General features: G+C 63.7%; 53 protein-coding genes and 1 tRNA gene (2 of these 54 cut by a window edge). 30 read left to right on the top strand and 24 right to left on the bottom strand.

Going from position 1 to position 56,534, the window contains the following annotated elements; genetic code table 11:
- From N5P29_RS15620 to N5P29_RS15610, 3 genes are all read left to right on the top strand, one after another.
- Positions 1–177 carry the end of an ABC transporter substrate-binding protein gene (locus tag N5P29_RS15620; protein WP_262275727.1) on the top strand. Its footprint begins 972 nt before the window's first position, so 177 of the gene's 1,149 nt are visible here — the last part of the coding sequence; its start codon lies off the left edge, out of view; its stop codon occupies positions 175–177.
- Positions 178–291: 114 nt separating this feature from the next.
- Positions 292–1,023 carry an ABC transporter ATP-binding protein gene (locus N5P29_RS15615; RefSeq protein ID WP_144659293.1) on the top strand — a complete coding sequence of 244 codons (732 nt, stop codon included), beginning with the start codon at positions 292–294 and terminating at the stop codon, positions 1,021–1,023.
- Positions 1,013–1,951 carry an ABC transporter permease gene (locus tag N5P29_RS15610; RefSeq protein WP_262275726.1) on the top strand — a complete coding sequence of 313 codons (939 nt, stop codon included), beginning with the start codon at positions 1,013–1,015 and terminating at the stop codon, positions 1,949–1,951. Before N5P29_RS15615 ends, N5P29_RS15610 begins: the two co-directional genes overlap by 11 nt.
- Before the next feature lie 63 nt (positions 1,952–2,014).
- On the opposite strand, the gene N5P29_RS15605 is transcribed toward N5P29_RS15610, so the two are convergent.
- Both N5P29_RS15605 and N5P29_RS15600 read right to left on the bottom strand, forming a co-directional pair.
- Positions 2,015–2,647, bottom strand: coding sequence for a DUF305 domain-containing protein (locus N5P29_RS15605; RefSeq protein WP_262275725.1), 633 nt, complete (start codon positions 2,645–2,647; stop codon positions 2,015–2,017).
- A gap of 121 nt (positions 2,648–2,768) precedes the next feature.
- Positions 2,769–3,188, bottom strand: a complete 420-nt coding sequence (locus tag N5P29_RS15600) for a DUF6153 family protein (protein ID WP_262275724.1) — start codon at positions 3,186–3,188, stop codon at positions 2,769–2,771.
- Between the two features lie 141 nt (positions 3,189–3,329).
- Between N5P29_RS15600 and N5P29_RS15595 the strand changes: the two genes are divergently transcribed.
- The 6 genes from N5P29_RS15595 (at position 3,330) to N5P29_RS15570 (ending at position 10,321) form a co-directional block, all read left to right on the top strand.
- Positions 3,330–3,887, top strand: a complete 558-nt coding sequence (locus N5P29_RS15595) for a dihydrofolate reductase family protein (RefSeq protein ID WP_262275723.1) — start codon at positions 3,330–3,332, stop codon at positions 3,885–3,887.
- A 35-nt stretch (positions 3,888–3,922) separates the two neighbouring features.
- Positions 3,923–4,966, top strand: coding sequence for an LLM class flavin-dependent oxidoreductase (locus N5P29_RS15590; RefSeq protein WP_262275722.1), 1,044 nt, complete (start codon positions 3,923–3,925; stop codon positions 4,964–4,966).
- Positions 4,967–5,101: 135 nt separating this feature from the next.
- Complete coding sequence (locus N5P29_RS15585; RefSeq protein ID WP_262275721.1) at positions 5,102–6,013, top strand: glutaminase; 912 nt, start codon at positions 5,102–5,104, stop codon at positions 6,011–6,013.
- A 103-nt stretch (positions 6,014–6,116) separates the two neighbouring features.
- The gene (cobA, locus tag N5P29_RS15580) at positions 6,117–7,388 is read left to right on the top strand and encodes a uroporphyrinogen-III C-methyltransferase (RefSeq protein WP_262275720.1); all 1,272 of its coding nucleotides are present in this window, start codon (positions 6,117–6,119) and stop codon (positions 7,386–7,388) included.
- Between the two features lie 20 nt (positions 7,389–7,408).
- Positions 7,409–8,875: an FAD-dependent oxidoreductase gene (locus tag N5P29_RS15575; protein ID WP_262275719.1), complete on the top strand. Its 1,467-nt coding sequence runs from the start codon at positions 7,409–7,411 to the stop codon at positions 8,873–8,875.
- An 81-nt stretch (positions 8,876–8,956) separates the two neighbouring features.
- Positions 8,957–10,321: an MBL fold metallo-hydrolase gene (locus tag N5P29_RS15570; protein ID WP_262275718.1), complete on the top strand. Its 1,365-nt coding sequence runs from the start codon at positions 8,957–8,959 to the stop codon at positions 10,319–10,321.
- A 64-nt stretch (positions 10,322–10,385) separates the two neighbouring features.
- Here the strand turns inward: N5P29_RS15570 and N5P29_RS15565 are convergent, their stop codons facing one another.
- The 3 genes from N5P29_RS15565 to N5P29_RS15555 all read right to left on the bottom strand — a co-directional run bounded on the left by N5P29_RS15565 (position 10,386) and on the right by N5P29_RS15555 (position 13,918).
- Positions 10,386–11,072, bottom strand: coding sequence for a FadR/GntR family transcriptional regulator (locus N5P29_RS15565; RefSeq protein ID WP_262275717.1), 687 nt, complete (start codon positions 11,070–11,072; stop codon positions 10,386–10,388).
- Positions 11,069–12,355: an MFS transporter gene (locus N5P29_RS15560; RefSeq protein ID WP_262275716.1), complete on the bottom strand. Its 1,287-nt coding sequence runs from the start codon at positions 12,353–12,355 to the stop codon at positions 11,069–11,071. The genes N5P29_RS15565 and N5P29_RS15560 overlap by 4 nt, the downstream gene beginning before the upstream one ends.
- A 120-nt stretch (positions 12,356–12,475) precedes the next feature.
- Positions 12,476–13,918 (bottom strand): PucR family transcriptional regulator, encoded by a 1,443-nt coding sequence (locus tag N5P29_RS15555; protein WP_262275715.1) that lies wholly within the window; start codon positions 13,916–13,918, stop codon positions 12,476–12,478.
- Positions 13,919–14,062: 144 nt separating this feature from the next.
- Here N5P29_RS15555 and N5P29_RS15550 point away from each other — a divergent pair, with 144 nt between their 5' ends.
- Positions 14,063–15,493: a gamma-aminobutyraldehyde dehydrogenase gene (locus N5P29_RS15550; RefSeq protein WP_262275714.1), complete on the top strand. Its 1,431-nt coding sequence runs from the start codon at positions 14,063–14,065 to the stop codon at positions 15,491–15,493.
- 47 nt (positions 15,494–15,540) lie between these two features.
- On the top strand, positions 15,541–16,896 hold the full coding sequence (gene gabT, locus N5P29_RS15545) for a 4-aminobutyrate--2-oxoglutarate transaminase (RefSeq protein ID WP_262275713.1): 1,356 nt from the start codon (positions 15,541–15,543) through the stop codon (positions 16,894–16,896).
- 203 nt (positions 16,897–17,099) lie between these two features.
- Here gabT and N5P29_RS15540 read toward each other — a convergent pair whose 3' ends face one another.
- From N5P29_RS15540 to rarD, 3 genes are all read right to left on the bottom strand, one after another.
- Positions 17,100–19,505: a polysaccharide lyase 8 family protein gene (locus N5P29_RS15540; protein ID WP_262275712.1), complete on the bottom strand. Its 2,406-nt coding sequence runs from the start codon at positions 19,503–19,505 to the stop codon at positions 17,100–17,102.
- A 126-nt stretch (positions 19,506–19,631) separates the two neighbouring features.
- Complete coding sequence (locus tag N5P29_RS15535) at positions 19,632–19,964, bottom strand: substrate-binding domain-containing protein (RefSeq protein ID WP_262275711.1); 333 nt, start codon at positions 19,962–19,964, stop codon at positions 19,632–19,634.
- Positions 19,965–20,125: 161 nt separating this feature from the next.
- Positions 20,126–21,196: an EamA family transporter RarD gene (rarD, locus tag N5P29_RS15530; RefSeq protein WP_262275710.1), complete on the bottom strand. Its 1,071-nt coding sequence runs from the start codon at positions 21,194–21,196 to the stop codon at positions 20,126–20,128.
- A 120-nt stretch (positions 21,197–21,316) separates the two neighbouring features.
- On the opposite strand from rarD, the gene N5P29_RS15525 reads away from it, so the two are divergent.
- From N5P29_RS15525 to N5P29_RS15500, 6 genes are all read left to right on the top strand, one after another.
- Positions 21,317–22,759, top strand: coding sequence for an FAD-dependent oxidoreductase (locus N5P29_RS15525; protein WP_262275709.1), 1,443 nt, complete (start codon positions 21,317–21,319; stop codon positions 22,757–22,759).
- A gap of 162 nt (positions 22,760–22,921) precedes the next feature.
- Entirely contained in the window at positions 22,922–24,265 is a 1,344-nt protein-coding gene (locus N5P29_RS15520) for a helix-turn-helix domain-containing protein (protein WP_262275708.1), read from the top strand.
- Positions 24,266–24,361: 96 nt separating this feature from the next.
- The gene (locus tag N5P29_RS15515; protein ID WP_262275707.1) at positions 24,362–25,885 is read left to right on the top strand and encodes an acetaldehyde dehydrogenase ExaC; all 1,524 of its coding nucleotides are present in this window, start codon (positions 24,362–24,364) and stop codon (positions 25,883–25,885) included.
- A gap of 95 nt (positions 25,886–25,980) precedes the next feature.
- The gene (adhP, locus tag N5P29_RS15510) at positions 25,981–27,003 is read left to right on the top strand and encodes an alcohol dehydrogenase AdhP (RefSeq protein WP_262275706.1); all 1,023 of its coding nucleotides are present in this window, start codon (positions 25,981–25,983) and stop codon (positions 27,001–27,003) included.
- Positions 27,003–27,419 (top strand): DUF779 domain-containing protein, encoded by a 417-nt coding sequence (locus tag N5P29_RS15505; RefSeq protein WP_262275705.1) that lies wholly within the window; start codon positions 27,003–27,005, stop codon positions 27,417–27,419. The genes adhP and N5P29_RS15505 overlap by 1 nt, the downstream gene beginning before the upstream one ends.
- A 164-nt stretch (positions 27,420–27,583) precedes the next feature.
- The gene (locus N5P29_RS15500) at positions 27,584–29,140 is read left to right on the top strand and encodes an APC family permease (protein ID WP_262275704.1); all 1,557 of its coding nucleotides are present in this window, start codon (positions 27,584–27,586) and stop codon (positions 29,138–29,140) included.
- A 124-nt stretch (positions 29,141–29,264) separates the two neighbouring features.
- On the opposite strand, the gene N5P29_RS15495 is transcribed toward N5P29_RS15500, so the two are convergent.
- The 4 genes from N5P29_RS15495 to N5P29_RS15480 all read right to left on the bottom strand — a co-directional run bounded on the left by N5P29_RS15495 (position 29,265) and on the right by N5P29_RS15480 (position 32,813).
- Positions 29,265–29,900, bottom strand: a complete 636-nt coding sequence (locus N5P29_RS15495; RefSeq protein WP_262275703.1) for a DUF2461 domain-containing protein — start codon at positions 29,898–29,900, stop codon at positions 29,265–29,267.
- A gap of 136 nt (positions 29,901–30,036) precedes the next feature.
- On the bottom strand, positions 30,037–31,521 hold the full coding sequence (locus tag N5P29_RS15490) for a catalase (RefSeq protein ID WP_262278603.1): 1,485 nt from the start codon (positions 31,519–31,521) through the stop codon (positions 30,037–30,039).
- A 14-nt stretch (positions 31,522–31,535) separates the two neighbouring features.
- Positions 31,536–32,015 carry a Fur family transcriptional regulator gene (locus tag N5P29_RS15485; protein ID WP_144659320.1) on the bottom strand — a complete coding sequence of 160 codons (480 nt, stop codon included), beginning with the start codon at positions 32,013–32,015 and terminating at the stop codon, positions 31,536–31,538.
- Between the two features lie 30 nt (positions 32,016–32,045).
- Positions 32,046–32,813 (bottom strand): hypothetical protein, encoded by a 768-nt coding sequence (locus N5P29_RS15480; protein ID WP_262275702.1) that lies wholly within the window; start codon positions 32,811–32,813, stop codon positions 32,046–32,048.
- Positions 32,814–32,870: 57 nt separating this feature from the next.
- On the opposite strand from N5P29_RS15480, the gene N5P29_RS15475 reads away from it, so the two are divergent.
- A complete protein-coding gene (locus N5P29_RS15475) occupies positions 32,871–34,142 on the top strand; it encodes an MFS transporter (protein WP_262275701.1) in 1,272 nt (423 codons plus the stop codon).
- A gap of 124 nt (positions 34,143–34,266) precedes the next feature.
- Positions 34,267–35,136 (top strand): zinc metalloprotease HtpX, encoded by an 870-nt coding sequence (gene htpX, locus N5P29_RS15470; protein ID WP_144659323.1) that lies wholly within the window; start codon positions 34,267–34,269, stop codon positions 35,134–35,136.
- An 87-nt stretch (positions 35,137–35,223) separates the two neighbouring features.
- On the opposite strand, the gene efeB is transcribed toward htpX, so the two are convergent.
- The 4 genes from efeB to N5P29_RS15450 all read right to left on the bottom strand — a co-directional run bounded on the left by efeB (position 35,224) and on the right by N5P29_RS15450 (position 39,453).
- Positions 35,224–36,630 carry an iron uptake transporter deferrochelatase/peroxidase subunit gene (gene efeB, locus N5P29_RS15465; RefSeq protein ID WP_262275700.1) on the bottom strand — a complete coding sequence of 469 codons (1,407 nt, stop codon included), beginning with the start codon at positions 36,628–36,630 and terminating at the stop codon, positions 35,224–35,226.
- On the bottom strand, positions 36,627–37,799 hold the full coding sequence (gene efeO, locus N5P29_RS15460) for an iron uptake system protein EfeO (RefSeq protein WP_262275699.1): 1,173 nt from the start codon (positions 37,797–37,799) through the stop codon (positions 36,627–36,629). The genes efeB and efeO overlap by 4 nt, the downstream gene beginning before the upstream one ends.
- A 63-nt stretch (positions 37,800–37,862) precedes the next feature.
- Positions 37,863–38,717, bottom strand: coding sequence for an iron uptake transporter permease EfeU (gene efeU, locus N5P29_RS15455; RefSeq protein WP_262275698.1), 855 nt, complete (start codon positions 38,715–38,717; stop codon positions 37,863–37,865).
- Positions 38,718–38,961: 244 nt separating this feature from the next.
- Complete coding sequence (locus N5P29_RS15450) at positions 38,962–39,453, bottom strand: YajQ family cyclic di-GMP-binding protein (protein WP_144659328.1); 492 nt, start codon at positions 39,451–39,453, stop codon at positions 38,962–38,964.
- 182 nt (positions 39,454–39,635) lie between these two features.
- Between N5P29_RS15450 and N5P29_RS15445 the strand changes: the two genes are divergently transcribed.
- Positions 39,636–39,902 carry a hypothetical protein gene (locus tag N5P29_RS15445; RefSeq protein WP_262275697.1) on the top strand — a complete coding sequence of 89 codons (267 nt, stop codon included), beginning with the start codon at positions 39,636–39,638 and terminating at the stop codon, positions 39,900–39,902.
- A gap of 128 nt (positions 39,903–40,030) precedes the next feature.
- Positions 40,031–40,112, top strand: a tRNA-Tyr gene (locus N5P29_RS15440).
- An 80-nt stretch (positions 40,113–40,192) separates the two neighbouring features.
- Here N5P29_RS15440 and N5P29_RS15435 read toward each other — a convergent pair.
- Together N5P29_RS15435 and N5P29_RS15430 are read right to left on the bottom strand one after the other, a co-directional pair.
- Entirely contained in the window at positions 40,193–40,951 is a 759-nt protein-coding gene (locus N5P29_RS15435) for a potassium channel family protein (protein ID WP_262275696.1), read from the bottom strand.
- Positions 40,952–40,991: 40 nt separating this feature from the next.
- Positions 40,992–41,210: a hypothetical protein gene (locus tag N5P29_RS15430; protein ID WP_144659331.1), complete on the bottom strand. Its 219-nt coding sequence runs from the start codon at positions 41,208–41,210 to the stop codon at positions 40,992–40,994.
- 207 nt (positions 41,211–41,417) lie between these two features.
- Here N5P29_RS15430 and N5P29_RS15425 point away from each other — a divergent pair, with 207 nt between their 5' ends.
- Positions 41,418–41,963 carry an acyl-CoA thioesterase gene (locus N5P29_RS15425; RefSeq protein ID WP_262275695.1) on the top strand — a complete coding sequence of 182 codons (546 nt, stop codon included), beginning with the start codon at positions 41,418–41,420 and terminating at the stop codon, positions 41,961–41,963.
- On the opposite strand, the gene N5P29_RS15420 is transcribed toward N5P29_RS15425, so the two are convergent.
- Genes N5P29_RS15420 through N5P29_RS15410 form a run of 3 tightly spaced genes read right to left on the bottom strand, consistent with a single transcriptional unit; the run spans position 41,960 to position 44,419 of the window.
- Complete coding sequence (locus tag N5P29_RS15420; protein ID WP_262275694.1) at positions 41,960–42,760, bottom strand: ABC transporter permease subunit; 801 nt, start codon at positions 42,758–42,760, stop codon at positions 41,960–41,962. The two genes, N5P29_RS15425 and N5P29_RS15420, sit on opposite strands and share 4 nt — an antisense overlap.
- The gene (locus tag N5P29_RS15415; RefSeq protein WP_262275693.1) at positions 42,753–43,748 is read right to left on the bottom strand and encodes an ABC transporter ATP-binding protein; all 996 of its coding nucleotides are present in this window, start codon (positions 43,746–43,748) and stop codon (positions 42,753–42,755) included. The genes N5P29_RS15420 and N5P29_RS15415 overlap by 8 nt, the downstream gene beginning before the upstream one ends.
- Positions 43,745–44,419 carry a TetR/AcrR family transcriptional regulator gene (locus N5P29_RS15410; protein ID WP_262275692.1) on the bottom strand — a complete coding sequence of 225 codons (675 nt, stop codon included), beginning with the start codon at positions 44,417–44,419 and terminating at the stop codon, positions 43,745–43,747. Before N5P29_RS15410 ends, N5P29_RS15415 begins: the two co-directional genes overlap by 4 nt.
- 140 nt (positions 44,420–44,559) lie before the next feature.
- On the opposite strand from N5P29_RS15410, the gene trxA reads away from it, so the two are divergent.
- Positions 44,560–44,937 (top strand): thioredoxin, encoded by a 378-nt coding sequence (gene trxA, locus N5P29_RS15405; RefSeq protein WP_144659336.1) that lies wholly within the window; start codon positions 44,560–44,562, stop codon positions 44,935–44,937.
- 85 nt (positions 44,938–45,022) lie between these two features.
- Here the strand turns inward: trxA and N5P29_RS15400 are convergent, their stop codons facing one another.
- Positions 45,023–45,301, bottom strand: a complete 279-nt coding sequence (locus N5P29_RS15400; protein WP_262275691.1) for a putative quinol monooxygenase — start codon at positions 45,299–45,301, stop codon at positions 45,023–45,025.
- Positions 45,302–45,384: 83 nt separating this feature from the next.
- On the opposite strand from N5P29_RS15400, the gene N5P29_RS15395 reads away from it, so the two are divergent.
- Positions 45,385–47,061: an AMP-binding protein gene (locus tag N5P29_RS15395; protein ID WP_262275690.1), complete on the top strand. Its 1,677-nt coding sequence runs from the start codon at positions 45,385–45,387 to the stop codon at positions 47,059–47,061.
- 15 nt (positions 47,062–47,076) lie between these two features.
- On the opposite strand, the gene N5P29_RS15390 is transcribed toward N5P29_RS15395, so the two are convergent.
- Entirely contained in the window at positions 47,077–48,048 is a 972-nt protein-coding gene (locus tag N5P29_RS15390) for a DNA-3-methyladenine glycosylase family protein (protein WP_262275689.1), read from the bottom strand.
- A gap of 155 nt (positions 48,049–48,203) precedes the next feature.
- Between N5P29_RS15390 and N5P29_RS15385 the strand changes: the two genes are divergently transcribed.
- From N5P29_RS15385 to N5P29_RS15370, 4 genes are read left to right on the top strand one after another with little or no spacing between them, the layout of a single operon-like run.
- Positions 48,204–48,596, top strand: a complete 393-nt coding sequence (locus tag N5P29_RS15385; protein WP_262275688.1) for a VOC family protein — start codon at positions 48,204–48,206, stop codon at positions 48,594–48,596.
- A 45-nt stretch (positions 48,597–48,641) separates the two neighbouring features.
- Positions 48,642–50,027, top strand: a complete 1,386-nt coding sequence (locus N5P29_RS15380; protein ID WP_262275687.1) for a cystathionine beta-synthase — start codon at positions 48,642–48,644, stop codon at positions 50,025–50,027.
- 41 nt (positions 50,028–50,068) lie between these two features.
- Positions 50,069–51,238 carry a cystathionine gamma-synthase gene (locus N5P29_RS15375; protein ID WP_262275686.1) on the top strand — a complete coding sequence of 390 codons (1,170 nt, stop codon included), beginning with the start codon at positions 50,069–50,071 and terminating at the stop codon, positions 51,236–51,238.
- Position 51,239: 1 nt separating this feature from the next.
- Positions 51,240–52,535 (top strand): glycosyltransferase 87 family protein, encoded by a 1,296-nt coding sequence (locus N5P29_RS15370; RefSeq protein WP_262275685.1) that lies wholly within the window; start codon positions 51,240–51,242, stop codon positions 52,533–52,535.
- Here the strand turns inward: N5P29_RS15370 and N5P29_RS15365 are convergent.
- Entirely contained in the window at positions 52,532–54,646 is a 2,115-nt protein-coding gene (locus N5P29_RS15365; RefSeq protein ID WP_262275684.1) for a phosphocholine-specific phospholipase C, read from the bottom strand. The two genes, N5P29_RS15370 and N5P29_RS15365, sit on opposite strands and share 4 nt — an antisense overlap.
- Positions 54,647–54,810: 164 nt before the next feature.
- Here N5P29_RS15365 and N5P29_RS15360 point away from each other — a divergent pair, with 164 nt between their 5' ends.
- Positions 54,811–55,371 carry a winged helix-turn-helix transcriptional regulator gene (locus N5P29_RS15360; protein ID WP_262275683.1) on the top strand — a complete coding sequence of 187 codons (561 nt, stop codon included), beginning with the start codon at positions 54,811–54,813 and terminating at the stop codon, positions 55,369–55,371.
- Positions 55,368–56,534 carry the 5' portion of an MFS transporter gene (locus N5P29_RS15355; protein ID WP_262275682.1) on the top strand. Its footprint extends 228 nt past the window's final position, so only the first 1,167 of its 1,395 coding nucleotides appear in the window; it begins with the start codon at positions 55,368–55,370; its stop codon lies off the right edge, out of view. The genes N5P29_RS15360 and N5P29_RS15355 overlap by 4 nt, the downstream gene beginning before the upstream one ends.

Below are 56,534 nucleotides of genomic sequence, written 5' to 3'. Positions count from 1 at the left end.
CTGCAGAACATCAAGTTCACCACCGACCCCCTGGCAGGAACGTACAAGAAGCTCCTCCAGGACGGCGTTGACGCAGGCACCACCAAGACCGCCGACATCAACGGCATCTTCGACCTCCGCGCCTTGAACGAGGTGGAGGGCAAGAAGACCTCCGCCGCCGGTCTCGGCCAGGACTAAGCAGTAACAGGCTGGTCCGCCCCGCACGGGGCGGGCCGGCCTTTGGCCGCATCCGGACCCCGGATACGGCTTAGGCAGTACCAGCTTGACGAACAACAAACGAAGGACGGGACCATGCCAGTTGTACTGGAGAACCTGGGCAAACGCTTCGGCGACGGGGCTCCCGTCCTGGACGACGTCAACGCCACGATCGGGCAGGGCGAGTTTGTCGCCCTCCTCGGTGCGTCCGGCTGCGGCAAGTCCACCCTGCTGAACATCATCGCCGGACTTGAGCAGCCGACGTCGGGCGCTCTGGAAGTCCCCAGCGATGGTGCGGCGTTCATGTTCCAGGACTCAGCCTTGTTCCCGTGGCTGACCGCACGAGGCAACATCGAACTGGCCCTTCAGCTGGCCGACAAGTCGAGCAGCAAGGCGAGCCGACGTGCGCGGGCAACCGAGCTGCTGGAGCTCGTCCACCTTGGAGGAGCCGGCGACAAGCGCCCACACGAGCTGTCCGGAGGCATGCGCCAGCGTGTGGCCCTTGCCCGTTCGCTGGCTCAGGACCGGCAGGTGCTCCTGATGGACGAGCCGTTTGCCGCGCTCGACGCCATCACCCGAGACCTTCTTCACGATGAGTTGGAGCGGATCTGGAAGGAAACCGGGCGAACCATCATCTTCGTCACCCACAACGTCCGCGAGGCCGTGCGCCTGGGCCAGCGGGTACTGCTGCTGTCCTCGCGCCCAGGCCGGGTCGTGGCCGAATGGGAAGTCACTGAGGAACACCGCACCGATGCCGGCCGCGCAGGGGAGCTGACCGGCGTCATTACCCGACGACTTCGCGAGGAGATCCGCCGCCATGCCAAGTAACCAGACCACCGAAGAGCGGACCCTCCCCGTGAGCGACCAGAACCACATCACCTCGCCGTCCATCAAAGGCAACCCCTCCGAACTTCGCGACCTTGAAGCGGGTCTGGATAACCTGCAGTCGGACGTTGGCCGTCAACGCGGCATCGAGTGGAAGCGCATCCTGCTGCCGATCGTGGCGCTCGTGGTCCTTGTTCTGGCCTGGCAGTTCTACGTGTCCTTAGGTCTCAAGCGCCGCGACCAGGTCCCGGGGCCGCTGGATGTACTGACCCAGTTGGGCGTCTTGTGGAGTGAAGGCAAGGTCCAGGAATCGGTCTGGACCTCCCTGCAACGCGGTCTGATCGGCTTCCTGATTTCCGTCGTGGTGGCAACGCCGATTGGCCTGTTGCTGGCACAGGTTGCACCTCTTCGGCGTGCTTTTGGGCCGCTCATCTCAGGTCTGCAGGTCCTGCCATCCGTGGCCTGGGTTCCTGCTGCCATCATCTGGTTCGGGTTGACGGACGCCACCGTGTACTTCGTGGTGCTCATGGGTGCCATCCCGTCCATCATCAACGGCCTCATCTCCGGCGTCGACCAAATCCCGCCGCAGTTCCGCAGCGTCGGCACGGTGCTCGGCGCGAACCGGCTGCAGATGGCCCTGCAGATCATCCTCCCGGCGGCCCTTCCCGGGTACATCGGTGGTTTGAAGCAGGGGTGGGCCTTCTCCTGGCGCTCCCTCATGGCCGCTGAAATCATCGCAGTGGGCGGCACCATCGGCTTTGGCCTCGGCTCCCTGCTGGATCAGGGCCGCGCGTTGTCAGACATGGCGATCGTCATGTCCGCAATCCTCCTGATCCTCTTCGTTGGCATTCTCATCGAACTGCTCGTGTTCGGCCCGATCGAGAAGCGCCTGCTCCAGCGCCGTGGCCTGCTGGCGGGCAGCAGCCGCTAACCCCCTTAACAAGCAACGCCCGACGGCGGCCTCCCGCCGTCGGGCGTTTACGGAACCGTAGCGTTAGAGGCCGGCGAGGAGGGCCTTCATGTCCTGGATCTCCTGCTCCTGCGCAGCCACGATGTCTTTGGCAAGCTGCACGGCCTCGGTGGATTTGCCCTGGCTGATCTCGGTTTTGGCCATGGTCACAGCACCTTCGTGATGCGCGATCATCTGGGAGAGATAGAGCCTGGCTGCTTCCGTGCCTTGGGCCTCTTTGAGTTTCTGCAGCTCAGCGTCGCCCACCATGCCGTCCATGCCGTGGCCTGCGTGCGCTGAGGACCCCATCGTGGGCTCACTCCAGCCCTCCAGCCAGGCCGTCATCTTCTGGATTTCGGGTGCCTGGGCCGCCTTGATCCGGACCGCCAAGGCGGTCACGGCGGACGGAACATCTTTCTTGGTCAGGATCACGTCCGACATCTCGACGGCCTGGGCGTGGTGCGGAATCATCATCCGGGCGAACATGACATCCGCTGCATTGTGGGCTGAATCAGAGCTGCCCGCGGTGCCGTGGCTTGGTAAAGAGCTGGCCGGAGGTCCCGACATCCCGTGATCCATGCCCGGCATCGAACCGGAGCCGGAATTCGGAGTGCAGCCGACCAAGGCGATCAGGGCCGCAAGAGCAGCCCAAGCGACAGTAAAGCGTGTTTTATTCATCAGTGAATGGTCCTTTGCCAATTCAGGCGGCTCATTGGTGCCGCCAAGGGTAAGCAGATGTGTTCCCCAGCCCATGGCCCGGGGGGTAGACGGGTAGCCGCACGGCGACCCATTCAGCTGCTTACGTCCTGCTGATGCTCAGTTGCCGGGGGGTGGGTGCGGCTGGTCGGTAGGACCAGGACGGACTGGGGTCCCGGGGAGCCGTGGCCGTGGCAGTGACCACAACGGCGTCACCTGGAGGCGGTGCGGCCAGGGAGCCTGTTTTGTGCGAAGGGGTGCAGTTGGCGTTGCCGGTTTGCGCGCAGGAGCAGCTGCCCGATGTGCACTGCTCGGCGTCGGCAGGCGAGGATGTCTGGAGGTGCTGAGCTGGGCCGTGCTCGTGATGGAACACAGCACCCGCCGTGCTGTTCGAATGCCTGGCGTGCGAGCCCGAAACCACATGCATTCCGAAGATGCCCGCGATGACGGCAGCCACCAACAACAGGAGCGGGACCCGGCGTCGGATGGTGGCGCCGGCATCCAGGAATGTCAGCCTGTTCACGGTTTCCCACCACCTCCCGCAGCTCTTCGGACAATAGCAGCATACCCCTGGAGGGTATCCATTGCATTGCAGCGTCTGTGTTTCGCCTCTGATGCAGGTTTATCCGCTGCGCATTCCCTTCTGAACGCCTAGAATCGCCAAATGGGCCTCCTAACGTTCAGCATCAACGTCACCCTGGATGGTTGCGTTGACCACCGGGAGGGCATCGCCGACGACGAGACGCATGCCCACTTCACCCGACTCCTGGAGGAGAGCGGCGCCATGCTCTGGGGCCGGACCACCTACGAAATGATGGAGGGCTACTGGCCGGCCGTCGCCAGCGGTGAAATTGATGCCCCGCAATCTCTTAAGGACTGGGCAGTGACGCTGGAGACAAAGCCCAAGTACGTCGTCTCAGCGTCGAGAAGCGACTTCCCGTGGACGGCCAGCCACCACCTGACCGGCGACCTCCGTGCGGCGGTGCAGGAACTCAAAGACAGCACTCCGGCTGGCGTGCTCGTAGGCAGCGGGAAACTTGCCACGGAGTTGGACCGGCTGGACCTCATTGATGAGTACAAGTTCCTGATCCATCCCATGATTACCGGTCACGGACCCACCCTGTACCAGGACGGACTGGGCAGCACCCGGCGCCTGAAGTTGCTTTCCGCCGAGCCATTGAGTAACGGCGCGGTCGCCATGCACTATCGACGGGCCGATTGAGGAATGCACCGGCACTCACCAGTGTTGTGACGGGCATGCACAACAAACGGATCGGCTTCCTGTCCTTCGGCCACTGGGCCCGCGTCCCAGGCTCCCTGGTTCCCACTGCCGGCGAGGCCCTGAAGCAGGGGATTGACCTCGCCGTTGCCGCGGAAGAACTGGGCATCGATGGAGCTTTCTTCCGTGTGCACCACTTCGCGCGCCAGCAGGCTTCGCCGTTCCCGCTCCTGAGTGCCATCGCCGCGCGGACAAGCCGTATTGAGATGGGTGCCGGCGTTATCGACATGCGCTACGAAAACCCCCTCTACATGGCCGAGGAAGCCGCAGCCACGGACCTCATCAGTGACGGCAGGCTGCAACTGGGCGTGAGCCGTGGTTCACCCGAGCCCGCACGGAACGGTGCCGCGAACTTCGGGTATGTCCCCGCCGATGGCGAGGACGGCGCAGACATGGCCCGCCGCCACACGGCTCTGTTCCGCAAAGCCATTGCAGGTCACGGCGTGGCGGAGGCGGATCCGCACTATTCCGGCGGCGCCACGGGTTTGCTCCCGATCCAGCCTCAATCGCCGGGCCTTCCGCAGCGCATCTGGTGGGGTGCGGGCACGCGCAAGACGGCGGTGTGGGCGGCAGAACAGGGGATGAACCTCATGAGCTCGACGCTTCTCACCGAAGATACGGGTGTGCCCTTTAACGAACTCCAGGCCGAGCAGATCCGGATGTTCCGCGAAGCTTGGGCAGCTGCCGGCCATGACTTCGAACCGAGGGTATCCGTCAGCCGCAGCGTGATCCCCATTGTGGACGACGTCGACAACCACTACTTCGGCCTCCGCGCCCAAGCGGACAGCCAGGACCAGGTCGGAATTCTCGACGGCGCGTTGTCCCGTTTCGGTAAGAGCTACATCGGGGAACCGGACCAGCTGGCGGAAGAGTTGGCGAAGGACTCCGCGGTCCAGTCTGCGGATACGGTGCTGCTCACCGTGCCCAACCAGCTCGGCGTCGATTACAACGCCAAGCTCCTGGGCAACGTGGCAAAGCACATCGCCCCGGCGTTCGGGTGGAGCGCCAGCCGCGCTGTGTAACCTGTCCGTCCGGCGTCCACGGAGGTCCTGAAACGCCGGTACTCTTATTGGCTGTGCCTCGCTGCGGGAACGCCGCGTTTGCACGTGAAAGCCCCTTCAATGAGGAGGGGGCTGACGAAGCCAGTAAAGGTATAGATGGACATTCAGAATCTCCTCGAAGACATCGTTGGAGCAGTCGAGCCGCACGTGGGTCAAGGCACTGTGGCCGACTACATTCCCCAGCTCGGGGCTGTGGATCCGAATCAGTTCGGGATATCCCTGGTGACCAAGGACGGGGAGGTGTTCTCGGCCGGAGACGCCCACGTCGAGTTCTCCGTCCAAAGCATCTCCAAAGTGTTCGCCCTCGCCTTGGTGCTGGCCTCCGACGGGGACCACATCTGGAAGCGTGTCTTCCGCGAGCCCTCAGGCAACCCCTTCAATTCACTGGTCCAGCTGGAGAGCGAGGACGGGATTCCCCGGAACCCCTTCATCAACGCCGGCGCGATCGTGGTGACGGACAGGCTCCTGAGCCTGACGGGCAACGCCGCGCACGCTGTGCGGGATCTGATGCGGCAGGAAAGCAGCAACACGAGCATCGATACAGACCACCGGGTGGCCTCATCGGAGTTGGACAACAGCCATCGCAATGCCTCCTTGGCGCATTTCCTGGCCAGCTGCGGCAACCTCGAAAACCGGGTTGAAGACGTCCTGGATTCTTACGCCAAGCAGTGCGCCCTGGCCATGACGTGCGAGGACTTGGCGCTCGCCACCCGGTTCCTGGCCTCCAACGGCCTGGGTGCCGACGGAAGCCTCTTGTTGTCACCGGCTCAAACGAAGAGGATCAACGCCGTCATGCTCACCTGCGGCACCTACGACGCTGCAGGGGAGTTCGCGTACCGGGTGGGCCTGCCGGGCAAGAGCGGCGTGGGCGGCGGGATCGTGGCCGTGGTCCCGAACAAGTGCGCCATCAGCGTGTGGAGCCCGGGGCTGGGACGATCCGGAAACTCGGTGGCCGGGGTGGCCGCATTGGACGAATTCACCACTCGCACGGGTTGGTCGGTCTTCTAATCGGCCGGAGGCTTTGAAACTTTTTGTGACGCCGGATTACCCAGCGTTACCGGTTGTGTCCGGGCCTTTGAAGCATATTACGGCGCCGCCCTACAGTTTTTTCATGGCAATACAGGACATTTACCCCACCGCGCTGAGGCTGCTCGGCCGCCCGGTGCTGGTTGTGGGCGGCGGATCCGTCGCGCAGCGTCGCGCCAAGGGACTGCTCGACGCCGGTGCAAAAGTCACCGTCGTCGCTCCCGTTGCCACCGAAATACTTCGCACGCAGGCGGCGTCGGGGCTCCTCACCTGGGAGGCCCGGGAGTACCGCACTGACGACCTCGACGGCGTCTGGTTCGTTCAGACGGCGACTGGCACTGCCGCTGTTGACACCCGGGTAGCGGCCGACGCCGAGGCGCAGCGCATCTGGTGCGTCAACGCTTCGGACCACGAGGCATCCGCTGCCTGGACACCGGCCGTGGCCGAAGTGGACGACGTCAAAATCGCCATCAATGCCGGGGGAGACCCGCGCCGCGCCATGGCCTTGCGGAACGCAGTTGCCACTGCCCTGGAATCCGGCGACCTGCCGCTGCGGCGGCACCGGAAAGCGGACAGCGCAGGTTCCATGGGGTCCGTCGCCTTGGTTGGCGGCGGTCCTGGCGACTCGGGACTCATCACCGTCCGTGGTCGGCGCTTGCTGGGCCAGGCCGACGTCGTGGTTGCAGACCGTCTTGGTCCGCGCGGGCTGCTCAAAGAGCTGGCTCCCGACGTCCGCGTGATCGAGGTCGGCAAGACCCCCGGCCACCACCCTGTACCGCAGCTTGAGATCAACCGCATCCTCGTGGAAGAGGCCCTCAAGGGCAACCGGGTGGTCCGCCTCAAGGGCGGCGACCCCTATGTCCTGGGCCGCGGTGGCGAGGAAGCAGAATTCTGCCGGCAGAACGGCGTCGAGGTTGAAGTGGTCTCCGGCGTGACGTCGGCGATCTCAGTTCCCGCTGCCGCGGGCATCCCGGTGACGCACCGTGGCTTGGCCAAGGGCTTCAGCGTGGTCACCGGCCATGAGGAGCTGTCAGAAGTCCCGGCACGACCCGATCACACTGTGGTGTTGCTCATGGGCGTGGCGCAATTGCGTGATTCCGCGGCTGCGCTGGCCAGCTCGGGTCTGCCTTTGGACACTCCAGTAGGTATCGTAGAAAACGGGTATCTGCCGGAACAGCGCGTCACCATCGGCACCCTGGGAAGCATTGCGGACCAGGCGGAAGCCGTGGGCGTGGCAAATCCGGCGGTGATTGTGATCGGCGATGTGGTCCGCGTCAGCCCCTTCGCCCCGGAGCACTTCAAGACCGCTGACTACAGCACCATTACCCCCAACCGTCCCCGCGTCCGCACCAACTGAAAACAAGAAGGAACACAGCCGTGTCAATTAGCACCCCCGTAGGTTCTGCGGACCGTCCGCTCCGCGTCGCCGTCATCGGCTCCGGCCCGGCCGGCGTGTACGCAGCTGACATCCTGACCAAGAGCGAAGCCGTCAAGAGCGGAGAACTCAGCGTCAGCATCGACCTCTTTGACCGCTACCCGGCACCGTACGGCTTGATCCGTTACGGCGTTGCGCCGGACCACCCCCGCATCAAGGGCATCGTCAACGCCCTTCACAAGGTGCTGGACCGCGGCGACATCCGCTTCTTCGGCAACGTGGACTACGGCACGGACATCTCCATCGAGGACCTCCGCAAGCACTATGACGCCGTGATCTTCGCTACCGGCGCCATCAAGGACGCAGACCTGAACATCCCGGGCATCGAGCTTGAGGGTTCCTTCGGCGGCGCGGACTTCGTCTCCTGGTTCGACGGACACCCGGATGTGCCCCGCGAATGGCCGCTGGATGCCAAGGAAATCGCGGTCCTCGGCAACGGCAACGTGGCGCTGGACGTAGCACGTATGCTGTCCAAGCACGCCGATGACCTGCTGGTCACCGAAATCCCGGACAACGTCTACGCCGGCCTGAAGAACTCCCCGGTGACTGACGTCCATGTGTTTGGCCGTCGTGGCCCGGCACAGGTCAAGTTCACCCCGCTGGAGCTCCGCGAACTCTCGCACTCCAAGGACGTCGACATCATCCTCTACGCCGAGGACTTCGAGTTCGACGAAGAGTCCGACCGCCAGGTTCAGAGCAACAACCAGACCAAGACCATGGTTGGCACGCTCACCAACTGGATCGCCGAGCAGCCCGAGGACCTCTCCGAGCTCACGGCTTCCCGCCGCCTGCACCTGCACTTCCTGCACAGCCCGGTGGAAATCGTGGACTCCGCCGAGACCCCCGGCAAGGTTGCCGGCATCAGGTTCGAGCGCACCGAGCTGGACGGCACGGGCAACGCCCGCGGCACCGGCGAGTTCATCGACTACCCGGTCCAGGCCGTGTACCGCGCCATCGGCTACTTCGGCTCTGCCCTGCCGGACGTCGAGTTTGACCACAAGAAGGGCGTCGTGAGCAACGACGGCGGCCGCGTCCTGGATGCCGACGGCCAGCACGTCCCGGGCCTCTACGCCACGGGCTGGATCAAGCGTGGTCCCGTCGGACTCATCGGCCACACCAAGGGCGATGCCCTCGAGACTGTCACGTACCTGCTGGAGGACCGCGAAAACCTGCCGGTCGCCGAGGTTCCTGCGGCAGACGCCGTCGTGGATCTGCTCGATGCCCGCGGCGTAAAGTTCACCAGCTGGGAAGGCTGGCTGGCGCTGGACGCCCACGAGCTCGCCCTCGGCGCAGCGGCCACCGAAGCCGGCGGTTCGCACGGCGTTGAGGTGACCCGTGAGCGCATCAAGGTTGTGCCGCGCGAGGACATGGTCAACATCTCCCGCGACGGTGTATCCGCCCAGGTCTAAAACCAACGCGGGGTCACTTATGGCCCATTCGGAGCTTCCGGATGGGCCCTAAGTGACCCCGCGTTGTTTTAAGGTGGGGGTATGGACGTCGTCGTGATCGAGACACCCCAGCTTGGGGATCGCAGCTACCTGGTCCACGACGGCTCCGTGGCGTTGGTGATCGACCCCCAGCGCGACATCGACCGGGTTGAGGCAGCCGCCACTGCTGCGGACGTGCGGATCACCCACGTGGCGGAGACCCACCTCCACAACGACTACGTCACCGGTGGCCTGGTCCTCGCGGAAAAGCACGGTGCTGTCTACGTGGTCAACGCTGCGGACCACGTCTCTTTTGCACGGACACCGGTGGCGGACGGGGATGTGTTTTCAGTGGGACGCCTGTCCGTGCGGGTGGTCGCAACTCCCGGACATACCCACACCCACCTGGCGTACGTGGTGCGTGACGCAGCGGACGACGGCGGCACGGAGGCCGTCTTTTCCGGCGGCAGCTTGCTGTACGGCTCGGTTGGACGGACGGACCTGGTGGCTCCTGGCGACACGGAGGCCTTGGCCCACGCGCAGTATTCTTCGGTTCGTCGACTGGCGGACTCGGCGCACCCGGAGGCCGCCCTCTATCCAACCCACGGCTTCGGATCGTTCTGTTCCATTGGGCCTGCGAGCCACCAGGATTCATCTACCTTGGCAGAGCAGTCAGCACACAACCACGCCCTGACCGACCCGAGTGAAGAGCACTTCGTAGCGGAGTTGCTGGCGAACATCACGGCCTACCCCGCGTACTACGCCCACATGAGCCCTTTGAATTCCGCTGGTCCTGCGCCCGTGAATCTGGATGTCCCGGAGTCGGTGGAGCCCGCTGAACTGGCCCGTCGGCTGCGCTCGGGCGAGTGGGTGGTGGACCTCCGGCACCGGATTGCTTTCGCGGAGGACCATCTGGAGGGCAGCGTGGCCTTTGAGTACGGCAATGGTTCCAACTTCACCAGCTATCTCGGCTGGGTGATCCCTTGGAATCAGCCACTCACGCTCCTCGGAACACACGATGACGTGGAAAAGGCGATCCGTGACCTGGCGAGGATCGGCATCGAAAGTCCGGATGCCGCCGTCGGGCCCTCACCCGAAAAGCTGGCGCCCGGGGCGTCGCGGTCCAGCTACCCGCACGGCGACTGGAGCCTCCTATTGAGGGAGCGCGCTCAGGATGACGTGGTGCTGGATGTCCGAAGGCCTGATGAGTTCGAGGCTTCACATGTGCAGGATGCCGTCAACGTGCCCGTCTACGAACTCCTTGGCCGGATGACCGAACTGCCCGAAAGCAGGACCTGGGTGCACTGCGCCACAGGCTACCGGGCCAGCCTTGCCGCGAGTTTGCTGGACCGCGCCGGGCGTGACGTGGTGCTCATCGATGCCCGGTTCAAGGATGCTGCCGGTGCCGGGATTGAGCTGGTTCCCTAGGACGTGGAAAGCCCGCTGTTCCGTTGTTGGACAACAACGGAACAGCGGGCCCGCAACGTGGTTCTTAGAACTGCAGGGGCCTCTTGTCGGCGCAGAAATCCAGGTTCCGGTAGACGCTGGAAACGGCGGCCTCCGGGTTGTGGGCTTCGACGGCATCCACCAGTTCGTCGTGGCCTTCGCGTGGGATGCCGTTGAAGCCGTCCTTGCGCTGCTGGCGGAGGAGATCGTTGTGGAACACGCCACCGAAGGAAACGTAGAGCTGGTGCAGCAGGGGATTGCCTGAGGCCAAGGCCACGCGTTCATGGAATTCCCAGTCGGCGGTGGCCCACGCGGGGTAGTCCTCGGCAAGCCAGGCATCGTGCCGGACTGCCAGGAGGCGGCGCATCTCCGCGATGTCGTCAGCCGTGGCATGCTTCGTTGCCAACCGGGCCGCCTGGGTGTCGAGCCCCAAACGAACCTCGACGATATGTTCCTGCGTGTGCTCCTTGTACATCCGCTGGGCGGCCCCGGAGATCTCGCTGTTGGCCCGGACGTACGTACCGTCGCCGCGCCGGACCTCCAGCATCCCGGAGTGCGCCAGGGCCTTGATGGCTTCGCGCAACGTTCCCCGCGAAACACCCAGGGTTGCCATGAGCTCAGGCTCGGCAGGGATACGTTCCTGCAGCGGCCATTCGCCCGTCTTGATCATGTCCCGCAGTTTGGCGGTGATCTCCTCGGCGAGGGCCGGGCGATGCGAAGGGGTCAGGGTCATGCCGTCCTCGGTTGGGTCTTCGATGCGGTGCGCTTGCTGGTGAGCAGGTGGCAGGTGACCATGAGCGCAACGGCCACGATGGACAGCAGACTCAACGGCAACACCCAGCCGCCGGTGGCGCTGTGGAGCAGCCCCATGCCAAATGGGCCGATGGCCGCAATCAAGTATCCCAGCGATTGGGCGATGGTGGAGAGCGCCGTGGTTTCCGCCGTCGAGCCTCCACTGCGGCTGATGATCACCAGGACCAGCGGGAAGATGCCCAGGCCGAAGCCGAACAGCACCGCCGGAATGACTGCGAGCGACGTCGGCAACCACAGCATGGTGCCGATCGCCACCAGGGTGGAGCTGCTGGCCAGGTACAAAGCGGGCCGCAGCATGCCGGGGCGGGAGCCGAGCGTCAACAGGATCATGCCTGCCGCCACCGAGACCAGCTGCATCACGCCGAACTGCAGGCCGCTTTCGGAAGCGCTGAGCCCCTGGGAGGTAAGGATGTAGGCGAACCAGCTCATCACTGCGTAGGCAAGGAAGGCCTGGAACGTGAAGATCGCAGTGATCAGGAGGCCCAAACGGGTCTTCAGCAGCGGCCACATGGAGACCCGGGGGCGGTCCGTCTTGGTCGAATTGCGGTGGCTGTGCAGGACGACCGGGAGGAATCCGAGCAGGGCAGCAACGCCGAGGAGGCCCCACGCGGCCAAGCCCATTGACGGGGAACCAAGCTGCTGGGCGAGAGGCACGCTGACGGCCGCGGCAAACGTGGCGCCGCCGGACATCGTGAAGGTGTAGACACCGGTCATCATGGAGGTGCGGTCCGAGTAGTGCTCGCGGATGAGCGAGGGCATGGCGACGTTGCACACCGCCAACCCGGACATGGCCAGGACGGTGCCGCCCAGGAGTGCGCCGGTCGCGGGAACTCCGCGGACCAAGAGCCCGGCTGCCAGGAGTGCCAGCGCGATGAAGATGGCCTTTTCAACGCCCACCCGGCGCGTCAGCCAGGAGGTCCCAAGACCGGCAACCGCGAAGCATAACAAGGGGATGGACGGCAGGATCGAGGCCACCAGGGCGCCATAACCGAGGAACTGTTGCAGTTCATGGAACAGGGCGGCTGCGCTGGTGATCCCGGCGCGCAGGTTCAGGCCAATGAGGACGACGGCGATGACGCCAACCACGACGACGACCCGGGACTTGGGTGCCTTGGCGCCGGTGTTCGCTGCGCTCGGGGCAGCACCGGCGGGGGAGATCGTAGGGATGTTTCCTGTCGTCGTGAGTGGAGTCGTCGTAGCCATATCTAAAGGTTAGACGTTTGACGTCTAATGTCTACACTTCTGTGGCGAATCTCTCCGGTCAGCCCATGATTCGACGCTTCCTTGCGGAGAGACGCCCAGCCGCGTGCCGCCGTCGTACTCTTACCGCGGGTTTCGGGAGCCCAGGCGCTGGACCGCCAAAGCCAGCCACAGCTGGACGCGGTCCTGGGTTTGGGAGGGGTCGTAGCCGGTGAGTTCGGTGATTTGGGCCAGCCGGTAGCGGACGGTGTTCCTGTGCAGGGTGAGAGCTTCGGCCACGGCAGCTACGGAGCCGTTGTGGTTCAGGTAGCTCTCCAACGTGGCCACCAGCTCGGCGCCATGGGCGGCATCGAACTTGCGCAGGGGAGTGAGCGACTCGCTGGCCATATCCGCCAAGGGCACATCCTCGCTGGCGAGCAGCAGGGAGGTCAGGCTGAGGCGCTCAGGCTCGTTGACCGGCAAGCCGTGCGCCACGGCGTCGCGCGCCTCGAAGTAGCTCCAGCGCAGGCCGTTCGGCTTGGTGTAGGCGCCGCCAATGCCGATCACCGCGTGGATGCCGGCCTCCTGCAGGTGGTCGCTGAGGCTCTTGGCGAGGGCAGTGGCCGAGCTGCCGTCGTCGTTGATGACGGTGACCAGGTCCTTCCCGACGACGGCGCTCACGCCACCTTCGAGCGCTTGGGGCAGCGAGATGCTGACCAGTTGCTTGTGGTGTGCCGTGGATTCGGCAACCAGCACCACGTTCTTCCGGGTGCTGTTGATGCCGACACCGGCCAAACGGCGGGCCGCCTCAATGGTCTCCAGCGTGCCGTGGATGACGTCGTCCAACACCTGGCCGGCCATGGCACGCTGGGCCTGCCGTTGCTTGACCATGTTGTTGAGTTCGACGCTGATGAGGTTTTGCGCGTAGCTGACGATCCCCGAGTCGATGAAGGGTTGGCGGAGCCAGAGCGTGCAGGCGTCCCTGCGGCCGGTGGGAATCGGATAGGAGGCCCAGCCGTCAGCATTTGGGGCCGGTTTCCCGGGAACGCTGTTGTAGAGCTGGGCACTGAACTGGGTGAGCACAACGTCCGTGCGGAGCATGCTGCCCAGTTGCTTGAGGAGTTCGTTCAGTCCGCCACCGGTGAGAAGCGATCGGGCGAGGATCTGGTGCCCGGCCAGGAGGCGCTCCAGGTTGGAGTAGTGGTCTGCGGAGTGGGACTCTGCAACGAGCTTTCCGATGGCAATGAACGGGATCTCGTAGGGCACCTCCACCAAGGGAAGTCCCCACCGGTTGGCCTCGGCGATCAGGGCCTCGGGAACGGATTCGTGCGTGAGGCCTATGCCAAACCCAATTCCCACGGCGCCTGCCCGCTGGACCTGGCGGACGAATCGCCGCTGGTCGGCCGCACTCTTGAGGCGCAAGCCCGTGGTCAGCACCAATTCACCGCCGCTGAGGAAGCGCTGCGGATCCTCCAGCTCGGTCACCGCCACCCAGCTGATGTCCTGGTTCCACGTGGTCTCGGCAAGGCCGGACTGGCGGAGTTTCAGGGACGGGACAGCGACGAGCGAAGCAAGGGACAGGGCCATGCTTTAAGCGTAACCCGGTGCTGGTCAAGCGCACTAAGCGCGGTGGCCTTGTGTGTGCAGCTGACTATTCCCCCTACCCCCTCCCTGGCATAGGCTCTGATCAGCTAAAACCCATGCCCAGACACCGAAAGAGGGTTGCACACCGTGGTTCAAACCTTGCAGAACTTCATCAATGGCGAATTCGTCACGCCGGCAGGTACGGGTCTGCTGGACATCGTGAACCCCGCCACCGGGGAAATCGTTGCCAAGTCTCCCATTTCGGTGCAGGCCGACGTGGACGCAGCCATGTCCGCAGCAAACGAGGCGTTCAAGTCCTGGAAGAAGGCCACCCCCGGCCAGCGCCAGCTCATGCTCCTCAAGCTCGCCGACGCCGTCGAGGCCCACAGCGACGAACTCGTTGAGGCGCAGCACCGCAACACCGGCCAGGTCCGTTCCCTCATCGCTTCCGAGGAAGTCGCTGCCGGTGCAGACCAGCTCCGCTTCTTCGCCGGCGCCGCGCGCCTCATGGAAGGCAAGTCCGCAGGCGAATACTTCGAGGGCCACACCTCCTACGTGCGCCGCGAACCCATCGGCGTCGTAGCCCAGGTTGCCCCGTGGAACTACCCGTTCCTCATGGCAATCTGGAAGATCGGTCCCGCCCTGGCCGCAGGCAACACCGTTGTCCTCAAGCCCTCGGACACCACCCCCGAATCCACGCTGGTCCTGGCCCGCCTGGCAGGCGAAATCTTCCCCGCCGGTGTGCTCAACGTTGTCCTGGGTACCGGCGAAACCGGCGCCATGATGGTTGACCACAAGGTCCCCGGACTGGTGTCCATCACTGGCTCCGTCCGTGCGGGCATCGCCGTTGCGAGCGGCGCAGCCAAGAGCCTCAAGCGTGCCCACCTGGAACTCGGTGGCAAGGCTCCCGCGATCGTGTTCAAGGACGCCGACATTAAGAAGAGCGCCGCGGCCATTGCCGAGTTCGCCTTCTTCAACGCCGGACAGGACTGCACCGCCATTACCCGCGTCCTCATCGAGGACTCGGTTCACGACGACGTCGTGGCAGCCATGGTGGAGCACACCAAGACCCTGCACACCGGTTCCCAGAACGACGAAGACAACTACTTCGGTCCGCTCAACAACGTGAACCACTTCAACGCAGTGACCTCCGTCGTGGAGAACCTGCCGGAGAACTGCAAGATCGTCACCGGCGGACACCGTGCGGGCGAGAAGGGCTTCTTCTTCGAGCCCACCATCATCACCGGTGCCAAGCAGAGCGATGACATCGTGCAGAAGGAAACCTTCGGCCCGGTCATCACGGTCCAGAAGTTCAGCACCGAAGAAGAAGCGCTCGCGCTGGCGAACGACGTCGAATACGCCCTGGCGTCCAGCGTCTGGACCACCGACCACGGCACGGCCATGCGCATGAGCCGCGACCTGGACTTCGGTGCGGTCTGGATCAACACCCACATCCTCCTCACGGCAGAGATGCCGCACGGCGGCTTCAAGCAGTCCGGCTACGGCAAGGACCTCTCCATGTACGGCGTCGAGGACTACACACGCATCAAGCACGTGATGAGTGCATTGGATGCATAGCTCAGTCGCGTAAGAATTTCCCCGTTTTTTAGAAAGGCAACCCCCTCATGACCACCACCGCGAACGAACTCTCGTACCGCATCGAGCAGAAGCGCAACATCAACGGCGCCTTCCCCGGCCCCAAGTCGCAGGCATTGGCTGAGCGCCGCTCCGCCGTCGTCGCTGCCGGTGTCGCCTCGGGCGTTCCCGTTTACGTTGAAGACGCCGACGGCGGCATCATCCGCGACGTCGACGGCAACTCCTTCATCGACCTCGGCTCCGGCATCGCCGTGACCAGCGTCGGCGCCTCCGACCCCGCCGTCGTCGCAGCTGTCCAGGAAGCTGCCGCGCACTTCACGCACACCTGCTTCATGGTGACCCCGTACGAGGGTTACGTAGCAGTTGCCGAGCAGCTCAACCGCCTCACCCCGGGCGATCACGCCAAGCGCACCGTGCTGTTCAACTCCGGCGCCGAAGCCGTGGAGAACGCCATCAAGGTTGCCCGCCTGGCCACCGGCCGCGACGCCGTCGTAGCTTTCGACCACGCCTACCACGGCCGCACCAACCTGACCATGGCGCTCACCGCCAAGGCCATGCCGTACAAGACCAACTTCGGCCCGTTCGCGCCCGAGGTCTACCGCATGCCCATGAGCTACCCGTTCCGTGAAGAGAACCCGGAGATCACAGGCGCCGAGGCAGCCAAGCGCGCCATCACCGCCATCGAGAAGCAGATCGGTGGCGACCAGGTTGCCGCGATCATCATCGAACCCATCCAGGGTGAAGGTGGCTTCATTGTTCCGGCCGAAGGCTTCCTCCCGGCACTGTCCGCCTGGGCAAAGGAAAAGGGCATCGTCTTCATCGCCGACGAGGTCCAGTCCGGCTTCTGCCGCACCGGTGAGTGGTTCGCCGTCGATCACGAAGGCGTTGTCCCGGACATCATCACCATGGCCAAGGGCATCGCCGGTGGCATGCCGCTGTCCGCTATTACCGGCCGCGCCGACCTGCTCGACGCCGTTCACCCGGGCGGCCTCGGCGGCACCTACGGTGGCAACCCGGTTGCCTGTGCAGCAGCACTGGCAGCGATCGACACCATGGAACAGCACGACCTCAACGGCCGCGCACGCCACATTGAAGAACTCGCCCTGGGCAAGCTCCGCGAACTGGCAGCTGAAGTTTCCGTTGTTGGCGACATCCGCGGCCGTGGGGCCATGCTGGCCATCGAACTGGTCCAGGCCGGTTCCAAGGAACCCAACGCCGAGCTCACCAAGGCCGTTGCTGCCGCTTGCCTCCAGGAAGGTGTCATCATCCTGACCTGTGGCACCTACGGCAACGTCATCCGCCTGCTCCCGCCGCTGGTCATCAGCGACGAACTGCTGATCGACGGCCTCGAGGTCCTGGCGAAGGCCATCAAGGCCAACGCGTAAGGTTCAGCGCTTCACGCAAAGAGGCGGGCCGGGGGTTCAATTCCCCCCGGCCCGCCTCTTTCTTTGCTTCTCCGCGATCTGGCGCGCCGGCGTCGAGTTCGCGGGAAAGCTGCGAATCCGCCGGAAAGTTCCGGGGGTTTTGGCAGCGTTCCCGCGATCTCGGGTCCCGGCGTCGGGAATCAAGGCTCGACGGCGGTGCCTGGCTAGGTGCCGAGCGTCAGGTTCTTCTGGTGACCGTGCCCGTCGAGCTGGACCTCCATGGTGTTGTTGCCAACCAGGATCGCACCCACGTCGGCACGGACGGCCTTGGTCCATGTGCCGGGAACCGTGATCCGGACGCTGCTTTGAGTGCGCGACGGATCGGCCACAGACACCGTGAGCTGCCCGTTGCTCTGGTGGGTGGCAAGGGTGCACGGACCGGAGACCGTGAAGCCCGCCGCGCTGCCCGCGCCAAAGAAGTTGCCCAACACCAGGCCGTCCTTGCCCGCGCTGATCAGTTGGACATCCGCAGAGTTGGCCAGCACTTTCACTGCAGGGTTGGCCGACTGCGAGAACGTGGCATCGTGCGTAGCCGCGGGCAACACCATGTACGCATAGCCCGAGCCGGCTGGATCCTTGCCGTGACGGTGGGTCACAGTGACAAAATCCCGGGTCACAGGATCGCTGCTCCCTCCGGTGTCCGCCCCGGAGTTGATGTCATACCAGTTGCCGGTGCGGCGGATGACGGCAACGTCGGGAATGCTCGAAACACCCGGCGCGTCCAGGAAGACGTAGCCACCGTGTCCCTCGAGGTGCAGGGAGCGCTTCAGCTGCACGGGAGCATCCCCTGGAGCCATGCTGCGGTTGCGGGAATCGGTCCGTACCGAAGGTATGGAACCCACCACGAAGGACCTGTTCTCGATGGTGGTCTGCACGGCGGCGCCGCCAGTGCCGGTGATGGCTGATCCAAGGCACACCACGGCGTCGTCAAGGAAGAACCAGGATTTCCGGCCGGACAAGGTCTTGTTGTGGTTGACGTGGTCCATGCCGACAACACCCCAGCGCCCGTCGACGGTCAGTCCACCGGCAAAGGCTTGGTAAGCGCGGGGGATGCCGGTGCCGGCTCCGCCCGCACCGCTGGCGCGGACCTCGTCATTGACGGTGGTTCCTGGAAGAGCGTACGGGTCCACTGTGGGCCAGAAGTCCGCGCTGAACTGTGATGGATCCTGTCTGGTGTACAGGAAGGTCATGCCATCACCTTGGTACCAGCCGAGGTTGTTTTCGCTGTTGCCCCACTCGTACCGGCCAATGCGTTTGGAGGAGAGGTTCACTGTACAGCCCCACTGTGGTCTGTGGTGCACCAGGCGGTCCTGGTCAGCGAACATTCGGCTATACACGGGGGCCGGAGCAGCTGTCACGGAGGCATTGGAGAGAACTGCCAAGGACAGCAGGGACTTGGCCAGGCTCTGGGTGGGGTGGCCCACGAGCTTCTGGTCGGCACAGCGTTCCAGCCAGCCCTTCGCCAACGCCAGGAAACGGGAGCGGTAGGGCTCCTCGCATCCGGGAGCCAACAGGAGCACAGCCGAGATCAAGCCGAAGCCGCTGACGTAGTCGGGTTCACGTTGCCGCGAGACAGCCCGCCCGCGAACCGTATCCATGATCCTGCCGTCCCAGACGAATGGAGCATAAGTGGACTCCACAGCGTCCAGGAGCACCGACTGATTGGGATCCTTGATGGCCCAGTCGCTACCGCCCAGCATGGCGATGATTTCGGCGATGCCCGCCAACGCCACCACACCATAAGTCCCGGCATAGGGCAGGTAGCTGTGCTGAACGAACGAGCCATCGGTGTAGAAGCCGTCGCCGCTGGTGACGTAGGTGAACACACTGTTGGTGCCGCCTCGGACGGTGTCGCTGAGGGCGTCCCGGCCAAGAGCGATCTCATCCGTGTTGTTGTCCAGGATTCCGCGCATGCAGCAGGCCAGTGATTTGTCCACGCGGTTGGCGCCGGTCTCCGCCAGGGATGTAGCACGACCACGCCAATTCGGGTTCGGCGCGAACCAGCGGACCGCCGCGAGCAGGGATGACCGGAGGGCTTCCGGAACCTCGGCGTGCAGCAGTGTCAGGATGTCCACTGTTTTGCGGGGTACGCCAATTTCCCAAAACCACCAGTTGCCCGCTGCGCGCATCCCGGGCTTGTAGGCAGTGTCGTTGAGGAGCTTCAGGCCAGCAACAATGTCGGCCGCCAGCTGGGGATTCCCGGCGTACGGGGTGCCGGCCACGGCGTAGCCCAATGCCATGTCATAGAGGCGGTTGAAATGCAGGCCCAGGTTGCTGGTCGCGGTGGCGGACTGTCCGATGCCAGCGAGGGGAAGGTCGCTCCAGAGGGACGTTCGCACTGGAGCTTTGTCCATGGATGACCACCACTTCTCCGTAGTAGCGCCCATGCCATCAAGTTGTCCCGCAAGTTCGGGGATGTCCGCAGCGCTTTGGCCGCCGGTGAGGACTTGCCGCCGTCGGGCTATGAGCTCCTGGAGGCCATCCGCTGCGAAAGACGGAGCCGCCTGCGAAAGGAGCGCCCCCGCGAGGGCTGCTGCTCCAGCTGTACGGAAGAGGGTCCTGCGGCTCATGGGTGATCCAATGACGTTCAAAACTGCTCCGTTCAAAACTGTTGTGGCGTGGGGATATGGCGGCGGAAGTTTCCCGCAACCCTATTTCCGGTTCCATGGCCCTTCAACGGAAATGAACAGAAGTGCTCAGAACTTGTTGAGAGGCGAAACCGAGTCCCGGATGACGATATGCGTACCAACGGTGAGGGTGTTGTCAGAGGAAGCGCCGGCGTCGTGCGGTGACTGGGCCAGAGCCAAACGGACGGCCTCGCGCCCCAGTTCTTCGAGCGGTACGCGAACTGTGGTGAGGCGCGGGCGCAGCTCGCTGGCGACGGGAACGTCGTCGTAGCCCACCACCGAAATGTCCCGGGGCACCTTGATCCCGCGTTCCTCAAGGGGTTCAAGGATGCCGGCCGCCACGAGGTCGTTGGCGCCGAAGACCGCGGTGAAGTCCAAATTCCGGTCCAGCAATTCCCGCATCCCGTGCCGTCGACCCCTCCGGCCGCGAAAAGGAACCAAACCCGGACGTGCTCGACTAGGGCCCGGCGTCGAAATCGTGGGAAAGCTGCGAATCCGCCGGAAAGGTCCGGGGGTTTTGGCAGCGTTCCCGCGACTTCGCGCGAGGGGACCAGGCGAGGGGTTCAGGCCTCGACGGCGGACAGCCGCGCCTGCTTCTTCAGCGCCGAGTTCTTCCTGGTGGTCCGCAGCATGTCGATCGTCAGCAGGACCAGGGCCAGCCAGACCACGCAGAAGCCGATCCAGCGGGCAGCGGTCATGGTTTCGTGGAACACAAGCAGTGCCACAACGAACTGGAGGATCGGGGCAAAGTACTGGAGCAGGCCGATGGTGGTCATTGGCAGGCGGCGTGCGGAAGCGCCGAAGAAGAGCAACGGAACAGCTGTGATGACCCCCGAGGCCACCAACAGCCAGAAGTGTCCGGCGCCCATGGTCGTGAGGGTTTCGGCCCCCGCAACACCCAGGACCACCATGGTGATCGCTGCGAAGGGAGCCAGCACCATGGTCTCGACACTGAGGCTGGTGAGGGCATCGACCTTGGGGCCCACCCGCTTCTTCACAAAGCCGTAAAGGCCAAAGCTGAAGGCCAGGATCAGGGCGATCCATGGGAGTTGCCCGTAGGAGAACGTCAGGACGCCGACCGCCACGAACCCGATGCCCACCGCTGTCCACTGCAGGGGGCGCAGCTTCTCCTTGAGGACAAAGACGCCCAAAAGGACCGAGACCAAGGGGTTGATGAAATATCCCAGCGAGGTTTCCACGGCGTGGCCGGTGGTGACGCCGAAGGTGTACGTGAGCCAGTTGATGGCGATGAGGACGGCAGCCAAGGCCAAGGGACCGAAGACGCTGCGGTCCTTCAGCGCGGCGCCGAAAATCCGCCAGGACCGGGTGATGGTGATCAGCAGTGCGCAGAAAATCAAGGACCAGACAACGCGGTTGGCCACGATTTCGATCGCACCCGCAGGCATCAGGATGAAGAAGTACAGGGGGAGTAGGCCCCACAGCCCGTAAGCGCCGATGCCGAACAGGATGCCCGCCGTCGATTCGCTCCGCACCGGCTTGCCGGCACCGCCGGTTCCGTCGCCTCCGCTCCCGGCTACCGCCGTCGTGGGCTGGTCTGAAGGGGAGCCTGAAATGATCTGATCCGGAGTCGACACATTCTGGCCAACACCGGCCTTCCCCGCAATATTCCGCAATCTTTGGGTATTTTTGTGACTCCTGCCATATAAGCGGCCCAGTGTGGGGCCGACACCTAGAATTGAAATCTGCGCGCGCCGCCAACAGCGGCGTGGCTCACTGCTTCGGAAGGGCTCACGGTGTCAGACTCAGCCGCAACCAATCGTCCGCTTCGCGTCGCCATTGTGGGCGCGGGTCCCGCCGGTGTCTATGCCGCGGACATCCTCACCAAGTCCAACGAAGTCAAAGACGGGCACGTGGAAGTGAGCATCGACCTCTTTGAGGCGTACCCCGCGCCCTACGGGTTGATTCGATACGGTGTAGCGCCGGACCATCCCCGCATCAAGGGCATCGTGAACGCCTTGCACAAGGTGCTGGATCGCGGGGACATACGCTTCCTGGGCAACGTGACCTACGGCAGGGACCTGAGCCTCCACGACTTCCGCGCCTTCTATGACGCCGTGATCTTCTCCACCGGAGCCATCAAGGACGCGGACCTGAACATTCCCGGCATTGGGCTGGAAGGCTCCTTTGGCGGCGCGGACTTTGTCTCCTGGTACGACGGACACCCGGACGTGCCGCGCGATTGGCCGCTGGACGCCAAGGAAATCGCGGTGATCGGCAATGGCAACGTCGCCTTGGACGTTGCGCGCATGCTGGTCAAGCACCCGGAGGAACTGCTTGTCACAGAGATTCCGGACAACGTGTACCAAGGGTTGAAGAGCTCGCCCGTGACCGACGTCCACGTTTTCGGCCGTCGCGGGCCTGCCCAGGTCAAGTTCACGCCCTTGGAACTGCGCGAACTCTCGCACTGCAAGGACGTGGACATCGTCCTGTACCCGGAGGATTTCGAATTCGACGAGGCCTCGGACGAGGCAATCCGGACCAACAACCAGATCAAGACCATGGTCAACACCATGACCAACTGGCTGGTGGAGGAGCATGCTGAAGCCGAGCAGCCCTCGTCCCGCCGCCTGCACCTGCACTTCCTGCACAGCCCGGTGGAAATCCTCGACTCACCCGAGACCCCGGGCAAGGTTGCGGCGATGAAGTTTGAGCGGATGGAACTGGACGGCACCGGCAACGTCAAGGGAACCGGGGAGTTCCTCGAATACCCGGTCCAGTCGGTCTACCGGGCCATCGGCTACCACGGCTCGCCGCTGGAGGAGCTGCCGTACGACGCCCGCCGCGGCGTCATTCCGAACGACGGCGGCCGCGTCCTGGGTGCCGATGGGGAACCAGTACCGGGAATCTACGCCACCGGCTGGATCAAGCGCGGACCTGTGGGGTTGATCGGGCACACCAAGGGCGATGCGCTGGAAACCATCGGCTGCCTCCTCGAGGACCGTTTGAACCTGCCGCCGGCCGAAAACCCGGACCCGCAGGCCATCATCGACCTCCTGGAAGAACGCGGCATCGAATACACCACGTGGGAAGGCTGGAACCGGCTGGACGCGCACGAAGCTGCCCTCGGTGCTGAGTGGTCCGCAGCCTCCGCCGCCTCCGAAGACGGGAACGGCGTGGTCCGCGAGCGCATCAAGGTTGTCCCGCGCGAGGAAATGATCCGCATCTCCCGCCCCTGACCTCCGGAGTTTTTGTACAGCTAATGCGCTTATTCGGGCGCTTTAGGGTCATTGGCTGTACAAAAACTCCATCCGGCGAACTAGACTCGTCGGTACTGTGCTGCCCACCACACGCGTTGCCCACCACGCGAGGCCATAACGCACAGCACCCAGGGGAGTTCGATGAGGAATCCAGTCCATCCGATCGCTCCAGGCATTGACGCCGCGGAGCTGCTGCAGAAGCGTGCCCTGGCCGGCCACGAACATTTGGAGGCCTGGCGCGCCGGAAGCGCCGATGAGATCGCCGGAATCAGGCGCCTCGTCCATGAATCGTGGCAACGTTCGGCCTACTTGAAGGCCAACCCCGACGTACCCGAAGCGCCCCTGGCCATGGACCGCGATGAGCTGGAGGAGTACAGGCGGCTGCACCCTTTGGCCACCATCATGCCCGTGATCAAGAAGCTGCTGGTCCAGCCGAGCCATGACAGCGGCCTGCTGGTGGCCGTAGGCGACGACGTCGGACGGCTTTTGTGGGTGGACGGCGACCCCGTCATGCAACGCCGCGCCGAAGGCATGATGTTCGTCGCCGGCGCCGACTGGTCCGAAGCCTCCGTGGGCACCAGCGCTCCGGGCACGGCGTTGGCCCTTGACCGCAGCATCCAGATCTCCGGGGCCGAGCATTTCAAGCGGTCCGTCCATCCCTGGAGCTGCACCGCGGTTCCCTTCCACGATCCCGACTCCGGAGCAGTATTGGGCGTCGTGGACATCACCGGGACCGAAACCGCCGTCGCACCGCACACGCTCTCGCTCGTGGAAGCAACGGTCGCTGCCGCCCAGGCACAGTTGCGCATCGAACGCTTACAGCTCGCCGCGGCAGTCCGCGACAAACCACGACGCCGGAGCGCAGCCGCCACGGGCGGCCAGGCTTTGTACCGCAACAGCCTCCAGCTTCTGGGGCGTGACCAGGCGCTGCTCAGCATCGATGGCCGGACCGTCTCCTTGTCAGCACGCCACAGCGAGATCCTGGCCATTCTCGGCAACCATCCGGATGGATTGAGCGCAGATGATCTGTGCGCCCAGCTTTACCCCGGCGAGGGATCGTCCGTGACTCTCCGCGCCGAGATGGTCCGCCTCCGCAAGGTGATCCAGGAACTCAGCCCTGACGCTGTGCCCGAGTCGCGGCCGTACAGGCTGCCCGTCGAGCTGCTTCCCGATTCCGGCCAGGTCCTGAGTTGCCTGCAGCGCGGCGCCCACCGCATAGCCCTGGAAATCTACAAAGGTGCGCTTTTGCCGCGGTCGGAGGCGCCCGGCGTCGTGCAGTTGCGCGAGCGGGTGTCGCTTCTGTTGCGGGAGGCGCTGCTCAGCGACGGCAGCGTCGATTCGCTGCTCAAGTACGCGGAGCTACCCGAGGCGAAGTACGACGTCGACCTCCGCCTTGCGGTCCTGAAGCTGCTGCCGCCCCGCTCACCCAAGCGCGCCGCAGTGGTTGCCGATCTGGAGCGCATCGAAAGGGAACTGCAGGAGTGAGCTGACTCACACTGTTGCAACGTAGCTGCAACCTCCCGGCTCCTAGGCTCGGATCAATGGCGAGAGCCACAGTGATTCGCAGCAAAGGAGCTAGCAATGACCGTTTACGCACAGCCGGGTGCCGAGGGTTCGAAGGTCACCTTCAAAGACCGTTACGAGAACTGGATCGGCGGCGAATGGGTTGCCCCGGTCAAGGGCGCCTACTTTGAGAACATCACCCCGGTGACGGGCAAGGCATTCTGCGAAGTTGCCCGGGGAACGGCCGAGGACATCGAGCTCGCACTGGACGCAGCCCACAAGGTGGCGCCGTCCTGGGGAAAGACCTCCGCGACCGAACGCGCCGCGATCCTGAACAAGATCGCAGACCGCATCGACGAGAACGTTGAACTCCTGGCCGTCGCCGAGACCTGGGACAACGGAAAGCCGGTCCGCGAGACCCTCAACGCCGACATCCCGCTGGCCGCAGACCACTTCCGCTACTTCGCCTCGGCCGTCCGTGCCCAGGAAGGTGGGCTCTCCCAACTGGACGAGGACACCACCGCATATCACTTCAAGGAGCCCCTGGGCGTTGTCGGCCAGATCATCCCGTGGAACTTCCCCATCCTCATGGCCGTCTGGAAGCTGGCACCGGCACTCGCGGCCGGAAACGCGGTTGTCCTCAAGCCTGCCGAGCAGACGCCCACGTCCATCCTGGTCCTCATGGAACTGATCAGTGATCTCCTGCCGGCCGGCGTGGTCAACGTGGTCAACGGATTCGGCGTCGAGGCCGGCAAGCCGCTGGCTTCCAGCCCGCGCATCCGCAAGATCGCCTTCACGGGCGAGACCACCACGGGACGGTTGATCAGCCAGTACGCCTCCAACAACCTCATCCCCGTCACCTTGGAGCTTGGCGGCAAGAGCCCGAACATCTTCTTCGATGACGTCGCCGCCCAGAACGACGCCTTCTACGACAAAGCACAGGAAGGCTTCACCCTCTTCGCGTTCAACCAGGGCGAAGTCTGCACCTGCCCGTCCCGTGCTCTGGTCCAGGAAGGCATCTACGACTCCTTCATGGCCGATGTCGTGGCCCGGACCAACAAGATCATCCAGGGCAACCCGCTGGATACGGAAACACAGATCGGTGCACAGGCCTCCAACGACCAACTGGAGAAAATCCTGTCCTACATCGACATCGGAAAGCAGGAGGGCGCCAAGGTCCTTACCGGTGGTGCCCGGGCCGAGCTCTCCGGTGACCTGGCTGGCGGCTACTACGTCCAGCCCACCATCTTCGAGGGACACAACAGGATGCGGATCTTCCAGGAGGAGATCTTTGGCCCGGTAGTGTCCGTCACCAAGTTCAGCGACTACAACGACGCCATCGGCATCGCGAACGACACCCTCTATGGACTGGGTGCCGGCGTCTGGTCGCGCAACGGAAATGTCGCCTACCGCGCAGGCCGGGAAATCCAGGCCGGCCGCGTGTGGGTCAACAACTACCACGCCTACCCGGCAGGTGCCGCCTTCGGTGGCTACAAGTCCTCAGGCATTGGCCGTGAAAACCACGCCATGATGCTGGACCACTACCAGCAGACCAAGAACCTCCTGGTCAGCTACAACGAGAACAAGCTCGGCTTCTTCTAGGAGTTTTTGTACAGCAAATGCCCTTATGGAGCCTTCTTAAGGGCATTAGCTGTACAAAAACTCCAATTATTCGCAGGGATCAAAGGAGATCGTTAATGTCGAACACGATGCAAGCAGCAGTAGTCACGGAGTTTGGAACCGACCTCACGGTCAAGGAGGTTGAACGCCCGACGCCGGGTCCCGGCCAAGCGCTGGTCCGCCTCCTGACGTCGGGGGTATGTCATACGGATTTGCACGCCGCCGAAGGCGACTGGCCGGTCAAACCCACGCCACCGTTCATTCCGGGGCATGAGGGAGTGGGCGAAGTGGTCGCTCTCGGTGAGGGCGTCACGGACGTTGCCGTGGGCGATCTGGTGGGAAACGCCTGGCTTTGGTCCGCCTGTGGAGACTGCCAGTACTGCCGGACCGGCTGGGAAACCCTGTGTGAGTCACAGCAGAACGGCGGCTACAGCGTCGATGGTTCGTTTGGTGAGTACATGCTGGTGGACACCCGATTCGCAGCCCGTATTCCGGAAGGCTCGGACCCCGTGGAGGTCGCTCCGGTCCTCTGTGCCGGCGTGACAGTATACAAGGGTCTCAAGATGACCGAGGCCAAACCGGGACAGTGGGTCACCATTTCCGGCATCGGCGGCCTGGGCCATATCGCGGTTCAGTACGCGGTGGCGATGGGCCTGCGTGTTGCCGCTGTCGACATCGCCGACGACAAGCTGGCGCTGGCAAAGGAACACGGTGCCGAGCTGACAGTCAACGCGTTGCATGAGGATCCCGCCGAGGTGATCCAAGGGGAAACCGGCGGCTGCCATGGGGTTCTGGTGACGGCCGTGCACCCCTCGGCCTTCGGTCAGGCCATCGGCATGGCCCGGCGAGGCGGAACGATCGTGTTCAATGGCCTTCCCCCAGGGGATTTTCCGGCGCCGATCTTCGAGATTGTCCTCAAGGGCCTCACGGTCCGGGGTTCGATTGTGGGCACCAGGCAGGACCTTGAAGAAGCACTGGAGTTCTACGCCCAGGGGAAGATCAAGCCAACGGTCTCAACCCGGGAGTTGTCCGAGGTCAACGCGGTGTTCGACGAAATGAAACACGCAAAGATCGACGGCCGAGTGGTTCTGAAATTCTGATGACCAGCTCTGCATTGGAAGCTGCGGTGACGCTGCCCGGAGAGGATTTCTCCCGGGTGGCGCTCACCGCGGCGTCCGTGGATCTTCTCCGCACGTTGTGGGCGCAGCACGGCCCGTTGATGTTCCATCAATCCGGTGGCTGCTGCGATGGCTCCGCACCCATGTGTTATCCGGCGGGGGAATTCCTGACAGGCGATTCGGATGTCCTTCTGGGCCGGTTCGAACTCGGCACTGCCTCGGAGCCACAGCCCTTGGAATTCTGGATGTCCCGGGAACAGTTCAACTACTGGTCCCACACCCATCTGACAGTGGATGTTGTTGCCGGGCGGGGGAGTGGGTTCTCAGTAGAGGCACCCGAGGGTAAGCGGTTCCTCATCCGGTCAACACTGATGGACTGGGATGTGCAGGGAATCTAGGTCACGGCTGGTGTGATGCGGGCAACGCGCCATCATCACACCAGCCACAGCTGTCACAGGAAGCACGGGCGCGTCTCACTATCTGGGATAAATATGGCCGTCCATTGGTCGGACACTATTCTTGATAGGTCCTATACCACCACCCTCCAGAATGTGGCATTTTTATGAACATTTTCAGGACCAAGTCGATTGAGCAGTCGATCGCCGATTCCGACGAACCCGGTCGCAAGCTCAAGCGCAGCCTGAGCACCTGGGACCTCATGATCATGGGCGTCGCCGTTGCTGTTGGCGCCGGTATCTTCTCGGTGGGCGCCAAGGCTGCCGCCAACTTTGCCGGCCCCGCCGTCACCATCTCCTTCGCCATCGCCGCTGTCACTTGCGCTCTGGCCATCATGTGCTACGCCGAGTTCGCCACCGCGATCCCCGTGGCCGGTTCCGCCTACGTCTTCACGTACGCCACCATGGGCGAGGTCCTGGCATGGATCATCGGCTGGAACCTCATCCTTGAACTCTTCACCGCCGCAGCCGTGATCGCGAAGTACTGGGGCATCTACCTCAGCACAGTGTTCGGCTTGATGGGAGTGGAGATGCCGCCCTCCGTCAGCGTGTTCGGCTTCGACCTCTACTGGGGCGCTTTCCTGATCGTCGCAATCTTTACGGTGCTGCTGGTGCTGGGGACAAAGCTGTCCGCCCGCGTGGGCAACGTCTTCACCATGATCAAGATCGCTGTCGTGCTGTTCGTGATCGTGGTGGGCTTCAGCTACGTGAAGTTCTCCAACTACACGCCGTTTGTCCCGGCCTCCGAGCCTACGGCCGGCAACGGTGCGGCCGACGTCATGAAGCAGTCGTTCTTCGGCTTCCTGACCGGTGCCGCTCCTGCGCAGTACGGAACCCTCGGAATCTTCGCCGGCGCTGCACTGGTGTTCTTCGCCTTCATCGGCTTTGACGTGGTGGCCACGTCCGCAGAAGAGGTCAAGAACCCGCAGAAGACGCTGCCCCGCGGCATCTTCGGCGGCCTGGCGCTGGTCACCCTGCTCTACATCCTGGTCTCCCTTGCGTTGACCGGCATGGTCTCCTACACCCAATTGGCTGAGGTCAAGAACCCGACGCTGACCACCGCATTCGAGGCCGTGGGCAACACCGACGCAGCCAAGGTCATCGCCTTCGGCTCCCTGGTGGGCCTGACGACCGTGATCATGGTGCTCCTCATGGGCCTGTCCCGCGTGGTTCTTGCCATGAGCCGCGACGGTCTGCTGCCCCGCTCCCTGTCCAAGACCAGTGATAAGCGGGCTACCCCGGCCCGCCTGCAGATCATCTGCGGCGCCGCTGTTGCAATTGTTGCCGGTGTGACCAAGGTGGATCTCCTTGAGGAAATGATCAACATCGGAACCCTTTCGGCCTTCGTGATGGTCAGCCTGGGCATCCTGGTACTCCGCAAGAAGCGTCCCGACCTCAAGCCTGCCTTCCGCGTGCCCTTCGGCAAGGTTCTTCCCTGGGTCTCGGCAGTGTTGTGCCTCTACCTCATGACCAACCTGGCCGTGGAAACCTGGATCTTCTTTGCGATCTGGCTGGTCATCGGCATGGCGATCTACTTCGCCTACGGCCAGCGGCACTCCAGGCTCAACGAGAAGTTCGCTTCCGCCAAGGCCTCCGTCGATGGCCGCACGGAAAGCCGACAGACCGACGGCGACGAGGACGAAGACAACCTCTCCAAGGTCTGATTGCGTCCGCCTGCACGTTGATGCGGGACGCAGCTTGTCAGACAGCTACCTGCTTTTCCATCACGGAGACGCCCGGGAACCATTGGTTTCCGGGCGTTTCTGCGTCCCGGGGCCGCCAACATCCTTACGGTGCCGCGTGCTCGCCAACCCATTCCACCAGGGGCCGAAGCACCTCCCAGCGGGCAGCGATTTCGTCCTTGGCCGCAGCAGTGGACAACCATTCCGGCTGCCCCACCTCCACCCCGGCCGACAGCGACTTGTGCTTGAGCAACTCCGCCCTCGGATGGTCCCTGTCGAAACCGCGGGGAATGGTCTTCAACTTCTCCCCTTCAATCGCGAACCCTGCTTCCGCTACGTCGTCGATGATCTTTTGCAGCTCCTGACCACTCTCAGGAGCATCCACTGCTGCCCGGAAGCGGGCAAGCTGCGCCGGCGTGTGGGAATGGTAACCGCCGCCAATGAGGAGCCCGTCTGCGCTGATCTGCACGTAGTAGCCAACGCCTTCCTTGGTGGCAGCAAAGGCGCCCTGCGCGGTCTTATACGGCGACTTGTCTTGGGAGAACCTGATGTCCCGGTTGGGGCGGAAGATCTTTGCCGGCCCGAACCTGGGCTCCAACTCCGCAAGGAGAGCTGTCAGCGGCTCCCTGACCTCGGCGTCGTACGTGCTTTTATGCTCCAGCCACCACTCACGGTTGTTGTTCTCTTCAAGGTCCTCGTAGAAGCGGAAAGCGGCTGTCTGAATGCCTGTGAATGTGTCCATGAAGGGATCCTATGAATCCCCAGGACTGATCAGCCATAGGTAGAGCCTGCTATGTGGAAAGAACCGGTTATGTGGAAAAGCAAAGAACACCCCGCCGCGGATGGATCCGCAGCGGGGTGTTCTGAAAGCCGGACGCTTAGAGCTTGTTGGCTGCTTCAGCGTCGGACGTGGTCTGGCCAGCGCCGAGGTTGGCGCGGAGCTTGGCGCCGAGTTCGGCGTCAACGTTGGTCCAGTACTGGATGGCGCGTTCCTTGATGTCGGCGTTCTTCACGCCACCAACGGCACCGGTGATGGTGTCGAGGAAGCGTGCCTTGGCGGCCTCGTCGTAGACCTCGCGGTACAGGGTACCGGCCTGGCCGAAGTCGTCATCCTCGGCGTGCAGGGTGTGCGCGGAGAGGGTGAGCTCGCCGTCGTTCTCCCAGCCACCGGCGGGGGATGCGGGCTCAACAGCAGCCGGGCCGCCGACGGAGTTCGGTGCGTAGACCGGAGTGGACGGGGCGTTGAACAGGTAACGGCCCTGGCCATCCTGGCTGTAGTTGTTGACCTGGTTCTTCGGCTGGTTCACCGGGATCTGGGCGTGGTTGGTGCCCACGCGGTAACGGTGTGCGTCGGCGTAGGAGAAGATGCGGGCCTGCAGCATCTTGTCCGGGGAGGCAGCGATGCCCGGCACGAAGTTCGACGGCGCGAAGGTGGCCTGCTCGATCTGCGCGAAGTAGTTCTCCGGGTTCTTGTTCAGCTCCATGGTGCCCACGTGGATCAGCGGGTAGTCGGAGTGCGGCCACACCTTGGTGAGGTCGAACGGGTTGAAGCGGTACGTCTTGGCGTCCTCGTAGGGCATGACCTGGACGTGCAGTTCCCACGACGGGAAGTTGCCGGCTTCGATGTTCTCGGAGAGGTCGCGGATGTAGAAGTCTGCATCCGAACCGGCCAGTGCTTCAGCCTGCTCACCGGTGATGGAGTTGACGCCCTGGTTGGACTTGAAGTGGTACTTGACCCAGAAACGCTCACCAGCAGCGTTGATCCACTGGTAGGTGTGCGAGCCGTAGCCCTGCATTTCACGCCAGGAAGCCGGCAGGCCGCGGTCGCCCATGAGCCAGGTGACCTGGTGTGCGGACTCGGGGGAGAGGGTCCAGAAGTCCCACTGCATGTCAGCGTCGCGCAGGTGGGTACCCGGGAGGCGCTTCTGGGAGTGGATGAAGTCCGGGAACTTGATTCCGTCGCGGATGAAGAACACCGGGGTGTTGTTGCCCACGAGGTCGTAGTTGCCCTCGGAGGTGTAGAACTTCACGGCGAAACCGCGGGGATCGCGCCACGTGTCGGGGGAACCGTTCTCGCCTGCAACGGAGGAGAAGCGAATCAGCATGTCCGTCTCGGCACCCGGCTGAAGGAAAGCTGCCTTGGTGTAGGCGGAAACGTCGGAAGTGGTCTTGAACGTACCGAAAGCGCCGCCACCCTTTGCGTGCACAACACGCTCCGGGACGCGCTCGCGGTTGAACTGTGCGAGCTTTTCCACCAGGTAGTGGTCGGTCAGGATGATGGCACCGTCAGCGCCGACGGACTTGGAGTGCGCGTCGGAAGTGACAGGGGCACCCGACTGTGTGGTCGAGATGTTCGCGGTCATCATTCTCCTTTTTCTTATTTCTGGGTTACGGAAGGTAGTACGGGCAGCTGTTGTTTGGCCTGGCAATCCTGGCAGATGCCCTGGTAGAGGACGTCTGCGATCTGGATGGTCATGGGCTTGGAATTTTCATTCCAGTGCGGAGTGAGGCACGGTGCGTGTCCCACTGCGCAGTCCACGTCCTCCACCTTGCCGCAGCTGATGCAGACGGCGTGGTGGTGGTTGTCGCCAACCCGGGTTTCATAGAGGGCCGGGGAGTGCGGGGGCTCGAAACGGCGCAGCATCTGCAGGTCCGTGAGATCGCTGAGAACCACATAAACCGACTGCGCCGTCAGTTCGGGAAGTTCTTCGCGGGCAGCGGCAAGGATGCCTTCTGCCGGGGAATGCGGGTGGTGCTGGACCGCGGCGAGCACTGCCAGCCGCTGCTTGGTCACACGCCGGCCATGGGCATGCAGGGCCGCCGCCCATGCTTGCTGCTCAGCAGTGTGATCCGTCATGCATCCATTCAAACACTTATTTTGATAAGTTCACAATAAGGTGAGGCTAACTTCCGGTGAACGCAATAATTCCAGGAGCGGATTCACGTCCTCAGCCGCGGATCTGCCCAGCGCATGGATCCGCAGCGGCATCTCCGGGATCCGTGATTCGAGCGCTACGCAACTGAAGCCGCTGACTCCAAGGGGCATTGGCAAGGCGCCCAGGGATGCGGCGATGGCAAGGAGGTCAGCCGGCCTGAGCTCCCGGATCGACGCCGCCCCTCCCGCGGGCTCGATCACCGTGTGGCGGCGTCCCGCAGTTACAGTCCGGGCCGGTTCGAGGACAGGTACGACGGCGGCCTCCGCCGCATGTTCGACGGCCCGGCCCGCTGCGGGCCACCCGCTGCGCAGCACCTCACGAAGTGCCTGGTCGGTTTCTTCCAGGCCGGACTCCGGCAATGCCACCCGACGGTGGGCCGGCAGCGACAGCTGCTGTCCCGGCGTCGTGGTTTCTCCAGCCCATCGACCAAAGAGGTGGAACGTCGGCGTCGACGACTCGGCCACCGGTTCCCCGAGACTGGCGCCCAAGGGATGCCATTGGTAGGCGAACATGACGGGGCACTCAGCTGCTCCGAGGACCTTCGCCAGGGCTGTCCGCGCAAGCTGGTGGCAGAGCAGCCAATCCGCCGCTGACGGGAGGGCGAACTCAATGGAGGGATCTGACAAACGGATCACCACGTGTCCTGCCGTGAGGGGATGGTGTGGCCGGGCGATCTCCCAAAAGTCCGAACGGTACAGCAAGCGTCGCGACATGACCATGTCAACTCCTTCCCCGGGGTGAGCCTACCAAGCCCCGGGGCTGGTTAGGGTTGGACGGTGGCAAAACTACTGGCAGACATAACTCCGCTCAGGGAGAGTCCTGCTTTTCGCCGGCTCTGGCTCGGGGCATCCGTGGCGGCCATCGGGACCCAACTGACCCTTGTGGCCGTCAGTCTGGAGGTCTACCGGCTGACCCAGGAAAGCCTCTACGTAGGATTGCTGGGCATCTTCGCGCTGGTTCCGCTGGTGATCGCAGGTCTCTACGGCGGCTCCATCTCCGATGCCTACGATCGCCGGAAAGTGGCCCTGATCGCCTCGCTGGTCCTATGGCTGACCACGGCCGGGCTGGCTCTGCAGGCGTGGCTGGAGATCGGGAACATCTGGGTGCTTTATGCGCTGGTGGCCATCCAAAGCGGCGCGCAGGGCATCAACGGACCGGCCAGAAGCGCGATTATTCCGCTCCTGGTCCGCAAGGACCTGTTGCCGGCCGCAAACGCCCTGAACATGCTGACATTCGGTCTCTCGATGACCGCCGGACCGCTGTTGGCCGGAGTGCTCGTGGCCACGATCGGTTTCGGGTGGACCTACACCATTGACGTCATCAGTTTCACCTTTGCGCTCTGGGGGCTTTTCAAGCTGCCCCCGTTGCCACCCTCCAAGGATGCAGTGCGGCCCGGATTCCGTTCAGTGGTGGAGGGGTTTCGCTTCCTGGGCGGGCGGCCGAATGTCCGCATGACCTTCGTCATTGACCTCATCGCCATGATCTGCGCACAACCCAGGGCGCTGATGCCGGCCATAGGTGCTGTGATGATCGGGGGAGGGGAGACGACCGTGGGTGTGCTGCTCGCTTCCACAGCCGTGGGCGCGTTCCTCGCGGGCCTCTTCTCCGGGCCGCTGGGCAGGGTGCGCCGGCAGGGCAGCGCGGTGGTGTGGTCGGTGATGGGTTGGGGCGCATCGATTGCAGGTTTTGGCCTGGTGGTGCTCCTGGCTGGAGACTCGGGACGTAACGGAACCGCACCTTGGCTGATACCGGCGGCGCTCTGCTGTGCGCTCGCCGGTATTTCCGATTCCGTGAGTGCTGTCTTCCGCACCACCATCCTCCAGGCCGCCACCCCGGACCATTTGCGCGGGCGGCTGCAAGGGGTGTTCATTGTGGTGGTCGCGGGCGGGCCACGGGTGGGGGACATGCTGGCCGGTGGAGTGACGAAGTTCCTCAGTGAAGGCGGCGTGCTGCTGTTTGGCGGCGTTCTGTGCATCGTGCTGGCGTGGCTCGCCTCGCGCATCCAACCCGGGTTCGTCGCCTACGATTCGAAGCACCCGGTGCCGTAGCACCCGCTGCCGTAGCCGCCGCTGCCGTAGCCGCCGCTGCCGTAGCCGCCGGAACAGGGCGACCGGCGTCGGCGTTAAAGCTAAAGAACCCCCGCAAGAGGCGAAGAAAGAGGACGAAGGAAACGTGCACAAACACAACAATGGACTCAAAACCGCGGCACTGTTCGGCGTGCTGTGGGCGGTGTTGTTGGGTTTGGGTGCCATCATCGCCTCAGGAACCCGCAGCACCGCCCCCATCTGGATCATGGCCTTGATCGGCGTCGGTACCACCGCGTACGGGTACTGGAACAGCGACAAAATCGCCATCCGCTCCATGGCCGCGTACCCGGTGACAGAGGCCCAGGCGCCACAGCTGTACCAGATCGTCAGGGAGCTGTCCGTGCGGGCCAACAAGCCCATGCCGCGGATCTACCTGTCACCGACCATGACGCCGAACGCCTTCGCTACCGGGCGCAATCCGAAGAACGCCGCTGTGTGCTGCACTGAAGGAATCCTGCACCTCTTGGATGCGCGGGAACTCCGGGGCGTGCTGGGGCACGAACTGATGCACGTTTACAACCGCGACATCCTCACGTCCTCGGTGGCGGCAGCCGTGGCCGGCGTGATCACCTCGGTTGGCCAGATGCTGCTGATCTTTGGCGGTGGTGACCGGCGAAATGCAAACCCCCTTGCCACTATCGCCATGGCGCTGCTGGCACCCTTTGCCGCCTCACTCATCCAGATGGCGATCTCCCGCACCCGCGAGTTCGACGCCGACGAGGACGGTGCCGAGCTCACTGGCGATCCCTTGGCACTGGCTTCGGCCCTGCGCAAGATCGAGTCCGGGGTGAGCCAGTTGCCACTTCCGCAGGACCAGCGTTTGGTCAATGCCTCGCACCTCATGATCGCCAACCCCTTCCGCGGCGGCGGCATGCGGCGCATGTTCTCCACCCACCCGCCCATGAAGGAACGGATCAGCCGGCTGGAAAGGATGGCGGGGCGCCCGCTCTCCTAGGGACCCAACACGTTGTGAACCCGCTGATCCGTTGTCGACCAACGACGGAAAAGCGGGCCCGCAACGGCAGTGGAGCCAGCGCAGGCACTAGGTGAACAACCCTTCGCCGATATACCCGCCCTGCTGCACGCCCGGGGGCACCGCAAAGAGGCCGGACCCTGTGTGCTTCAGGTACTCCACTGACAAGGTGTCGCCCTTGGCCAGGGACAGCTGCATGGGGACGTAATGGGTCCGCGGATCCTTGACGAACGCGATGAAGAACAGGCCGGCATCCAAGTGCCCGAGTCCGTCCGAGCCGTCGGTGAAGTTGTAGCCGCGGCGCAGCATGCGGACGCCGTTGTTCTGGTCCGGATGAGCCAGGCGCATGTGCGAATCCATGGGGATCAACGGCTCGCCATTGCGTCCGGCCATGGCGAAGTCCGGCGTGCTGAACTCGTCGCCGCCGGACAGGGGAGCCCCCACGCCCTTCGTACGGCCAATCAGGCCTTCCTGCTCCCGCAGCGAGGTACGGTCCCAGATTTCAATGTGCATCTGGATCCGTCGTGCCACCAGGTAGCTGCCACCGGTCATCCACTGCTCAGCCGCGGGACCATCGCCAGCCACCCAGACGTGCTCGTCGAGGAGGGTGTTGTCCTCTACTTTGAGGTTGTTCGTGCCGTCCTTGAAACCGAACAGGTTGCGGGGCGTCACCTGGGCACGGGAGGTCGAGGAAGTGCGGCCGAACCCGAGCTGGGACCACCTCACCCGGACTTTTCCAAATCCGATCCTCGCCAGATTCCGGATTGCGTGGACGGCCACCTGCGGATCATCCGCGCAGGCCTGGACCACGAGGTCACCGCCAGTGCGGCCCGGCTGCAGGTCATCGCCGGGGAAGTGGGGAAGGTCGATCAGGGCGGCCGGACGCCGCCCCTCCAGACCGAACCGGACTTTGCCATCCTTCCCAAACAAGCCTGCGCCAAAGCCAAACGTCAGGGTCAGCTTGGAAGCTGCCAAATCCAAGGCCTCGCCAGTGTCTTCCGGCGGGGCATCATAAGGGCCGTCGACGGCGCCGGTCTTGCCGGTTGGATCGCCGGCGGTCATCGCCTGGGCCGCGGCAGTCCAGTCCTTGAGGAGCTTGATCAGTTCCTTGCGGTCCTCCGTGGTCACATCGAACGCTGCCATGTGCAAACGGTCCTGGGCAGGCGTGGTGATGCCCGCCTGGTGTTCGCCAAAGAACGGAACCACGGCATCCCCGGCAGCAGGCACAGCGGGTGCTGCCGCCATCGCCACCGCGTCATGACCCAGGAAACCTGCGGCGATTCCTGCCACAGCTCCGGCGCCGCCCACGCCAGCGAGAGAGAGCAGGCCCCGGCGCGACATCCGTGCACCGCCGGTAGCAGCGGCAGCCGCGGTACCGCCGTCGGACGCCTTTTGGGACTTTACGACGTCGACCGGCCCACCGGAACGCCCGACGTCGGCCGGCTCACCGGTGTGGCCGAAAGGGCAGCCGCTCACAGCACCACGGCTGAGGTGAGCTTGGAGAGGGGCTCACCCAGCGAGTCGACCAACGATGCCAGGGCCTGGACCTGCTCCGGGCTGAGCTCGTTGTAGTAGGCGAAGCCATCGCCCTTTGCGTGCTTCTTCAGTTCGGCCTGCAGTGCTGTGAACTTCCCGTCCAAGGACTTGGAGAGCTCTGCATCCTTCTGTTCCAAGGCCGGCTTCAGGCTCTCGAAAGCGATCCGGGCGCCGTCCACGTTCGCCTGGAAGTCCCAGAGGTCGGTGTGGGACCAGATCTCTTCTTCTCCCGTGACCTTGCCGGTGGCTACCTCATCCAGGAGTTCCTTGGCGCCGTTGCCCAGCTTGTCCGCCGTGAGTTCCACGGTGCGGGTGCGCGTGGCGAGGTCTTCGGTGTCGGCGACGAGTTGCGTGGAGATGGCGGTGCGCTCTGCGGGGGTCAACGCTGTGTAGCCTGCCGGCGGGAAGAGGTCCTTTTCGGCGCGGTGCCAGCCGGTCCATTCCTGGCCGGGCTCAAGGTCTGCTTCGCGGGCATCCAGCTTGGGGTCGAGGTCGCCGAAGGACTCAGCGACGGGTTCGATCCGTTCCCAGTGCATGCGGGTTGCCGCGTAGAGCTCGCGGGCCTTGGCTGCATCACCGGCGGCGAAGGCTTCCGCGAAGGCCTTGGTGCCGGTGACGAGCTGTTCGGTCTGGTCCTTGACGTAGGCGGCGTACTGCTGCGTTCCGGTGTCCACCAGCTTCTGCAGATCGGCGTCCACGCTTGGCTTGTTGCCGGATTCCTTGACCTCGAACGAGGCACGGATGCCGTCGCCCTGCATTCCGGGCTTGCACGCGGTGGTGTACTTGCCAGCGGGGGCGGTGACCACCAGGTTGCGGGAAATTCCCGGGCCGATGTTTTCCACTTCGCCGACGATCCGCAGTCCGTCTTCGGCCAGCAGGTAGAACTCGGTTACTTCGGTGCCCTCGTTCTTCACCGCGAAGGTTAGGTTGCCGCTCTGCGCGGTAGCCGAGGACACCTTGCACTCATTGGCAGTGCTGCTGACCTGGATGGGACCGTCCGTGGCGGCCGTGGTCTTCGCGTTGTCGGTGCAGCCGGAGAGGGCCAACGGTACTGCTGCTGCGGCGCCAATCACGGCAAGTGTTCTGCGGAGCTTGGGTGAAGCGGGCATGGGGAATCCTTTGTCTATCGGTGGCGCGTGAGGGGAGGGTTCGAGGGGACCAGGCAGGGGGTCTTAGGACTGGGCTGCGACGGCCGGTGCCGGGAGGGGGCTGGTGGCCTTCGGCCGGGAAGAACGGTTGGCCCGGATGTACAGGAACAGCACCGGGGCCACATACAGCAGCCAGGCTGCCGCTTCCAGCCACGTGGTCGCGGGGGAGAAGTTCAGGGTGCCTTTGAGCAGGGTGCCGTACCAGGACGACGGCGGGATGGCAGCTGAGACGTCGAAGGCAAGGTTGTGGAGGCCCGGGAGGATGCCGGCTTCCTGGAGGTCGTGGACGCCATAGGCAAGCACTCCGCCCGCGATGACGATCAGGCCGACTCCGGTCCAGGTGAAGAAGCGGCCCAGGTTCACCTTGAGGACTCCCCGGTGAAGCAGGTAGCCCAATCCGGCAGCGGCTACCAGTCCGAGCAGAGCCCCGAGGAGCGGCAGAGTGGTTTCTCCGGTGGCTTGGGCTGCGGCCCAGATGAACAGCGCGGTTTCGAGTCCTTCGCGGCCCACGGCAAGTGCCGCCACGAGCGCAAGGCCCCAAGCGGCGCCGTCGGCCGCTTTATCCACCTGGGAGCGGAGTTCGCCGCCGAGGCTGCGCGCGGTGCGAGCCATCCAGAAGACCATCCAGGTCACCAGGGCCACCGCTACGATGGACAGTCCGCCGCCGATGGCTTCCTGTGCCTCGAACGTCAGGCCGCGCGGGCCGAAAGTCAGCAGCGCGCCGAAGCCGAAGGAGATGGCAATGGCTGCGCCCACCCCGGCCCAGAGGCGCGGAATGAGGTGCCGCCGTCCGGTCTTGATGAGATAGGCCATGAGTAGGACCACGATGAGGGAGGCCTCGAGGCCTTCGCGCAGGCCTATCAGGAAGTTGGCGGTCATGTCGGAGTGTTCTTTCGCTAAGGGAGCCGTACTTAGGCTCGCCTAAGGAAGAAGAATACTGCCCGGCGGCTATTACGCAAACTATTCGTGCCGTAATTTACGACAGTCGCTGTAGATGCGGGCAGCTGTGGATAAAACGAGGACCGCAGGATCGAGGCTGATCGCTGCGGTCCTCGGTGATTCTGCTGACTCTCTGTGCGGACTTCGGGCGCGGGCGCCCAGTAATCACGCGGCCAGAGCGCAGTTAGCTGCGGAAGTTCACGAATTGGAGGTCGGCCTCTTCGAACTTCTTGAGGATGGCCATGGTCTCCTGCAGGTCGTCGCGTGACTTGGAGGTCACACGGAGCTCGTCGCCCTGGATCTGGGACTTGACGGACTTTGGAGCTTCATCGCGGATGATCTTGTTGATCTTCTTGGCGATGTCCTGGGCGATGCCCTCCTTGATGCTGCACTCCAGGCGGAACTCCTTGCCCGAGGGGTAGGGCTCGCCCTGGTCCAGGGACTTCAGGGAGATGCCGCGCTTGATGAGCTTGGACTGGAAGACGTCCAGGACTGCAAGGACGCGGTCCTCCGAGTTGGCCTTCATGAGGATCTTCTCGCCGCTGAAGTCGATCTCTGCGCCGACGCCCTTGAAGTCGTACCGCTGCGCGATTTCCTTCTGGGACTGGTTCAGTGCGTTGGCGACCTCTTGCTTGTCTACCTTGCTGACGACGTCGAATGTGGATTCGCCTGCCATGACTCTCCTTAGGTTGGGGGCCCTGTGAGGGCGGTTGGGTCTGGCATCCAGCCTAGTACGGAAGGCAGCGGTTGGGGCGGTGCGGGGCTTTCACAGTTCGCTCACAGCACACGCAGGGTGGGAACCGAGGTAGGCGGCCCAGAGTTGTACCAGTTGGAAGACACTTCGTCCGGAGGATCAGCATGAGCACCAAGGCCGTCCAGTCCATCAGCAAGTCCGCCTCAGCAGCAGCAGGTTCGATTGGAACGGCTGCAGTGGCTGCTGCCAGTGCGGTAGCGGCGGCAGCGGTGGCGGCCTCGATCGTGCTGAGCCCGGTTCCTGATGCCACCTCGCGCATGGATGGCGTCCACGCAGATCTCCAGCGGGCCGTGCAGTTGAACCAGATCACCGCCGAGCAGGCCGAGAAGTTCGAGGCCAAACTGGCTGGCCGCATCCTCGGGGAAGCCTGAAATCCCGTGGATTCCCGGGCTCGAGGGCCCGATTAGATTCTTCGTGGAAAGTTCTGTAAGGTTGTCTCTGCCTTCGGTTACCGGATCGAAAGAAATGGTCTTCCGGAAGTGATCTTCTTTTGAAGTTCGGCAGATTACCCGAGCGGCCAAAGGGGGCTGACTGTAAATCAGCTGGCAACGCCTACGGGGGTTCGAATCCCTCATCTGCCACCCAAGGAGAATCCCCGGAACCACTGGTTCCGGGGATTTTTTTGTGCTTGCGGGTTTTCCCGGATGGGGCGGCTTCTTGCCTACTGTCTCTCGGAGATTTTCCGGAGCTCGGCGATTTCCAGCCGCAAGGCAGCGATCTCCTTGACCAGATCAGCCACTTCGGCCCGCACGGGCTCCTCGGCTGCCGCCACCTTTTCGCCGGCAGCGGCCGCCACGCCTTCGGCATTCTCCTCAATCCGCTGCACCAGCCAGGATGCGATGGAGGCAGTGACGATACCCAGGACAGCGATGCCGCTCATCATGAGGGCTGCGGCGACAACCCTGCCGATGGGTGTGACCGGATACAAGTCGCCGTATCCCACGGTGGTGATGGTGGTGACGGCCCACCAGGCTGCGTCTCCGAAGGTCAGGATCTTGGCGTCGGGGGCGCCCTGCTCAACATCCAGGACGGCAAGCGCTCCAACAAGGATGAGCATGGCAGCCGCTCCGGCGACGTAGGTTGCCACACGCCCCCGGAGGGTTTCGCCCACTGTCCGCTGCAGAACCGAGAGCAGGGTGACCAGGCGCAGCAGCCGCAACGGCCGGAAGAATGGAAGCACCACGATCAGGAGTTCATGGAGATTCCAGAGGAACCATCGCATGCGGTCTTCGGCGAGCCAAAGGTTGATGAAGTAGTCCAGGGCGAAGATACCCCACGTAATCCAGAGAATTATTTCCAGTGGGGTCGCCGTGGGTCCATCGACGCGACCGATGACCTGCCAGGCGTAGGCGGTGAGGAATATCAGTGCCGTGGCCATGAGTGGCCATTCGACGAGGTCCCGGTATCGCGCTTGAGTCATACGGGAATCCTAGCCACAGGCCGGCCCTGCGGCAGGAGGATCAGGCAGTCGTTTCCAGCCAGTAGCCGTCCAAGTGGTGGATCAGCTGGCGTCCAAGGCCACCCTTGAGTTGGATCCACAGGGTGCTGCGGTCATCGGTCATGCCGTCCAGGGTTCCCTCAATCCGGTTCCCGCGGGCGTCCTGGAGCACAACCACTTGGTGGCGTTGGAGTTCGGGCCAGACGTCGCCGTGGGGCCGGGTGGTTTGCAGCGTACTCAAAGGGATCCCCCTGATGTGTTCTTCCAATACGAGTTCCAGATATTGTGCACGTCTTTGATGAACCAGCGGTAAACGTTAGTGCAATCGTTGGACATAAAAGTGGCCGGTGGGCGGCCGAACACTGCTCTGGACGCAACCGTCCGAGGGGCATTCCACATTACGGGCTGCACCTTCCGCTGAATGTTACCCGCGGGTAACATGGCTGCCATGCACCTGCTTCTACGTACCCTCATGCTGCTGTTCACGTCCGCCAAGCGCTCGCCCTTGGGCGTCTGGGAAGAATCCTCGCTGCCTTTGCGTGTGCTTCCCACGGACATTGACATCGCCATGCACGTCAACAACGGCATGTACTTTTCCCTGATGGATCTGGGTCGCTTCGACCTCATGGTGCGCAGCGGGGTCTGGGGCAAAATGCGTAAGCGGGGCTGGAGCCCTGTTGCAGCAGGGGAGACCATCGCCTTCCGGAAGTCCTTGCAGCTGTGGCAGCACTACACCATTGAAACCCGCATCATTGGCCTGGACACCAAAGCCATCTACTTCGAGCAGCGCATGGTGGTGGACGGAGAGATCTACGCACGCGCCTACATCGCCACACGCCTGGTGGCCAACGGCAAACCGGTGTCCCAGGAAGAGATCATCGCCGAGTTTGGTGCGCCGCCGGCCGATCTTGAACTGCCGGAGTGGATCCACGAGTGGCGCGGGAACAACGGACTGCCTGGGGCCCGCCGTCCCGCGCCTCACGTGTGGAGTTAGACCCCGACATCCCGGCGTTGCAGGGCAAAGGCTCCCAGCGCAATGAGGGCAACCGAGATGCCGAACAGCCCGGTTACCGCGCCCCAATCGGCCCCGTTGGCAACAGGTGAATTGCCGTAGGCCCAGTGGTACGGAGAGAGGTTCAGCAACCATTCGACGTTGGGGCTTTGTCGGCCGACTGCGTTGAAAACGTACCCGAGGACCGCCACGGCAGCACCGGCCGCGACTCCGTACACCTTCCGTCCACTCAGGGCACCGACAAACAACGCTGCGGTGCCGCTCAGCAGGGCCAAGGCAGCAAACAGCAGCACCGCGCCGGCAAGATGTCCGACGTCGATGTTCAGTTGGGCGGGTCCGTTCAGTACCAGCACCAGCACGAAGACAAGGGCCGTGAGGATCGCGATACGAACGATCAGCGCCAGCGCCCGCTCCAGTACGATCTGTACGCGCGTCACGCTATGGGCCAAGGTCAGCTCCAGGAGCCCGGACTCTTCGTCGCCGCCCACAGCTGCCGCACCCCAACCCACCGAAGCCATGGACATCAGCAGGAACCCGATGAGCCCGAACAAGGTTGCCTGGGTGTAGCCGGGACCGGTTGCGATTTGGTCGTAGTTCAAGGCCTTGGTCATGCCTTGTGGGAGGGCATCGATCATTTGCTGCATTTGGGAGCTGCCGCCGATGGAGGGATACAGGGGCAGGTACAGCATGATGGCACCCGTCAGACCCACAGCCCACGCCAGGGTGGAACGCCACGAATCCGTCAGTGCCTTCGTGAACAGCGGCAGTGGCTTAGGCATGGTGGGCTCCTTCCGGTTGCTTTAGGGCTCTGCGCGGTGATTCTTCACGGGAGGAAGGACTTTCGTCGCCCGTGTAGAGCGTCAGGACGGCTTCCTCCAGATCCGGCTCCTCCAACACCAGGTCCGTCAGGTTCAGCTTGGCCAGCTCCTGGACCAATGGCTGGACATGGCCGGACAATGTGGCCGTGGCTTCCACCGTCCCGGCGGTGTGCCCATCGGACGGCAGCTCCCGTACCGCTACGTTGGCGACGCCCGGCACCCTGGCCAGCAGCGCGCCGACGTCGTGCGCTTCTGTTCCAGTGCTGTTGAAGCGAAGCTGCCTCACCGCTGCCGTCCTCAGGGCCTCGACGGTGGAAACAGTGACGATCCCGCCGTCGCGAAGGATGGCTACGGCATCCGCTGCCTGCTGGACCTCGCTCAGCACGTGCGAACTGAGGAACACCGTGGCGCCCCCATCCACGGCCTCGCGGACCATGGCGTGGAACACCTGCTGGACCAAGGGATCAAGGCCGCTGGTGGGTTCGTCCAGGATGAGAAGTTCGGGTTTGTGCATGAAAGCCTGCAGCAGCCCGAGTTTTTGCTTGTTGCCCTTGGAGAGCTTGCGGGTCTGGCGGTCCAGGTCCAGCTGGAGCCGGTCGGCGAGATCGTTGACGTGCCGCTGGTCCACTGGTCCGCTGATGTCGGCAAAATGTTCCAGCATCCGGCGGCCTGTGGTGCGGTTTTCCAAGTGCAGCTCTCCGGGCAAATACCCGATGCGCCTGCGCAACGCGGTCCCCGACCGCCTCGGATCCTGCCCCAGGATGGAGATGGATCCGGCGCTGGGTCGGATGATGTCCAACAGACAGCGCATGGTGGTGGTTTTACCCGCCCCGTTCGGCCCGATTACCCCGAAGACTGTCCCGGACTCCACAGCGAAATCCAATCCGTGCAGAACCTCGCGCTGTCCGAACCTTTTGCGCAACCCCTCGACGACGATTGCCTCGGTCACGGGGCATGCTCCCTTCCGTTGTTGTTGTTTTCTTCAAGCGCTTCGCGGGCTGCGTTCAGGAACCGCGCGTCCGCGTAGAAACCATGGGTGTAAATGTCGAGCGCGGGCAACGTCAGATGCCGCAATAAGTCCGGGCCGATGCCGTGCGGTTCGGCTACGGGGGTGCCCAGCGCCCGGGAGACGTGACGGCCCAGCATGAGCACGGACAGGCTGTTGGAGGCAATAACGACGGCGATGGCCCGGACATTCTCGAAGACCCGGATAGTCCCGGCTTGGATGCCCGTGTGGATGATGTCCTCCGTTTGGTTGACAACCCCGTCGAAGAAGGCGTCGCCGGCATCCGACTCGTCACTGAGGGACTGGCGGATATAGGCGATCTCATTGGCGTAGTCGTGCGGATTGTTCAGGTAATCCTGGATGAGTCTGCCTGTGGAGCCCGGATCCGTTTTCTCCCGTCCCTGCGTGGCTGTTTGGGAAAGGACATGCTCATCGCAGGCATCCCGCAAACCTGCTTTGCTGCCGAAATGGTGGATGACAAGCCCTGGACTGACTCCGGCCTCGGCTGCGACGGAACGTACAGTCGCACGGGCGAATCCCTCACGACCAAAGAGCCCGATGGCGGCGTCACGGATGCGTGCCCGGGTAGTTAGATCGTCTGCGGTTGAACGCATGTTTAATACGTTAAACACTTGTTCAGTCCGAATCAAGAGACTCCGAAGCGCGGGACCGGGCTTTTATTCCCGGTGACGCGGGAAGCGAACAGGCCACCCTTCCACGGGACTTACCGGGCAGGGACGCGTACGGTGGAAGTATGGCTACAGTTGACATCACTGGTGAACAGTTCGCATCGACCATCGAGGAGAACGACATTGTCCTCGTGGATTTCTGGGCCGCATGGTGCGGCCCCTGCCGGCAGTTCGCGCCCACGTATGGAGCGGCATCGGAAAAGCACTCCGACGTGTTCTTCGCCAAGGTGGACACCGAAGCCGAGCAGCAGCTCGCAGCGGAGGCCGGGATCACGTCCATCCCCACGCTGATGGCCTTCCGCGAAAAGGTGCTCGTCTTCTCGCAGCCCGGCGCCCTGAACGCCCAGCAGCTTGAACAGGTCATTGAGGCCGTGAAGGGCCTGGACATGGAAGAAGTCCACGCCCACGTTGCCAAGGCCCGTGCCGAGGCGCAGGAAAACTAGACCCTATCCGGCGAAATCGCTGGAAATACATCGAGGTCGCCGGAAATTTCCGGCGACCTCGATGGTTTAAGGCGAACTGGCGGAGCTAGAGACGTTCCAGCTGCACAGGCTCGGCCAGCAAAGCGCTGAGGGACTCGTTCAGGTCCTGCACCGCGATGCCCTTGGAGTGCTTCTCCAGCAGTTCCTCGGATTCCCAGCGTTCGGTGAGGACAAGTTTTTCTTCAGTGGCTTCAGTCAGTTCGTAACGGATGCAGCCGGGCTCGTTGACTACCTCGTCAATGGCGATTTCCAGCGCGAGCTTCACGCGGAAGAACTCGCCTTCGTTGGGGATGAACGTAGCCTTCAGGTCAATGGGTGCACTCATGGGTCCAACCCTACCGGCAGGACACGGCTGCCTTGGAGGTGGTTACGGTTCTGTTGCGCGGCAGGGCTTGGTAGCGTTCCGTCATGTTGTCCTACACCGCCGGAGACACCGACGTCCCGTTGCTCGAAGAGACCATTGGCGCCAATTTCGAGCGCGTAGCCGCCAAATTTCCTTTGCGTGACGCGCTCATCGAGGCCGCCGCCTCGCCGGGCGGTGAAGCCCGCCGCTGGAGCTACCAAAAGCTGAACGACGACGTCGATCGCCTCGCCCGCGCGCTGCTCGCCGTGGGCGTGGCAAAGGGTGAGCGGATCGGCATCTGGAGTCCAAATTGTGCCGAGTGGACCATCCTGCAGTACGCCACTGCCAAAGTGGGGGCGGTGTTGGTGAATGTGAACCCCGCGTACCGGAGCCACGAACTCGAATTCGTGGTGAAACAGAACGGCATGCGGATGTTGATCACTGCGCCCAAGGACAAGAACAGCGACTACATCGGCATGGCCAGGGACGTCGCCGGGAGGTGCCCTGAACTCAAAGAGATTGTCTTCCTTCCCGGTGATCCGACCGCTGGACTGACGGCGGGCGTCCCCGAAGCCGGCCACGAACTGAGCTATGCCGAGCTCCTGACCCGGGCTGACGGCGTCGGACTTTCAGCGCTGCGTGAGCGCATGGCGGAACTAAACCCGCACGATCCCATCAATCTGCAATACACCTCGGGGACCACCGGATTTCCGAAGGGCGCAACGCTGACGCACCACAACATCCTCAACAACGGGCACTCCATCGGGCGCCTGCTGGGTTACACCGAGCATGACCGCGTGGTGATACCGGTGCCGTTCTACCACTGTTTCGGCATGGTGATCGGGAACCTGAACGCGCTTAGTTTCGGGGCCGCCACGATCATTCCGGGCCGGGGTTTCAACCCATCGGCGGCGCTGGAAGCGGTCCAGGATTTCGGTGGGACCTCGCTGTACGGGGTGCCGACGATGTTCATCGCAGAGCTGGCGCTGGGGGATTTCTGCTCCTATGACCTCTCTACACTGCGCACCGGTGTGATGGCGGGTTCACTGTGTCCCATCGAGGTGATGCGGCGGGTGATCGATGAGATGCACATGGTGGACGTGGCCATCTGCTACGGCATGACCGAGACCTCGCCCGTGTCCACCATGACGCGGGCAGGGGACACCCTGGAACAGCGGACGTCCACGGTGGGCCGGACCATGCCGCACCTGGAGAGCAGGATTGTGGATCCGGGGTCTGGCGAAGTGGTGGAACGTGGTGTGATCGGCGAGCTCTGCACGCGCGGGTATGCCGTGATGCAGGGTTACTGGGGCCAGCCGGACAAGACCGCAGAAGCCATCGACGCCGAAGGGTGGATGCACACCGGGGACCTGGCGCGCATGGATGAGGACGGCTACCTCGTGATCGAAGGCCGGATCAAGGACATGGTGATCCGTGGTGGGGAGAACATCTACCCGCGTGAGATCGAGGAATTCCTCTACCTGCACCCTTCCATCCAGGATGTCCAGGTGATCGGGGTTCCGGATGCGAAGTACGGCGAGGAACTGATGGCGTGCATCATCCTCAAGCCCGGCGCCGGGCCCCTGACGGCTGATGACCTGGCCGAGTACTGCCGGGGCAAGCTGGCCCACTACAAGATTCCGCGCTACATCGACGTCCGCGAGAGCTTCCCGATGACCGTTTCCGGGAAAGTCCGCAAAGTGGATATGCGCCAGGAAGCCGTGTCCCGCCTCCACTTGTAAAAACAACGCGTTGCCCTAGTGGCGGCGGTGGTCCTGCACTGTCATTCGGGGGCCGAAGGTGGGTTTGCGGAAGCCGCTCAGGTACAGCATCCGGACCAGCCGTTGCCTCTGTCCGCGCCAGGGCTCGAGCAGCTCGATCATGCCGGCATCGTCCGTTTTCTGCCCGGTCAACGCGTAGCCCACGTAGGACGCCAAGTGGTAGTCGCCCACGGAGATTGAATCGGGGCAACCATGGGTCCGCTGGACGACCTCCGCTGCGGTCCAGACACCGATTCCGGGGATCGTCTGCAGCTTGGCGCCGGCCTGCACCGAGTCCAGAGCGGCCAGGCGTTCAAGGGCGACGGCGGATTGCAGCGCCCGCATGACCGTCGCCGAACGCTGTGGTCCAACCCCTGCCTTGTGCCACTCCCAGGACGGAATGGCCAGCCATTGCCGGGCGGTGGGTGGGACGAGGAGACCCGCCGGGGCTTTTCCCGGTGCGGGGGTTCCGTAGCGGTACAACAGGTACCGGTACCCGCGCCTTGCCTCCAACGTGGTGACCTTTTGCTCCAAAATGGTGGGCACCAGTGAGTCAACCACCCGCCCGGTGGAGGGCAGGCGCACAGCCAGGTTCCGGCGTCGTGATTCTGTAACGCGGCGCGGAAGCGTGGCGTGGAAAGCCGGGTCATCGAAAGCGGACCAGTCGTCATCGGCGCCCAGCAACCGTGGCACTCCTGCCACGGCGTCCGCGGCGCCCGGCCCCCAGGCCAGTGCGTCCACGAACGAATCAGGACCCAGGCCTCCGCCCGAAAGGCGAAGGGTCACCGGACCGGAAGGGGCCGTGAAAGCCATCCAATAACCACTCGCATGCGCCGCGAACGACGGGTCAGCGTTGCCGCGCATCAGCGGAAACATGGTCTGGTCCAGGCGGAAGGAACTGCCCGGATGCCACCTGATGGATGCGTCCGCCGCGGCCGCAACAAGCGGAGGGGCTTCTGCAATGGTCATGTTCTTAATGGTCCCACGCCGGGCTGACAATTTGCTCCGCGAAGCCCTTACCGACGCCGGTGCCCGCGGCTAGACTCCGTGGTGTGGCGCGGGTGGGCCGCGCCCAAACCCAGGAACAAACGCTGGGACAAACCAAGGAACCAGGAGCGCATGCCATGGCCGCAATAGTGCATTTCGAGATTCCAACCGATGACACCGACAGGGCCAACGCCTTCTACCAAAAAACGTTCGGCTGGAACCTCAGCCCGATGCAAGGCATGGACTACACCATCGCCCTGACCACCGAATCGGACGACCAAACCGGTGCGCCGAAAGAACCCGGAGCCATCAACGGTGCGTTGTTCCCCCGGACGGACAACCTCAAGACCCCCATCATCACCATTGACGTGACAGACGTCGATGCTGCCCTCGCCCAGGTTGAACAGGCCGGTGGTTCAGTGGTGCAGGGCAAGGACGCCGTGCCAACCATGGGGTGGTACGCCTACTTCAAGGACACCGAAGGCAACATCCTGGGGCTGTGGCAGACGGATCCTTCAGCGGGGAGCTGACCGACCGGTCCGGTCCCAATGCGGGCAGGCGGTAACTTTGTACCTATGAAGTACGCCCAGTCCGTGTTGGACCTCATCGGCAATACGCCCCTTATCAAACTCAACCACGTTACTGAGGGGATCAGGGCCACAGTCCTGGTGAAGCTCGAATACATCAACCCCGGTGGATCGATCAAGGACCGCATCGCGGTGAAAATGATCGAAGACGCGGAAAAGGACGGTCGGCTCAAGCCCGGTGGCACCATCGTTGAGCCGACGTCGGGCAACACGGGAGTTGGTCTGGCACTGGTGGCCCAGCAGAAGGGCTACAAGTGCATCTTCGTGGTCCCGGACAAGGTGGGTGAGGACAAGCGCGCCGTCCTGAAGGCGTACGGCGCCGAGGTCGTGGTGACCCCTACCTCCGTGGCTCCCGACAGCCCGCAAAGCTATTACGGCGTCTCCGACCGACTGGTCCGCGAGATTCCAGACGCTTTCAAGCCGGACCAGTTCTCCAATCCGGCCGCCCCCGGCAGCCACTTCGAGTCCACCGGCCCGGAGATCTGGAACGACACGGACGGCCGCGTCACCCACGTCGTCATCGGCGCCGGTACGGGCGGGACGATCACCGGCACCGGCCGGTACCTCAAGCAGGTTTCGGCTGAACGGACGGAGTCCGACGGCGGCCGTGTCAAGGTCATTGGTGCGGACCCCGAAGGCTCGGTCTACTCGGGCGGAACCGGCCGGCCGTACTTCGTCGAAGGCGTCGGCGAGGACATGTGGCCCGCCAACTACGACCGTGACGTCCCGGACCACGTCATCGCTGTCTCGGACGCGGATTCCTTCGCCATGACCCGTCGTCTTGCCCGGGAAGAGGGCCTGCTCGTTGGCGGGTCTTCCGGCATGGCGGTGGTGGCGGCGCTGCAGGCCGCCAAGGACCTCGACGAATCCGCCGTGGTGGTGGTGATTCTCCCTGACTCCGGTCGCGGATACCTGGCCAAGATCTTCAACGACCAGTGGATGCGCTCCTATGGCTTTCTTTCCGGGGGCGAAGAATCCTCCGTGGGGGAGGTCCTCAAATCCAAGACGGGCGAGATGCCGGACCTGGTCCACATCCATCCCAACGAAACCGTCCGCGACGTCATCAACATCATGAACGAGTTCGGTGTCTCGCACATCCCGGTCCTGTCGCAGGAGCCTCCCGTGGTGATGGGCGAAGTCCTGGGGGCCGTCGACGAGCGCACCCTGACCAGCAAGCTGTTCCGCGGCGAAGCGAAACTTTCGGACAAGATCTCCGAACACATGGGCGAACGCCTGCCCGTGGTGGGCTCCTTGGAGACCATTTCCGCCGCGCGTGAGCTGCTGTCCGACGTCGATACCGTCATGGTGACCTTCGCGGGAGCCCCGGTCGGCATCCTGACGCGCCACGACCTCCTGGCTTACCTCAGCAACTAGCCCGCGCTGACCAACCGTTGAACGAACAAAGAGGAGCTTCCATGTCTGACAACAACAAGACCGGGTTCAACACACGTGCCGTCCACGCCGGCCAGGACTTCGAGCCGCGCACCGGTGCTGTGGTACCTCCGCTGCACTTCAGCTCGACCTACGCCCAGGACGGCATCGGGGGCCTGCGCTCGGGCTACGAGTACGGCCGCGGCGGCAACCCCACCCGCGATGCCCTGCAGGAGCAGTTGGCCGCCCTTGAAGGTGGAACGGCCGCGTTCTCCTTCGGATCCGGCCTGGCTGCTGAAGACTCGCTGATCCGGGCAGTGGCCCGGCCCGGGGACCACATCGTGTTGGGCAATGACGCCTACGGTGGAACCTACCGCCTCATCAACCGTGTGCTGGGGGACTGGGGCATCGGCAATACCCCGGTGGACATGTCGGACCTGGACGCCGTTGCCGCCGCCGTCGCTGCGAACAACACGCGCATCGTGTGGGTTGAGACACCGTCCAACCCGATGATGAAGATCACCGACATTGCCGCGCTCGCCGCTGTAGCGCACGACGCCGGTGCCCTCCTGGTGGTCGACAACACCTTCGCATCTCCCTACTTGCAGACCCCGCTCGCCCTGGGTGCCGACGTCGTGGTTCACTCCACTACCAAGTACATCGGAGGCCACTCGGATGTGGTGGGCGGCGCCATTGTGGTGAAGGATGCTGAACTGGCCGAGAAGATCGGTTTCATCCAGTTCGCCGTCGGCGCTGTGTCCGGTCCGATGGACGCGTTCCTGACCACCCGTGGCTTGAAGACCTTGGGCGTGCGCATGGACCGCCACAGCGAGAACGGCCAGGCAGTAGCTGAGTGGTTGCTGACGCGTCCGGAGGTTGAGGCCGTGCTGTATCCGGGGCTCCCGGACCACCCGGGCCACGATCTCGCCGCGAAGCAGATGAAGAAGTTCGGCGGCATGGTGTCGGTGCAGTTCAAGGGTGGAGAGGCCGCGGCAAGGACCGTTGCGGAAAACACCTCGGTGTTCACTCTTGCCGAGTCCCTGGGCGGGATCGAGTCGCTGATGAACTACCCCTCCGAGATGACCCATGCTTCGGTGAAGGGCACCGAACTGGCCGTCCCGGTCAACCTCCTGCGCCTCTCGTGCGGCATCGAGGAAGCCGAGGACCTGATTGCCGACCTTGAACAGGCTTTCGCCAGGATCACCAACGGCTGACATGGTGGCTTCTCCTTCACGCACGGCGGCCAGCATCACGGCACGGGGCTGGATCCTCACCGTGGCCGGCGCCCTGACGCTCGTAGTGGCCGTGTGTTACCTGTACGCGAATTACCAGCCGGCGCTGAACGACTTTGAGGTGTACTACTACGGCGGTGGGAAGGTCATGGAAGGCGGTGACCTGTACGCCATCCGCGATGGCCTGCCGTTCACCTACCCTCCGTTCGCCGCCTTGATTTTCACGGGGTTGGCGGCGTTGGGGTTCTTCGCCGGAAGCATGGTGTTCATTCTCGTGGCCCTGGGCGGCGCCGCAACCGTTGCCGCTTGGTTGGCCAGGCACTACTTCGGCCTGAAGACCTGGCGTGAAGCCTTTGCCGATTACCGTTTCAGGACCACGGCGCTGGTGGGAACAGGGGCCATCCTGCTTCTGGGACCGTGGCGGGACACGTTTGTTTTTGGACAGATCAACATCATTTTGATGGGCGTGATCCTGGCCGATTTCGCCCTGTACGGGAAAGTGCGTGCAGGTGCCATCCGCTGGCCTGCAGGCTTGCTGATCGGCCTGGCGGCGGGCGTGAAGCTCACCCCTCTCGCCTTTGGTTTGTACTTCCTGGTTCGCCGTGATTTCAAGGCGCTGGGTTGGATGGCGGCCGGTTTCTTTGGCTCCATTGCCGTAGCTTGGGCCCTCTTGCCGCAGGCGTCACTGGACTTCTGGACCAAGATCCTTCCGAACACGGGCCGCATCGGCGGGCCTGCCTACGTGGACAACCTCTCGGTCAAGGGCCTGCTCCTGCACTTTGGCATGCCGGACTCGTCAGCCACCAATGTGGTGTGGATGGTCCTGTCGCTGGGGCTCGTGATCGTGGCTGGGCTCATCATCACCTGGGCCGTGGCTGTGGACGAGAACTTTATTGCGGTATCTGCCACGGCCATCCTGATGCTCCTGATCAGCCCGGTCTCCTGGTCCCACCACTGGGTGTGGGTTGCTGTTGCGCTCCCCAGCATGGCCTTTGCGATGCACCGGGTGCCCTCCCGGAACGGGCGGATGCGCACTGCGGGTTGGGTGATAGTGGTGTGTTCCACTATTGCCTTCTACATGACGCCCAAGAACCTGGCTGTGTGGGCAGGCGCTGCCGAATGGGGCAAGGATCCGCAGACCCAGGGGCAGCTCATGGTTTCCAGCCTGGGAGTGGTGTGCGGGATTGCCATGCTGGTCTACTGGGCCCTGGCGTACCGTCCTTCGCGGACCGGCCTGGTCCTTGGCGCAACCACCAAGGACCATCCGGCGAGCGCTTAGCCGGAGATGCCTTCCCGACCGTCTTCGTCGCGACCCGTCAGCCTGCGACGGAACGTCGTGTCCCCGGGGGTAGTGACTTCAACGTCGTACCAGCCGCTGACGGTTTCCCAGCCGATCTTCTTCGATTGTCCGGCCTTGAGTTTCACAGTCTCGGCACCCGGTGCGTACTGCAGTGACTTCAAGGCCAGCGTCACCGCAGCCGTGCCGTTGTTGCGGACTTCCAACTCCACGGCTTTATTGCCGCGGCGGCCGTTAACCGTAACGTCGACGCCGGACGCTGCGCCCGCCGTCGTGCCTTTGAGTTCGTACTGGAACCGGTTGGGACCGGTGACGACGACGTCGAACGCACCGGGGGCAAGGGACAGCTTCACCTTGTCGTTCGCGAGGACGTCGATGTGCCGGGGTTCTGCGAGCTCTCCGGCGTAACCGTAGATGGCGAAGTGCGTTGACCTGGTACCCGTGTTCGTCAGGGCCAGCGTGAGCATGCCCGGCGTTGCCACGGCGGAGACCTGCGGCCTGTAGGGGAGTGGGCGGGCCGGGCGTGAGCCGCTTTCCTGGATCGGTGCCACTTGGACTGCCGGCGGGGTGGGACGCCACCGGCTGGTCTTGGCAGGTACGGGTCCCGGGTGGTCCAGTACAGGGGGAGTGCCCGGGGAACTGAAGTTGAAGACGCCGGTCAGGTCACCGCAGACCTGCCGCCGCCAGGGGGAGATGTTCGGCTCCTGCACGCCGGTCCAGCGTTCCAGGAAGCGCAGTACGGAGGTGTGGTCGAAGATTTCGGAGCTTACATAGCCGCCCACCGTCCACGGCGAGACCACCGTCATGGGTACCCGTGGGCCCAGTCCGATGGGCCGTGCCGTGGTCCAGTCCGGAGATTCACCCGAAGCGGGGCGCGGCTGGACGGGCGGAGGAACGTGGTCGAAGTAGCCATCGTTCTCGTCGAAGTTCAGGAAGATGGCGGTGCTGTCCCAGGTGTCAGGGTTGCTGGCGACCGTGTCCAGGAGGCGGTAGACGAAGTTTGCGCTGCCCACCGGCGTCGAGGCGCCAGGGTGTTCCGAGTCGGCAGCGGACGGTACCAGCCAGCTGACCTGCGGCAGGGTTCCTCCGGTGATGTCGGCGCTGAGGCGCTCCAGGAGGGTGTCAGGCCGGCCACGCCACATGGCCTTGTCGAAGAGCGACCTTTCGGCGTCCGTGAGGGTAGCGCGGCCCTGCTGAAGCTGGGCGAGGAGGCGATCCTGTTCCGCTGCCGGCTTGCCGGCCAGGTTGTCGTAGAACTCCTCGGTGGTGCGGAGCTTGCCGTCAACCGAGGCGAGGATCTTCCGGCCGATCGCCTTGAACGTCTGAAAGTACTCGACCGCGTTGTCCGTGAAGTTGTCCCAGTCCTGGTAGATCTTCCAGGAGACTCCGGCTTGTTCCAGCCGTTCCGGGTAGGTCGTCCAGTCGTAGCCTCCGTGATCGTAACCGTAGGCCGCGTTGGTCACGGCCCGGTTGCTGCTGCCGGGCTCATTGCCCGTGGTGCCGCTCCACAGGTAGTTGCGGTTGGGATTGGTGGAGCCGTTGACGGAACAGTGATATGCGTCGCAGATGGTGAAGGTATCCGCGAGCTCGTATTGGAGGGGGATGTCCTGGCGCTCGTAGAAGGTCATGGTGGATGCGCTCTTGGCAGGAATCCATTTGTCGCACCAGCCGTTGTTCCATGCCGTGGTGGTGCCTTTGAAGGAGTGGTCAAGGTCGCCGAGGTATTGGATATCGGATCCGGGCCTTCCAGCGAGTTCGGCGGCCTTGCGCAGCGAAAAGGGCAGCACTGTCTCGCCCGTTGCGCGGGGTTGTTCAAACATGGATTTGCCGTTGGGCAGCCGGGTGACGGACTGGTCGCCGTACCCGCGCACTCCGCGCAGCGATCCGAAGTAGTGGTCGAAGGAGCGGTTTTCCTGCATCAGCACGATCACATGCTTGATGGACTGCAGGCTCCCGGGAGGCGTGGGCTTGGCCATTGCTGCCTGCACGGAGGGCGGAAGGAGAGAGCCGGCTGCCGCAAGCGCCGTCGCAGCAGCTGCCGTGCCGAGGAAGCCGCGACGGGAAAGCCCAACGGATTCGGTTGAACGTTTCACCAAGTCAGGTTTGTTCGAGGACATTCAGGGTGCCTTTCGTGGTCAGAGTTGACCCGGCAAGCGTAGGTACCCGAGGTGAACCGTTGATGAACCCCGCGCAACCTGGACGTACGTGTCGTGGTCACTTATAGCTTTCTTTAGAAAAGTCAGATAGTTTCATGCCCATGCCACTTCGCTCTGACTGGTCTGCCCGTTCGTGCAGCCTTGCCCGCGGCCTCGATGTCCTTGGTGACCCTTGGGGAAGCCTGGTGCTCCGCGAAATCTTCCTTGGGAACGGCCGGTTCGATGCCATCAAGCAACGGCTCGAGGTGGCCGATTCAGTCCTCAGCAAGCGTCTGGGGTGGTTGCTCGACGCCGGGTTACTGGCCCAGCGGCCGTACCAGGACGGACGCCGCACCCGCCAGGAATATGTCCTGACCACCAAGGGCGAGGAAGCTCTGCCTGTCCTGAACGCGATCATCATCTGGGCGGAAAAGCATCTGGACGCGCCCAACGAAACCTCCCACATGAGGGTCATCCATACAGACTGCGGGCAAGCGACGTCCTCGGCGGATACGTGCACCCACTGCGGCACGGCACTGACCGCCGCCAACACCAGCTGGCACAGTTTCAAGCGCAACAAGCACCCGGTTCCCCTGGCCGTGGCACCCCGGCAAGCCACTACCGCAGATCCAGCCACAGCAGCAGATCCAGCCAGCACCACAGAGACGGAGATCCCCGCATGACCGCTCCCGACGTCACAGGGACACCCACTGAATCGTCACGGGTCCCGTCCAGTAAGCGGGCGTCCGGAAAGCGTCCGTCCGGCCGCCGCCTCCACCCGGCCTGGATCGTTGCCGCGGTAGCCTTCCTTGCCTTGGTCGGAGCGGCCGGCTTCCGTGCAGCTCCCGGCGTACTGATGGTCCCGCTGCAGCAGGAATTCGGCTGGTCCACCACGGTGCTGTCGCTCGCGGTAAGCATCAACCTGGTCCTTTTCGGGCTGACGGCACCTTTCGCGGCAGCCCTCATGGAACGCTTCGGCATCCGCAAAGTGACCTCGTTGGCCCTGTGCCTGATCGGTCTTGGTTCGGCACTGACTGTCCTTGTGAACCAGTCGTGGCAGATCCTCCTCACCTGGGGAGTGCTCATCGGTTTGGGAACCGGCTCCATGGCTCTCGTCTTCGCGGCTACGATCGCCAACACCTGGTTCGCCAAAAGCCGCGGCTTGGTGATCGGCATTCTCACCGCAGGAAGTGCGGCCGGTCAGCTGGTCTTCCTGCCGTTCATCGCTGCGCTTGCCCAGAACCCGGGCTGGCGCGGGGCCTCGCTGCTCATCGCTGCCGGTGCGCTCGCCGTGGTACCGCTGGTGCTGCGGTGGCTACGGAACTCACCGGCCGACGTCGGGGTGCTGCCTTATGGTGCGCAAGAACCTGAGGTGCAGGTCGCCGACGCCGGGACCACCGCTGCGGCGGTCGGCAAGCCGGAGGTAGTGGTTCCGAAGGATTCCACCAACGCCGCTGTCCGTGCCCTGCAGGTCCTCAAGCGGGCCGTCAAGGTCCGGACGTTCTGGGCCTTGGTTGCGGGCTTCGCTATCTGCGGAGCTACCACGAACGGCCTCATCGGAACGCACTTCATTCCCTCGGCGCACGATCACGGCATGCCCGAAACCACGGCGGCGGGCTTGCTGGCCGTCGTAGGAATCTTCGACATCGTGGGAACCATCGCCTCAGGCTGGCTGACCGACCGCTTCAATCCCAAGGTTTTGCTGGCCGTCTACTACCAGTTCCGGGGGATCGGCCTTCTGGTGCTGCCGTTGCTGCTGGGCTCGTCCGTGGAACCGAGCATGATCATTTTCGTGGTGGTGTATGGGCTTGATTGGGTGGCGACGGTCCCGCCCACGGCCGCCATC

This window comes from Paenarthrobacter sp. JL.01a (genome assembly GCF_025452095.1).
Lineage (GTDB): Bacteria > Actinomycetota > Actinomycetes > Actinomycetales > Micrococcaceae > Arthrobacter.
This window is presented reverse-complemented; position numbering and strand designations above follow the sequence as displayed.

Excerpts from the sequence above, each read along its gene's own strand:
- N5P29_RS15505 (WP_262275705.1), top strand. The coding sequence starts at position 27,003 with ATGACCAGCTCTGCATTGGAAGCTGCGGTGACGCTGCCCGGAGAGGAT.
- N5P29_RS15605 (WP_262275725.1), bottom strand. The coding sequence starts at position 2,647 with ATGAATAAAACACGCTTTACTGTCGCTTGGGCTGCTCTTGCGGCCCTG.
- N5P29_RS15450 (WP_144659328.1), bottom strand. The coding sequence starts at position 39,453 with ATGGCAGGCGAATCCACATTCGACGTCGTCAGCAAGGTAGACAAGCAA.
- N5P29_RS15445 (WP_262275697.1), top strand. The coding sequence starts at position 39,636 with ATGAGCACCAAGGCCGTCCAGTCCATCAGCAAGTCCGCCTCAGCAGCA.
- N5P29_RS15615 (WP_144659293.1), top strand. The coding sequence starts at position 292 with ATGCCAGTTGTACTGGAGAACCTGGGCAAACGCTTCGGCGACGGGGCT.
- N5P29_RS15565 (WP_262275717.1), bottom strand. The coding sequence starts at position 11,072 with ATGACCCTGACCCCTTCGCATCGCCCGGCCCTCGCCGAGGAGATCACC.
- N5P29_RS15390 (WP_262275689.1), bottom strand. The coding sequence starts at position 48,048 with ATGACCATTGCAGAAGCCCCTCCGCTTGTTGCGGCCGCGGCGGACGCA.
- N5P29_RS15595 (WP_262275723.1), top strand. The coding sequence starts at position 3,330 with ATGGGCCTCCTAACGTTCAGCATCAACGTCACCCTGGATGGTTGCGTT.
- N5P29_RS15375 (WP_262275686.1), top strand. The coding sequence starts at position 50,069 with ATGTCTGACAACAACAAGACCGGGTTCAACACACGTGCCGTCCACGCC.
- N5P29_RS15360 (WP_262275683.1), top strand. The coding sequence starts at position 54,811 with ATGCCACTTCGCTCTGACTGGTCTGCCCGTTCGTGCAGCCTTGCCCGC.
- N5P29_RS15380 (WP_262275687.1), top strand. The coding sequence starts at position 48,642 with ATGAAGTACGCCCAGTCCGTGTTGGACCTCATCGGCAATACGCCCCTT.
- N5P29_RS15425 (WP_262275695.1), top strand. The coding sequence starts at position 41,418 with ATGCACCTGCTTCTACGTACCCTCATGCTGCTGTTCACGTCCGCCAAG.
- N5P29_RS15500 (WP_262275704.1), top strand. The coding sequence starts at position 27,584 with ATGAACATTTTCAGGACCAAGTCGATTGAGCAGTCGATCGCCGATTCC.
- N5P29_RS15480 (WP_262275702.1), bottom strand. The coding sequence starts at position 32,813 with ATGGTCATGTCGCGACGCTTGCTGTACCGTTCGGACTTTTGGGAGATC.
- N5P29_RS15610 (WP_262275726.1), top strand. The coding sequence starts at position 1,013 with ATGCCAAGTAACCAGACCACCGAAGAGCGGACCCTCCCCGTGAGCGAC.
- N5P29_RS15570 (WP_262275718.1), top strand. The coding sequence starts at position 8,957 with ATGGACGTCGTCGTGATCGAGACACCCCAGCTTGGGGATCGCAGCTAC.
- N5P29_RS15490 (WP_262278603.1), bottom strand. The coding sequence starts at position 31,521 with ATGACCGCGAACATCTCGACCACACAGTCGGGTGCCCCTGTCACTTCC.
- N5P29_RS15420 (WP_262275694.1), bottom strand. The coding sequence starts at position 42,760 with ATGCCTAAGCCACTGCCGCTGTTCACGAAGGCACTGACGGATTCGTGG.
- N5P29_RS15520 (WP_262275708.1), top strand. The coding sequence starts at position 22,922 with ATGAGGAATCCAGTCCATCCGATCGCTCCAGGCATTGACGCCGCGGAG.
- N5P29_RS15485 (WP_144659320.1), bottom strand. The coding sequence starts at position 32,015 with ATGACGGATCACACTGCTGAGCAGCAAGCATGGGCGGCGGCCCTGCAT.
- N5P29_RS15385 (WP_262275688.1), top strand. The coding sequence starts at position 48,204 with ATGGCCGCAATAGTGCATTTCGAGATTCCAACCGATGACACCGACAGG.
- N5P29_RS15540 (WP_262275712.1), bottom strand. The coding sequence starts at position 19,505 with ATGAGCCGCAGGACCCTCTTCCGTACAGCTGGAGCAGCAGCCCTCGCG.
- cobA (WP_262275720.1), top strand. The coding sequence starts at position 6,117 with ATGGCAATACAGGACATTTACCCCACCGCGCTGAGGCTGCTCGGCCGC.
- efeU (WP_262275698.1), bottom strand. The coding sequence starts at position 38,717 with ATGACCGCCAACTTCCTGATAGGCCTGCGCGAAGGCCTCGAGGCCTCC.
- N5P29_RS15555 (WP_262275715.1), bottom strand. The coding sequence starts at position 13,918 with ATGGCCCTGTCCCTTGCTTCGCTCGTCGCTGTCCCGTCCCTGAAACTC.
- N5P29_RS15395 (WP_262275690.1), top strand. The coding sequence starts at position 45,385 with ATGTTGTCCTACACCGCCGGAGACACCGACGTCCCGTTGCTCGAAGAG.
- N5P29_RS15400 (WP_262275691.1), bottom strand. The coding sequence starts at position 45,301 with ATGAGTGCACCCATTGACCTGAAGGCTACGTTCATCCCCAACGAAGGC.
- N5P29_RS15410 (WP_262275692.1), bottom strand. The coding sequence starts at position 44,419 with ATGCGTTCAACCGCAGACGATCTAACTACCCGGGCACGCATCCGTGAC.
- N5P29_RS15435 (WP_262275696.1), bottom strand. The coding sequence starts at position 40,951 with ATGACTCAAGCGCGATACCGGGACCTCGTCGAATGGCCACTCATGGCC.
- adhP (WP_262275706.1), top strand. The coding sequence starts at position 25,981 with ATGTCGAACACGATGCAAGCAGCAGTAGTCACGGAGTTTGGAACCGAC.
- trxA (WP_144659336.1), top strand. The coding sequence starts at position 44,560 with ATGGCTACAGTTGACATCACTGGTGAACAGTTCGCATCGACCATCGAG.
- N5P29_RS15495 (WP_262275703.1), bottom strand. The coding sequence starts at position 29,900 with ATGGACACATTCACAGGCATTCAGACAGCCGCTTTCCGCTTCTACGAG.
- N5P29_RS15515 (WP_262275707.1), top strand. The coding sequence starts at position 24,362 with ATGACCGTTTACGCACAGCCGGGTGCCGAGGGTTCGAAGGTCACCTTC.
- N5P29_RS15560 (WP_262275716.1), bottom strand. The coding sequence starts at position 12,355 with ATGGCTACGACGACTCCACTCACGACGACAGGAAACATCCCTACGATC.
- efeO (WP_262275699.1), bottom strand. The coding sequence starts at position 37,799 with ATGCCCGCTTCACCCAAGCTCCGCAGAACACTTGCCGTGATTGGCGCC.
- N5P29_RS15370 (WP_262275685.1), top strand. The coding sequence starts at position 51,240 with ATGGTGGCTTCTCCTTCACGCACGGCGGCCAGCATCACGGCACGGGGC.
- gabT (WP_262275713.1), top strand. The coding sequence starts at position 15,541 with ATGACCACCACCGCGAACGAACTCTCGTACCGCATCGAGCAGAAGCGC.
- N5P29_RS15590 (WP_262275722.1), top strand. The coding sequence starts at position 3,923 with ATGCACAACAAACGGATCGGCTTCCTGTCCTTCGGCCACTGGGCCCGC.
- N5P29_RS15535 (WP_262275711.1), bottom strand. The coding sequence starts at position 19,964 with ATGCGGGAATTGCTGGACCGGAATTTGGACTTCACCGCGGTCTTCGGC.
- N5P29_RS15585 (WP_262275721.1), top strand. The coding sequence starts at position 5,102 with ATGGACATTCAGAATCTCCTCGAAGACATCGTTGGAGCAGTCGAGCCG.